The organism is Biformimicrobium ophioploci (assembly GCF_030270605.1).
GTDB lineage: Bacteria > Pseudomonadota > Gammaproteobacteria > Pseudomonadales > Cellvibrionaceae > Biformimicrobium > Biformimicrobium ophioploci.
The window spans coordinates 173,014-230,684 of the sequence record NZ_BSYJ01000006.1 but is presented as its reverse complement, the minus strand read 5'-3'; the positions used below and the strand labels follow the sequence as shown (position 1 = coordinate 230,684).

Here is a 57,671-nt window from a genome sequence, read left to right as displayed (position 1 = left end):
ATGGGGCAGGCGGCCAGGGCACGGGCCACGATCTCCTCGTTGAACGGCCAGAGGTCCTCCAGTGATCCGCCACCACGGCCGACGATCAGCAGGTCGTGCCTGCCGCTGGCCGCGGCCCGCTGTATGGCCGCGGCGATTTGTGGCGCGGCCTCCTGGCCCTGCACGGCAACGGGCCAGATACCGATTTCTGCCGCCGGGCAGCGCCGGCCCAGCACATGGATGATATCCCTTACCGCAGCACCGGTAGGGGAGGTGATCACGCCAATGCGCATTGGCAACTGCGGCAGCGGACGCTTGCGTTCCTGCGCAAACAGGCCCTCTGCACGCAGTTTCGCCATGCGCAGTTCGAGCTCGCGCTGCAATGCACCGTGGCCGGCTTCTTCCATATGCTCCGCAATCAGCTGGTATTCACCACGCCCCTCATAAAGACTGACCCTAGCGCGGATCAGGACCTCGCGGCCATTTTGCGGCGCGAACCGCACAGCCATATTGCGACCGCGGAACATGGCGCAGCGCACCTGCGCGCGGCTGTCTTTCAGGGTGAAGTACCAGTGGCCAGACGAAGGACGGGCAAAGTTGGAAATCTCGCCACTCACCCAGAGCAGGGGAATGCTGCCTTCGAGCAGCTGTTTGACCTCGCGATTGAGTTCACTGACTGAGAAGACCTGTCGTTGCGGGGCTTGCCTGTCCATTTTGTGACCAGAGGTGTCCGTATCGATGAATGATGTGTCGGGGGACACATCATTGCAGTGGCAGGGCAACGGGTAAAGGTAGATCGCCCCCCTTTTTAGGAAGTTAGTACCGAAATTCGGTCGAAAGCGAAATAGGGCTTTTCTCTAAACTGGTATCTGGGATAAAATAGAGCGGATACCGTTCTTACCCTTATTCTGAGGTTTAGGTGTCAATGTCCGATCTGTTACGCATCGCCCGCGAAGCCCTCACTTTTGATGACGTCCTGCTGGTGCCCGGCTATTCCGAGGTCACCGCCAAGGATGTGAGCCTGCAAACCAAGCTCAGTCGCAATATCACCCTGAATATCCCCATGCTGTCCGCGGCCATGGATACCGTGACAGAGGCGCGCCTGGCCATCGCCCTGGCGCAGGAGGGCGGCATCGGCATTATTCACAAGAGCATGAGCATCGAGGATCAGGCGCGGGAAGTGCGCGCGGTCAAGAAGTTCGAGGCCGGTGTGGTCAAGGATCCGATCACCATTGATGCCCGCGCCACTGTGAGCGAGCTGGCGGAACTGACGCGCCAGCACCAGATCTCCGGTGTGCCTGTGCTGGAAAACGGAGACCTGGTGGGTATTGTCACGGGCCGTGATGTGCGTTTCCTGACCGATATGAGCCTGCCTGTCGCCAGCGTAATGACCCCGAAAGAGCGCCTGGTAACCGTACGCGAAGGCGTTGGCGCAGAGGAGGTCCAGCACCTGCTGCACAAGCATCGCATCGAGCGTGTGCTGGTGGTCAACGACAAGTTTGAGTTGCGTGGCCTGATCACTACCAAAGACTTCAACAAGGCAGAACAGTACCCGAGCTCCTGTAAGGATGCGGACGGTCGCCTGCGTGTTGGCGCATCTGTCGGTACCAGCCCGGATACGGATGACCGCGTTGCGGCGCTGGTTGAGGCTGGCGTGGATGCGCTGGTTGTGGATACCGCGCACGGGCATTCCCTCAATGTGATTGACCGCGTGAAGCGCATCAAGAGCATGCACCCGGGTGTGGATGTGATTGGCGGCAATATCGCCACCGGCGCTGCAGCGCTGGCGCTGGTCGAGGCGGGCGCGGATGCGGTGAAAGTCGGTATTGGTCCTGGCTCGATCTGTACTACCCGAATTGTTACCGGTGTTGGCGTGCCGCAGATTACCGCGATTGCGGAAGTCGCTGGCGCGCTGAAAGGTACCGGAGTTCCGCTGATCGCTGACGGCGGTATTCGTTTCTCCGGTGATATCTCCAAGGCCATCGTGGCCGGCGCCAGCTCGGTAATGATGGGTTCCATGTTTGCCGGTACCGAGGAAGCGCCGGGCGAGGTAGAGCTGTACCAGGGCCGTACCTACAAATCTTATCGCGGCATGGGCTCCCTGGGCGCCATGAGCCGCACCCAGGGTTCATCCGACCGTTACTTCCAGGATGCCAGCAAGGGCGCGGAAAAACTGGTGCCAGAAGGAATCGAGGGTCGTGTGCCTTACAAGGGACCGATCGCCGCCATCGTGCATCAGATGATGGGCGGCCTGCGCTCTGCGATGGGTTACACCGGCAGCAACGATATCGAGACCATGCGCACCCGTCCGGAGTTTGTGCGGGTTACCGCTGCGGGCATGGGTGAATCCCATGTACACGATGTGACCATCACTAAAGAGGCGCCAAACTACCCAGTCGGCGGTCGCTAACAGGCAGTTGCTATTTGAATTATTTCTGGCGGGCCTGAGGGCCCGCCTTGCATTTGACCTTTAATTTTTTGAGAAAAAATATGTCTCAGGATATTCACGCTAACCGGATTCTCATTCTGGATTTCGGTTCCCAGTACACTCAGCTGATTGCGCGTCGCGTGCGTGAAATCGGCGTATTCTCCGAAATCCGCGCCTTCGATATGAGCGCGGAAGAAATCCGCGAGTATGCGCCGAAGGGCGTTATCCTGGCTGGCGGCCCGGAGTCGGTTACCGAGGCGGGTTCGCCGCGCGCTGCGCAGGAAATCTTCGAAATGGGTATTCCGGTACTTGGCATCTGCTACGGCATGCAGACCATGGCGGAGCAGCTCGGCGGCAAGGTGCAGGGCAGTACTGTTCGCGAGTTCGGATACGCGCAGGTCAAGGCTGAGGGTGAGTCCTCCCTGCTGGCGGATATCAAGGACCATGTAGGTCACGCCGGTGAATCCCTGCTGGACGTATGGATGAGCCACGGTGACAAGGTTACCGAGATGCCTGCGGGCTTCAGCCTGATGGCCTCGACCGAGTCCTGCCCTATCGCAGGCATGTACGATGAAGAGCGTCGCTTCTACGGTGTCCAGTTCCACCCGGAAGTCACCCACACCCTGCAGGGCAAGCGTATCTACGAGCACTTCGTAATGCAGATCTGCGGTTGCGAAGCACTGTGGACGCCGGCCAATATCATTGAGGATTCCATCGAGCGCGTACGTGAGCAGGTAGGTTCCAGCAAAGTGCTGTTGGGCTTGTCGGGAGGTGTCGACTCTTCCGTGGTCGCGGCGCTTCTGCATCGCGCCATCGGCGACCAGCTGACCTGTGTGTTTGTGGACAATGGCCTGTTGCGCAAGGATGAGGGCGAGCAGGTTATGGAAATGTTCGCGGCCAATATGGGCGTGCGTGTGATCCGCGCCAATGCGGAGGACCTGTTCCTGTCGCGTCTCGATGGCATCGACGAGCCGGAACAGAAGCGCAAGATCATCGGCAATACCTTTATCGAGGTGTTCGACCAGGAAGCGACCAGGCTGACCGACGTCAAGTTCCTGGCGCAGGGCACTATCTACCCGGACGTGATCGAGTCTGCCGCGGCCAAGACCGGTAAGGCGCATGTGATCAAGTCGCACCACAATGTGGGTGGCCTGCCGGAAGACATGGCTTTTGAACTGGTGGAGCCGCTGCGCGAGCTGTTCAAGGATGAGGTGCGTACCATCGGCCTGGAGCTGGGGTTACCGTACGACATGGTCTACCGCCATCCGTTCCCGGGTCCTGGCCTGGGGGTACGTATCCTTGGCGAGGTGAAGAAAGAGTACGCGGACATCCTGCGTGAGGCCGATGCCATCTTTATGGAGGAGCTGCACGCTGCCGACTGGTACCACAAGACCAGTCAGGCTTTCGCCGTGTTTATCCCGGTCAAGTCTGTCGGTGTGGTGGGCGACGGCCGCCGCTATGCGTGGGTGATTGGCCTGCGCGCCGTGGAAACTGTGGACTTTATGACCGCACGCTGGGCGCACCTGCCTTATGAGCTGATCGAGAAGGTATCCAACCGCATCATCAACGAGATCGAGGACGTGTCCCGTGTCGTGTACGATGTTTCCAGCAAGCCGCCCGCAACCATCGAGTGGGAATAATCTGCGTGGGGGTGGTGCCAGGCATCACCCCTTGCCAGCTTAGAAACTAATGCCGATATAGGCCCTTAGCTGGCGCGGTTCAAACACCTTGTAATGGTTGTCCGCAATGCCTTCTGCGGGCTCCCCCGGCAGCCGCGATGCGTAAAAGTAGTCGATGTCGTGATCATCTGAATTGAACAGGTTCAGGGCATCGACCTGCAGCCGCCAGGTATCGCTTTTCCAGCCGAATGACAGACTCGCGAAGGTAGAGCCATCGGATTCTTCACTGCGATCTTCGATGAGCGGGAAACCTGAGAAGTGACGCACCCGGAATGAACCGAACCAGCCATCAGCGAGATCAGCGGTAATGGCGCCGGTGGCGACGAACGGGATGGCGCCGGGAATGTCATCTCCTTCCGGGGCGCGATCTGCAAACTTTGTATCCGTCCAGGCGAAGTCTGCCTCGAGCGCCCAGGTTTCATTGATGGCAAAATAGTTGTTGAGCTCGAGGCCCCAGCGCTTGCTCGGCCGGCTGGCCTCGGTATTGCCCGCATCACCGACAAACAGCAGTTCCGAGTCGAGCTCCAGATACCACAGCGCGAAGGCGCTATTCCAGTCGTCAAGCCACAGTGCCTTGTATCCCAGTTCCGCGCCAGTTGACGCCACCAGTGGGTCCACCCGCGCTGCGCGCTCGCCTGTCGCCGGGTCGATACGGATGGTAGTGCCGCGCGCATCGTTGGAATGAAAACCCCGGCCGGCGCTCAGGTAGGCTTCACTGGTTTCCGATAGCGCGCGGATCAGGCTGAACTTGGGGCTGAGGATGTTACTCGATTGTTTGCCCGAGTTGGCTGCATTGTCTGCGCGCACATCAAAGCGGTAGTGATCCCCGCGTATGCCGAGCAGGCTGCGCCATTGCGATGACACTTGCCACTCCAGCTCGTAGAAGATCCCGATACTGCTCTCATCGACGCTGTCTTCACGCACGGAGTCTAGGCGCCTGCGCTGGTGGCTGTGGTAAAGACCTACTGCCTTGATGTCATCCTGGCGCAGTTCCGCCCCAAGGCGATGCAGAAACTGCTCACTGGAACCTCCTCCCCACTGGTGTTGGGCGCTGCCGCCGAGGATCAGGCGGTCATCGTATTGTTCAAACTGATCGCCCTGGAGAGGGGCATCCAGCAGGTAGGTAAAGTTGGACCAGAGCTGCATGCGGTAATCGATCAGGTAGGCGTTGAAGGTGCTGCTGCTATTCGCCGCATCGCGCTGGTAGTGGCCGGAGAGGCTGGCCCGGTGCGACTCTCCACCCAGTGAATCATCCAGAGAACCAAGCTCATCAATGAGGCCCAGGGCTACCGCCCGCGCCGGAATCTGGTCGGCCGAGTTCCATGTGTTGTCATAGTACATGGCGCTGATGCCCCAATGCTGGGATCCATCGCGGCCGCTGAGTTTCAGCAGGCTGTTTATCTTATTTACGTCTTCATCAATATCCGTCCATGGCCCATCGTAAGACTGGCCCTCCAATGCTCCTGAGACGGTGATCGTGTCCGCATCCAAGTGGCCCGTGGCCAGCATACGCCGGTAGCCGTCCTCCCCAAGTCCCAGCTTCAGGCCGATGTCCGGCATCCGGTCGAAGGTGCTGATATGTGCGCCGCCTGCGGATGAGAAATCCCCCAGCTCGGCGTGGTAGGGGCCCTTGACGAAACGTAGGGTCTCGATGGTTTCCGGTATCAGGAAGTTGATGTCGGTGTAGCCCTGGCCGTGCCCGTGGGTACGCATATTCACTGGCATGCCGTCGATCCAGGTGGCGAAATCGGTGCCGTGGTCCAGGTTGAAGCCGCGCAGGAACATCTGGTTGGATTTCCCGGAGCCACTGTGCTGGGTGACGATCATCCCGGGAATGGACTCGAGGATGTCACCCGGCCTCAGCAGCGGTCTTAGCTCGATATCGACCTGGCCAATGACACCTTCTGAAGCAGAGCGCGCCTCCCCAACCAGGGTAGTGCTTCGCCCTTCTACAACCACTTCCTCCATTTCCTCCATTTCCTCCGGTTCATGTGCGGCCACGGGGGCGGTGACTGTGGCGAGCAGGACAACAAACAGGCAGAGGTTGAAAATCAGGCGGCTTCCGGGCGTCATTCTTATGTGCTCAATCAACGTTACCCGAAGATTTTAGGACGACAGCGAGCGGGGCAAGCCTCTGTTAGCGGCTGTTTCCTCGGGTTTGGTTGGGAGTTGCAAAGCACGCCGTTTCGGACCGGCCAACGGCTCCGGCTGCAATTTACGGATCTACAGCCAGTTTTAGGGGGTGGGCGAGCGATAAAACCCAATAAATTCAAATGGCTGTCGTGTTTTGCCACCTGAATTCAGGTGTTCCAATGACGATGGCTCCAGCTAAATAGTACGAGCGTAGAAAATCTTTCCACAAGCTTCGCCGGTGTCGCGAGCGAAATGAAGTTAGCTTCGGTTTTTGTCAAGAAAAAATGTAAAAATTCCGTAAGTCATTGAAAATAATGGGTTTTTCATTGGTGGCTAAAAAAACTACAAAACGCTGGTGGCACCGAATTTCGGGGCCTGAGGGCCAATTCCCAATTGTTAGCCACAGACTTATCCACAGTTCCTGTGGAAAATGGCGGAACGCCGGCGTAATTTGCCTACTTTATGGGCGGGGGATTTCTTGATTTAGCGCAATTCGTCGACTAGCGAAATTTGCAAGAGGTAATTGGGGGTAATAAATGGGGGGAAATGCGCCAGCGCCGCGCCTGCTGCACTGGCTCGGGGCACCCTTCACGAGTGCCCTTGAATGGTCCTGCTCAGCTGGCCCGGGGGACGGCGCCGACTACCGCGATAAAGTACTCCCAGAATTTGCCCACACTCTCGATATGCACCTTTTCGTCCGGGGAGTGGGCGCGGCGAATCGTGGGCCCAAACGACACCATATCCCAGTTCGGGTACACATGTCCCAGAAGACCGCACTCCAGCCCGGCGTGGATCACTTTTACCGCCGGTTCGTTGCCGTACAGCTTCTGGAAGGTGTCCTTCATCATTGCCAGTAGCGGCGAATCCATATTCGGAGTCCAGCCGGGATAGCTGTTGTCGATACTGGCCTCTCCGCCGGCGAGGCGGAACAGTTCGGCAATGCTCTGCGCATGCTCATCGCGGGCGGAGTTGGACAGGCTGCGCACCAGGCACTGCACCTGCACCGCATCATCGCTGGTCTTGACGATGGCCATGTTGTTGGAAGTCTCGACGATACCCTCGAGGGCGAGGCTCATGCGAGCCACCCCGTTGGGGCATACGCGCAGGGCGCGGATCAGCGCGGCCTGTGCCCCTGCATCCAGCATGGTTGCCGGGCGATCGGCAGCTTCGAGGGTGACGGAAAGGTTGGGCTCGTTGCCGAGTTCTGCCGCGACTTCCTGCACACAGTCGTTGAATGCTGTCTCAAAAGCGGGCTTATCCGCTTCCGCCAGCACCAGGGTGGTGAAGGACTCGCGTGGAATCGCGTTGCGCAGGCTACCGCCATTCAGTGCCGCAATGCGCAGGGAGGGCGCCTTCTCCAGTGCGCATGCGATGATGCGGTTTGCGATCTTGTTGGCGTTACCGCGCTCAAGGTGAATATCCACGCCTGAATGGCCACCAAGCAGGCCGCGCACGGCGAGCTGCAGGGCGATGTGGCCGGCCGGCACAGGCTCAGGCTGGTAGGGCAGGCTGACATTGACGTCGACGCCGCCGGCACAGCCCACGTAAAGCTCGCCCTCGTCCTCGGTGTCCAGATTCAACAACAGGTCTGCGTCAAAATACCCCGGCTCCAGGTTACTGGCACCGGTCATGCCGGCCTCCTCGTCGATGGTCAGGAGGGCCTCCAGCGGCCCGTGCGGAATATCACGGGAGTCGAGCAGGGCCAGAATCGCAGCTACGCCAATACCGTTGTCCGCACCGAGTGTAGTGCCCTCGGCCGTTACCCAGTCGCCATCGATATAGGGGCGGATCGGGTCATTGATAAAGTCATGCTCGGTGTCGGCGTTCTTTTGCGGCACCATATCCACATGGGACTGCATTGCCAGCGGTGCGCGGTCTTCCATCCCCGGTGTGGCCGGTTTTTTCAGGATGACATTACCGATCTTGTCCTGCTGCACATGCAGGCCGCGGTTAGTCGCAAATTCGATAATGGCTTTTACGACCTTGTCCTCGTGCTTGGACGGGCGCGGTATCTCGCACAGGCGCGCGAATTGTTGCCACAGAGCCTGTGGCGCGAGCTGGGCGATATCACTCATTGTCGTTGCTTCCTTCAGTTGGTTTTGTGGCCTGTTCTGTCTCCGGCGCTTCTGTTTCAGAAGCTTCGGCCGGTTGCACCAGTGCCAGCTGGATATTGCGCCGGCCCAGGTCCACGGAATCGATCTTGACGGTCACCTGCTGGTCCAGCTGGTAGCGCTGCTCCCCCTTGGTCAGGGTCAGGTACTTGCCGTCGAAAGTTGCATCGGTTTTCTTGCCGGTACGAATGCGGATAAAACCCTCGATGCCGTTGTCATTCAGGCGCACGCCGATGCCGGAGCCGGTTACGCGTACCACGGTGCCGGCATATTCCGCACCGATCTTGTCAGTGAGGAATATGCAGTGCAGCCACTGCTCCAGCAGGCGATCGGCGCGGCGGCCCAGGACGACCTGCGCCTGCAGGTCTTCGACCTGCTGTGGTTCAATGGCGGGCATTTCGTTGCCGCCCAGCGCAGCCTTCAGGATGCGATGGTTGTGCAGGTCATTGTATTTGCGAATCGGCGAGGTTGCCGTTGCGTACTGTGCGAGGCCGAGTCCGAGGTGCGGTCCCGCAGCCGGGGCGAAGGCACCGGGGCGCAGCATGCGTTTGAGTACGGCGAGAACTGCGTGTTTTTCCGGGTTGCCGTCGAGGTGACGAATCAGTTCGACATAGTTGTCCAGTTGATGCAGGTCCCTGTCGGCGAATTCCGGCGCCTGCTCGCGCAGTATGGCCCGGACTTCCTCCATCCGTTCGTCGCGGAAGCCCAGGTGCTCGGAAAAAATACCGGCCTGGCATTCCGCCAGTTTTTCACCGATACAGATGTTGGCCGCCAGCATGGCTTCTTCAACCAGACGGTGTGCGGCATTGCGCTGGCGCAGGGCGATGCGTTCGATATGGAGCTTGTCGTCCAGAATGAGCCGGTATTCCGGGCGCTCTTCCATCAGGGCAGTGTGTTCACTGCGGTATTCAAGGCGCGCATTGGCGCAGGCCTGCAGTTCGCGCAGACGTTCATGCAGGCTTGCGTCAACCTGCTCGCTGCCACCATTTTCGAGCAATTCTGCCACGGCTTTGTAGCTGAGCTTGGCGCCGGAGGTGATGGCCGCTTCCTCGAACTTGCAATTGTGGATGGACCCATCGGAGGTTATTTCGATACTGGCGATGACTACCGGGCGCGCTTCGCCGGGGATCAGTGAGAAGGCATTTTCGCCGAGCACCGCAGGCATCATGTTGAGGGTCTGGCCAGGGAGGTAGACGCTGGTGGCGCGCTTGCGGGCTTCATTGTCCAGTGTAGATTCCGGCTCGATCAGGGAGGCGGGGTCTGCGATGGCTACGTGCAGGAGCCAGCCGTTGTCGGTTTTCTCGATTGCCAGGGCATCATCCATGTCGCGGGTGGTTTCCGCATCGATGGTGACGAAGCCAAGGTCGCTCGCATCGCGACGTGTGGCCACCACCTCAGGCAGTTTTTCAGCGAGTTGCGCGGCCTCCTTTTCCAGTGCCTCGGGGAAGGCTGCCGGCAATTCAAACTGGGCGATGGTGTAGTGGTGCTCAATGCCTGCCTGGTCCGGGTTGCCGATGACCTCGGTCACTTTTGCCTGACCGCGGCCATCCTTGAACGGGTGCCTGCTGATGGTGCAGGCAATATAGTCGCCTGGGCTCGCCTTGCCGCGCGATTTGGGCGGCAAGAAAATCCACCGGTTGAACCCCGGGATATGCGGTTGTACGAAGTGGCCCTGGCCGCGCTGGATGTACTGGCCAACCAGCCGGGTGACGCCTTGCTCGAGCAGGGCGTCCAGCTCCGCCTCGGATTTGCCCTCGCCCTTGTCCTCGATGCTGACCCGGACCCGGTCTCCCGGGAATACCCGCTCCATTTCGGCCGGAGGCAGGAAGGATTCACTGCCGTCATCTAACACCACAAAGCCGAATTTGCCGTTGGTGCCGCGAACGACGCCCTCGGAATATGCCTTGGATTGGCGGATTTCATTTTTCAGTTGGGAAAGCTGACCAAGGGCGTCGCGATTGAGCATGCTGGGTCCTGAGAATCTGGGGTTTACTGCAAAAGGTGGCCGCGGATTCTACCAGAGGCGCTGCTCCAGAATAAGCGAGGGCGGGGGGCCATGGGGTATTGCGCCGCCAATTTGGTGGATCTAGATGATTATCCTAAAAAGAGGCACGATTTTGTTATAAATCACCTGCACATGACCGCTAATTTGATTAATATGCAATGTGTAAATTTCAACTGGCGATATAATCAATTGCCTGCTGAGATTGGGTGTACCAAAACCGCAGTCTAGATTGCAGTCGACCTGTCAGTCCGTGGCCAAAAGCCGGCGGGCGGGGCGGCATTTATGCATACAAAGCCCGTACAGAAGCTTTGAGGAACAACGAAATGAGCATTTTTTCTCACCCTGCTTACGATATGCACGAGCAGGTCGCATTCTATCAGGATGCCAATTCCGGTCTTAAGGCCATCATCGCCGTTCACAATACCAATCTCGGCCCGGCGCTGGGCGGCTGCCGCATGTGGACTTACGCGAGTGACGAAGAAGCTCTGTACGATGTGCTGCGCCTGAGCCGCGGCATGACCTATAAATCCGCCATGGCCGGCCTGGAGCTGGGCGGTGGCAAGGCTGTGATTATCGGTGACCCACGCAAGGACAAGAGCCCGGAGCTGCTGCGCTCCATGGGTGAGTTCATCAATTCCCTCGGTGGCCGCTACATCACCGCAGAAGATTCCGGTACCAGCGTGGCTGATATGGAAGTGATCGGCGAGCGCACCAAGTTTGTATCCGGTGTTGTTGAGGGTGCCGAGCACGGTGGTGATCCGTCTCCGTCTACTGCCTACGGTGTTTTCGTTGGCATCAAGGCTGCGGCCAAGCACCGCTGGGGCAGCGAGGACCTGACCGGCCGCAAGGTTGCCATCCAGGGTGTGGGCAACGTTGGCTTCCGCCTGGCGAAGCTGCTAAAAGACGCCGGTGCCGAGCTGTTTGTAACCGATATCTTTGCCGACAATGTTTCCCGCGCCGTGCAGGAGCTGGACGCGACTGCTGTCACTGCAGAAGAAATCTTTGACCTCGGCGTGGACATCTTTGCCCCGTGTGCACTGGGTGCGATTATCAACGACAAGACAATTGATCGCCTGAAGGTCGCCATCATCGCTGGTGCGGCCAACAACCAGCTGGCGGAAGAGCGTCACGCCGAGATCCTGCGGGACAAGGGCATCCTCTATACCCCGGATTACGTGATCAATGCCGGCGGTATTATCGACGTGTTCTACCAGCACAAGGGTATCCAGGACGATGCGAAGGTTCAGGCGCACATTGAGTCTATCGGTGCGACCCTGGCGGAAGTATTCGAGCGCGCTGACGCAACCGGCAAGACCACGTCTTCCGTTGCGGATGTGATTGCCGAAGAGCGTTTCGGCAAGCGCCCGACCAATGGGGATGTGGACCAGGCTGCGTAAGCACCTGCCGTTTTCCGAACCTTAAAAGCGCGCCTTGCTATGCAGGCGCGCTTTTTTTTTGCGGGGAATAAATGGGGGCAGATTGACGGGGTCGGAGCGAAGATTGATGGGGTCAGAGCGAATGCTCTGACCCCGTTAGTTATACTCCTGAACAAATGGGGTCAGAGCCTTGGCTCTGACCCCATTCATCACCCGAGAATAAACAGGAATACCAATCGTGCCCGAACGCAGCACTGTAAAAGCACTGAAATTTTCTCCCTTACTGTTTCTGGTCGTTAGTTTTCTCGTCGCTTGTACTGACAGGGCTGTAGAGACGGAGCCAGCTGCCGAGCCTGTACGTAGCGAAAAACCCCCGGTTGAAGCCCGCGACAACCCGGCGTTCGTGCCGCCACCGGATATCGAAATCCCCTTTTACAAGTCGCAGCTGGACAATGGCCTCACCGTAATCGTGCATGAGGACCACAAGGCGCCTGTTGTGGCAATCAATATCTGGTACCGGGTCGGGTCCAAGGATGAAACGCCCGGCAAAACCGGCTTCGCCCACCTTTTTGAGCACCTGATGTTCAACGGTTCAGAAAACTATCCCGGAGAATATTTCGAGCCCTTCCAGCGCGCTGGCGCCACCGGTATGAATGGCACGACCAACAACGACCGCACCAATTATTTCGAGACGGTGCCGGTGGGGGCGCTGGACATGGCGCTGTGGATGGAGTCTGACCGGATGGGGCACTTTGCCGGCGCCATCAGCCAGGAAAAGCTGGATGAGCAGCGTGGCGTGGTCAAGAACGAAAAGCGCCAGGGTGAGAATCGACCCTACGGCAAGGCATGGGAAAGCATCGCCCGCGCCACTTTTCCGCCGCAACATCCGTATTCATGGCCGGTGATCGGTTCCATGGAGGATCTCGACAACGCCAGCCTCGAGGACGTCAAGCAGTGGTTCAAGGAGTACTACGCACCGGCCAATGCGATTCTTGTCTTCGCCGGGGATATCACTGCCGAGAAGGCGATGGAAAAGGCACAGTACTATTTCGGCGATATCCCGAGCCCGTCTGTACCGCCAGTGCTGAAGCGCTGGGAATTACCGCAGACAGTGGCAAAGCACGAGCAGATTTTCGACGAAGTTCCGCAAACCCGGATCTACAAGGTCTGGAATACACCCGCGATCGGAAGTGCGGATGAGCATGTGCTGGATATCCTGGCGCCGCTGCTCGGTAATCGCAAAAACTCGCTGCTCTATCGCGAGCTGGTTTTTGAGAAGCGCCTGGCGACGGGTGTCAGTGCTTTTTATTTCGGTCGCCAGCTGGCCGGCCAATTCATTGTGATGATCGATGTAAAACCCGGGGTGGAGCCCGCTCTGGTTGAGGCGCAAGTAGATAGGCTGATGGCGCAGTTCCGCGCGGAAGGAGCGTCTGCAGCGGAGCTGCGGCGGATCAAGCAGGGTGAATTCTCCGAATTGGTCAAGGGCCTGGAAAAAGTGGGCGGCTTCGGCGGCAAGTCCGACCTGCTGGCGCGTTCGGAGTTTTTTTATGGTGATCCCGGCATATTGCTGGACAGTATCGAACAGTACGCGGCCATTACGCCGGAAGATGTCAATCGGGTAGTGCGCAAGTGGCTGCCGGCGGACAGCTACACCTTGCACGTGAGCCCCAGGGGCGAGTTCAAGGCGGCGGACAAGGGCGCGGATCGCAGTAGTGTGCCTGAGGTGGATAAAGAGGTGCATCTGGAGCTGCCGCAGCAGAATCCGTTTGCCCTCGATAACGGGCTGCAGGTGGTGCTGGTCGAGCGCCATGATACTCCGGCGGTATTTATGCAGATGCAGTTTCCCGGAGGTGGCGCGACCGATGGAGACAAGCCGGGGCTGGCCTCCATGGTTGCGGCGATGCAATCGGAAGGTGCAGGCGACTATGACAGCCTGGCATTCAGTAACCGGGAAGAGGAACTCGGCGCGGCAATCGGGGCGGGTAGTGCGCTGGATTACAACACCCTGTCCATGACGGCATTGACCAACTTACTGGATGATTCCGTGGCGCTGTTTGCCGATGTGATCCTGCGTCCGCGTTTCGATGAGAAAGACCTCGAGCGCCTGCGCTCAAACTGGCTGGACAAGATTGCCCAGGAACAGGCGCAGCCACGCGGCCTGGCCCTGCGCGCGCTGCCGCCATTGTTGTTCGGTGAGGGCCACCCCTACAGTGCGCCGCTTACCGGTTCCGGTACAGTAGCGGGTGTCAGCGCCATCACCACTGAAGATATCGCGCGCTTTCATAAGGCGCATGTGCGACCGGACAATGCGCGCCTGGTAGTGGTGGGGGATATCACCCGTGAGGATCTGCAGCCGTTACTGGAAAAACACCTCGGCGGTTGGAAAGCGCCGGCGGGGGCTGGCGATACGGCGGCGGTAGCAGAGGTCAGGCGCCCCGACAAAACCACGATCTACCTGATGGACAAGCCCGGCGCACAGCAGAGTTTCATTCTGGCCGGGTTGGTGATGCCGCCTCGCGCCCTCGAAGATGCCGAGGCCTACGAAGCAATGGAAACTGCGCTCGGCGGCAAGTTTACCTCGCGCCTGAACCTCAATCTGCGAGAGGACAAGCACTGGTCTTATGGTGTGAGCGCGGTAACACTCGATACTGCGAATCAGCGGCCGTACCTGCTGTTCGCACCGGTGCAGACAGACAAGACTGCGGCGGCAATGCGGGAAATACACAAGGAAATCAGCGAGTTTGTTGGCGAGCGCCCGCTGGAGGAGGAAGAGCTACAGGATTTTGTCAGTGATGAGACCCTCAAGCAGAGCGCGCGCTTCCAGACCAAGGGCCAGTTGTTGTCCAGTATTGCGTGGCAGCTGCGGCACGGGTTGCCGGCGGACTATATCGCCAAGTATCCGGAGCGTCTTGCGGAACTGACACTCGAGGCAGGGCGTTCCGCCGCGGGCAAGTATCTTGCTCCGGATCGTTTCGTCTGGGTGGTGGTCGGCGACTTGGAAAAAGTGCATGAGGATATCGAGGCGCTCGAACTGGGAGAGGTTCGCCTGCTCGAGCGCCTGCCTTAGTGTGGGGATCGAAGCGGTAGTCAGGCCGAGAAAGCCGGGCGCTGCTTTAATGTGTCGTACCAGCGCATAAGGTGCGGGTGTGCGGCCTTGTCCGGACGGATCTTGACGACCTTGGCAAAGTCCATTGGGCAGAACATGGATATGTCTGCAACCGAGAAATAGTCACCGGCCAGGAACTCGTTGTGTTCCAGGTGCGCATCCAGCCTGGTGAAGAATTTCTGTACCTGCTCACCGCAATTCGCGCCGAACTCTGGGAACGGGGTCATACGATCCTTGAAGACACCTGTGGTGTGCTGAAAGCACATGCCAACCGGCAGCATCATGTTGTAATCGGCAATCCGGTCCCACATTTCCACCAGGGCGATCTCGCGGGGATTGCGGCCAAATAGTGGCGGCTCCGGGTGCAGCGCCTCGAAGTAACGTTTGATGGCCACAGACTCCGAGATGCAGGTGCCGTCGTCGAGTTGTAGCAGCGGGACCTTGCCGGTAAAGCTCTTCTCCCTGTATTCACCTTCCAGGTTAGCGCCACCCATGATATCGATCTGCTCAAACTCGATATCGTCGATTCCTTTCTCTGCGAGGTAAATGCGCACCCTGCGGCAATTCGGGGCGGGGGCGGTCTCAATTATTTTCATGGTGGCTGTCCTTGTTTCGAGTACAGCACAACAGTATCACCGCATTGCTGCGCGGTGCCAGTCCTGTTCAATTACGGTACTTGTGTGGGCGAAATTGCGGGGCCAGAGGGGCCGTGATAGGGTTGCCAGCACCTTGATAATTACACACAAGAAACGCAGGCAAGCGGGAGTCAAATGCAATGGGGTGGATAGCGAGGTTAACCGTGGCGGCGCTGGGAGTGGTCGCGAGCGCAGCGGTCTTTGGCGAGAGCTACGCGATACATGCCGGAAAACTCTTTGACAGTGAGAAGGCAACCCTGCTCGCCGAACAGACGATTCATGTGGTGGATGGCCACATCGACTCGGTAGAGCCGGGTTACCAGCAGCGCGAGGGTGCGTCGGTCATAGACTTGCGGGGCTATACCGTTTTACCGGGCCTGATGGATATGCACACGCACTTGCTCAGCGAGCACAGCGCACGTTCATACATGGATCGCTTTATCCTCAACGCACCGGACTACACCCTGCGTGGTGTGGTCAATGCGGAGAAAACCCTGATGGCGGGATTCACGACGGTTCGGGACCTCGGGGATATGTACAACGCGACTGTGAGCCTGCGCAAGGCCATCAATGCCGGCGCTATTGACGGGCCGCGCGTTTTTACTGCCGCAAAATCCATCGCGACGACAGGCGGCCATGCTGATCCCACCAACGGCTTCCGCGCAGACCTCATGGGCAACCCGGTGCCGGGCGAGGGTGTGGTGAACGGGGTTGCTGCGGCACGTGAGGCTGTCCGGCAGCGCTACAAGGATGGTGCCGACCTGATCAAGATCACCGCAACCGGCGGTGTGCTGAGTATGGCCAAAAGCGGCCAGAATCCCCAGTTCATGCAGGACGAGCTCGAGGCGATCGTACAGACCGCGAAAGACTACGGCTTCAGTGTCGCTGTGCACGCGCACGGCAAGGAAGGCATGAAGCGTGCGGTCAATGCCGGCGTGGACTCGATAGAGCACGGCACCTACATGGATGCAGAGGTCATGAGCCTGATGCGTCGCAACGGTACCTGGATGGTGCCGACACTGATGGCCGGTGAGTGGGTGACGGAAAAGGCCCGGGTCGATGGCTTTTTCCCGGACATGGTGCGGGTCAAGGCAGCTGAAATCGGCCCGCTGATGCAGGAAACGTTCAGCGAGGCATACCGGCGCGGGGTTCGCATTGCATTTGGGACCGACTCGGGTGTGTCAGCCCATGGGGGCAATGCGCGTGAATTTGTGTTGATGGTGGACGGCGGCATGCCAGCGGCGGAGGCGCTGCAGGCGGCAACGCTGAATGCCGCGCAGCTGCTGCGTGTGGAGGACGAGCTGGGTTCCATTGCCAGTGGCAAACATGCGGACATAGTGGCGGTGAAGGGTAATCCGCTTGAGGACATTACACTGATGCAGTCGGTCCCCTTCGTCATGAAGGCGGGAATTGTCTACAAGCAACCTCAGGGCGAGACTTCGGCGTCAGCGGGGACGCTTGAGGATGAAGGTGAGGAGCAGGGCCAATGAGATATTTACACACCATGGTGCGGGTCGCGGATCTCGATGCGTCACTGAAATTCTACTGTGAGCAGCTGGGGCTGGTTCAGGTTTCGAGAAAAGACTACGAGTCCGGCCGCTTCAGTCTGATATTCCTGGCAGCGCCCGGCGACGCCGGATCGGCAGCGGAGTCCAAGGCGCCGCTGCTGGAACTGACCTACAACTGGGATCCGGAGGAATACACCGGTGGGCGCAATTTTGGCCATCTCGCCTATGCGGTACCAAATATCTACGAAACCTGCCAGCGCCTGATGGATGCGGGAGTGACCATCAATCGCCCGCCACGTGACGGGCATATGGCGTTTGTGCGTTCGCCAGACGGTATTTCCATTGAGTTGCTCCAGGAAGGCGGCAAGCTGCCACCGCAGGAGCCGTGGGCAAGCATGGAAAATACAGGATCCTGGTGAAATCGGGGGTGTCCGGACGGGTGCCCACCTTCCCATGAAAAAATTTCCGCCACGTTTTAGAATAACGCCAGATCTCGGCCCCTAGCGGGGCCGAGCTTTTTCCAGAGGGGGTACGCGTGGCAGTTGAACAATCATCCTTTGTCATTCTCGCGGGGGCGACAGCCGCCCGCAAGATCCGTGAGGAAGGCTTCCGGCAGGAGCATTTTTCCACATTGGTGGGTGCTTCGGGCGGTCCCAAGTGGCTGGTGATCAGCCAGCTGGACCGGTTGCTGATGGATGAGTTCTTCAAGAGTCGGCAGGCTCCCATTGCAGCGCTGGGTTCCTCCATCGGCAGTTTCCGGAATATGTGTTATGCGCTGGAAAATCCGCGCAAGGCCCTGGAACAACTCGAACACGGCTATATCCACCAGCGCTATTCGTCCGACAAGCCGACCCCGGAAGAGATTACCCGGGTGGGGGACGAGCTGGTGGCATCGATCCTGGGGCAGAACGGGGCGGAATTCCTGACCCGGAACCCGGTCTGGCAGAACCACTTTGTGACAGTTCGCAGTCGCGGCCTGCTGGCCAGCGAGCGGCCGGCGCTGCTGGGGCCGTCGCTACTGGTATCGGCGCTCGCGAATGTGGTGTCCCGCAAGACCCTGGGAGCGTTCTGGGATCGCGTGGTCTTCCACACCGGTGAAAATGCGGCTTTCGAGTTCGAGCACCTGGATACCACCAATGTTCGCCTGTCCCCGGGGGCGGTCAAGGATTCTGTCATTGCCAGCGGCTCCATTCCGCTGGTTATGTCCGGTATCCAGACGCCGGAAGGCGCCCCGCGCGGGAACTATCGCGACGGCGGGGTGACCGATTATCATTTTGACCTCCGGTTCAGTCACCCGGAGGGACTGATTCTCTACCCGCACTTTTTCCCGTACATAGTGCCGGGATGGTTCGACAAGAGCCTGCGCGGCCGCTGGGTATCCGGCTCTGCCATGGACCGCACTGTACTGGTGGCTCCGTCGCCGGCGTTTGTAGCGGGCCTGCCAAATGGCAAGGTGCCGGATCGGAACGATTTCCGCAGCATGGGTGAGGCCGAGCGCATCGCCTGCTGGAATCGGGTGGTGGCCGAGTGCGAGCGCATGGCGCAGGAGTTCTACACGGCCTGGCAGAGCGGCGACCTGGAGCGTCGGGTTGTCGAAGTGACGGGTGAGCAGAAGCCACAGGACCTGGCCGTATAGTTGCGGCCGTTTAGCAGGAACGCATTATGACGCAGGCACAGGGCAACTTCCTCGGTACCGGTGAAGGTGAAGCGGGGGAGCCTAGGACCACACAGGAGCGTGTCTATACCGAGCTGCGCAATGCGATCCTGCGCGGACGTTTCCTGCCGGGCAATCAGGTGACGATTCGCGGCCTGGCGGAGCAGCTGGATTGCAGCCCGATGCCGGTGCGTGAGGCTTTACGACGGCTGATCTCGGAGCAGGCGCTTGCCCTGGGCGACACCCGTCGGGTGACGGTACCCAGCATGACCCAGGAAAAACTGGCGGAGATCTGTGATGCGCGGGTTGCGCTCGAGTGCCAGGCCGCGGCGATGGCGCTGCCGAACCTGGGGGCAGGCGAGCTGCAAACCCTGCGCGAACTGGATGACCGGGTTACCCGTGCATTGGACGAGGGTGACACCGAGGCCTATGTCACATCCAACCTGGAATTTCACTTCTATCTCTATCAACAGGGCAGGCCGCAGGTGGTGCTGGCGCTGATCGAGAGCCTGTGGCTACAGACAGCGCCCCTGCAGCACCTGGTATTCAATCGATTCGGTGTGGAACGTATGCCGGATCGCCACCAGGACCTGCTCGAGGCTATCGTCGACAGGGATGAGATCGCAGTGCGCCGCGCGATCGAGCAGGATATCCGCGAGGGGCTGGGCTCGCTCTCCCTCGAAGAGCTTTCCGGCTGATATGTCTTCTGCGGTACACATGGTGCTGCATTTTGCAGTGCCGCTGGCAATTGCCTGGTTTTTCTATCGTCCGCAATGGCTTCGCGCGTTTCTCATATTGATTGCCACCATGCTCGTGGATCTCGACCATTTGCTGGCAACCCCCATCTTCGACCCTGACCGCTGCAGTATCGGTTTTCACCCCCTGCATCGATGGCCCGCCATTGCGGTTTACTGCCTGATGCTGTTGCCTGCGAAAACCCGGATCCTTGGCATTGGGCTGCTGGTGCACATGATTCTCGACTGGGGCGACTGCCAGAAATTCATCTAGCGCCGGGCATTCCGGCCAGACCGAAATAAAAGCGCTTAAACAGCGCGAAAAAAAGCATTTGATTCGTTGTCTTCGCGCACGCCAGCGGCTTAAATACCGCCCACATCAGGCGCAGCGCAAACCCGTGCCGGCGCAACCCAATAATAATGAACAGCTACACTTGCAGAGTATTTCCGCGCCCAGGCGCTGGAGCCTATGAGTGTACCTGCGGTACCGGACCCCCGCTATGAACCGAACCGAGAACGTACGAATCGAATCTGATCTGCTGGGCGAGCGCGAAGTCCCGGCAGAGGCCTACTATGGCATCCAGACCCTGCGTGCACTGGAGAACTTCAATATCACCGGTGTGCCCATCAGCCACTTTCCCAACCTGCCGCCCGCGCTGGCGATGGTCAAGAAGGCCTGCGCACTCGCGAACCGCGATCTCGGTCACCTGGATGCGGACAAGGCCGATGCGATCTGTCAGGCCTGCGATGAAGTAATCGCGGGGGAGCTGCACGAGCATTTTGTGGTGGATATGATCCAGGGCGGTGCGGGTACCTCCACCAACATGAATGCCAATGAGGTGATTGCAAACCGGGCGCTGGAAATCCTGGGGTATCGGCGCGGTGATTACGAACACCTGCACCCGAATATTCACGTCAATATGGCGCAGTCCACCAACGATGTTTACCCGACTGCGGTGCGCTTGGCGATGGTTTTAAAGCACGAGCGCCTGATCGAGGCAGCTTCCGCCCTGCAGGCTGCGTTTGCCGCCAAGGGCCTCGCCTTCAAGGGCGTGCTGAAAATGGGGCGTACCCAGCTGCAGGATGCCGTGCCCATGTCTCTCGGGCAGGAGTTCAACGGCTTTGCCACGACTATCGGTGAAGATATCGCACGCCTCAAGGAAATGGCTTCGCTGCTGCGCGAAATCAACCTCGGCGGCACGGCGATCGGTACCGGTATCACGGCCGAAGAGGGCTATGCGGAAATCGCGGTGAGCCACCTGCGTGCCGTGTCCGGCGAGGAAGTGGTGCTGGCGACCGACCTGGTCGAAGCGACCTCGGACATGGGGGCCTTCGTGATCTTCTCCGGCATGTTGCGCCGGATCGCAGTAAAGATTTCCAAAATCTGCAACGACCTGCGCCTGATGTCATCCGGCCCGAAATGTGGGCTGAATGAAATCAACCTGCCGGAAAAACAGCCGGGTTCGTCCATCATGCCCGGCAAGGTTAACCCGGTGATCCCGGAAGCGGTCAACCAGGTGGCATTTACGGTAATCGGCAATGACGTGACCGTTACCATGGCGGCGGAAGCGGGCCAGCTACAGCTGAATGTGATGGAGCCGGTGATTGTCTACAAGATTCTCGAGTCGGTGCAGTATCTTGCCGCGGCACTGCAGTCGCTGCGCAAGGACTGTGTCGAGGGCATTACGGCCAACGAGGAAATCTGTCGCGCCTATGTGGATAACAGCATCGGAATCGTGACCGCGCTCAACCCCTACATCGGCTACAAGAACACCACCCGCATAGCGCGCCAGGCATTGAAGACCGGGCGGCGAGTGGCAGACTTGGTACTGGAGGAGAAGATACTCACCCAGGAGGAGCTGGACGAGGTGATGAAGCCGGAAAATATGCTGATGCCGCGCCGCTCCAAGCCCAGCGGTTGACGCGGGCCGGCATCCTGTGGCCGGGCAGTCGCCTTGACTTTTGGCGGTCGGAATTTATCCTACGCCGCTTTTTCCCCAAGCAAAGACTGTTTCGGCTCGTTGCTCCGCCAGCGTGGGTCTGTGGTAGTTGTACTGGAGCTATGGATGTTTGAACTGCAAATAAACCGCTTTGCCTCGCTCAAGGATGACGTTCTGTCGGGCCTTACTGTCGCGCTGGCACTGGTGCCGGAAGCCGTGGCCTTCGCGTTCGTTGCCGGTGTCGAACCCCTCGTAGGCCTGTATGCCGCCTTTATGGTGGGCCTGATTACGGCCTGTATCGGTGGTCGCCCGGGCATGATTTCCGGCGCAACCGGTGCGCTGGCGGTGGTAATGGTAGCGCTGGTCAAGGACCACGGTGTGCAGTACCTGTTTGCCACGGTGGTGCTGATGGGCATCCTGCAGATTACCGCCGGTGCCTTGCGCCTCGGCAAGTTCATCCGCATGGTGCCACACCCGGTAATGCTGGGCTTTGTTAACGGCCTCGCCATTGTCATCTTCCTGGCGCAACTGGGCCAGTTCGGTAACCCGGGTGAAACCGGCTGGGCGACCGGTACCTGGCTGGAAGGCAGTGTGGTGGACGTGGCCTGGGTCAGTGGTGACCAACTCACCACCATGCTGGTCCTGGTTGCCATCACCATGGCCATTATCTACTTCCTGCCCAAGCTGACCCGCGCGGTACCGGCGTCGCTGGTCGCCATTCTGGGGGTCTCCCTTGCGGTCTACTTCCTCGGCATCGACACCAAGGTCGTGGGTGACCAGGCCTCTATTGCCGGCGGCCTGCCATCTTTTGCCATTCCGGAAGTGCCGTTCACGCTGGAAACCCTGCGCATCATTTTCCCGTACGCTGTGGTGCTCGCAGCTATTGGCCTGATCGAGTCCCTGCTGACCCTGAGCCTGATCGATGAGCTGACGCAGACCCGTGGTCGCGGCAACAAGGAATGTGTGGGCCAGGGCGTGGCCAATGTCGCCACCGGCTTCTTTGGCGGTATGGGCGGTTGTGCGATGATCGGCCAGTCCATGATCAACGTGAATTCCGGCGGCCGTGGCCGTATGTCCGGCATCACCGCCGCGCTGGCGCTGCTGTGCTTCATCCTGTTCGCGTCTTCCCTGATTGAGCAGATCCCGATCGCCGCGCTGATAGGCGTGATGTTTATCGTGGTCATCGGTACCTTTGAGTGGTCCAGCTTCCGCATCATGCGCAAGATTCCGAAAGTGGATGCGTTTGTGCTGGTGCTGGTTTCCGCAGTGACCGTGGCCACCGACCTTGCGGTAGCCGTTGTTGTCGGTGTGATCGTGTCTGCACTGGCATTTGCCTGGAAGCACGCGACCCATATTGTTGTGCGCCGCAGTGAAGCGGAAGAGGGCAGCACGGTCTATCACGTAGAGGGGCCGTTGTTCTTCGCCGCCATTACCTCTTTCCTCGAGCAATTTGACCCGAAAGCAGACAAGGACGATGTGATCATCGACTTTGCGGACTCCCGCGTAGCGGACCACTCCGCGATTGAAGCGATCGACACCATGGCCGAGCGCTACCTGGCGCTGGGCAAGACCCTGCACCTGCGCCACCTGAGCCCGGAGTGCCGCCAGTTGCTGCGTCGTGCCGGTGACCTTGTGGAAGTAAACGTTATTGAAGACCCGACGTATCGCGTCGCGACTGACAAGCTGGCCTGATAACGAAAAATGCCCGGCGCGAGCCGGGCCAAAAGTTACAGGGTGGGGTCCTGAACTGGTTGAAGGGTTGTGGCGGGTAGAAGCTAGCCCGCTGCGGCCAGGGGCGTGACCTTGTCTTCTGCGTCGGTGGTCGCGCTGCCCTGCGGCTCCGAAGATGATTCCTCATCCTGCTGCAGCAGGATTTCCGGCTTGCCCTTGAGCGCCTTGGCGAGCAGATCCCGGCGCTCCGCCAGCAGCATGCCAATGGCCTCGCTGGCTTCCTCCGGTACCCCCGCAACGTGCAGCTCGATCAGCGCGGTAATATTGGCCGCGAGCTCCAGCATCTTGTCGTGTTCTTCGGCATCCTTTTTGTTGTCAAACATTGCACCGTCCCGATCGCATTTCCACATAGCGACTACAGCCATCTGGTTCTCCTTTCTAAATTTGCCGTCTGCTGAAATTGCCGTCTGGCAACTGTTTGAATGTACAGTATCTGTATAAAAAAACAGTGTCAAGCGGTCGGCAGCAATTGTGTGGGAATGCAGGGGGCATGGCGCGCCATAACCGGATGAGATGATGTCTGCGAGCGATGGGAGGCCGGTACGCGGGCTGCTACAGCTGTCAGAATGGAGGCGTGATGAGACCCGCGGGACGGTGTTTCCGTTTCCCACTTGTCCAAAGACATCAACCCCCCCCCGATGTATTGGCCCGCAGTGCGGGCCATTTTTTTGCCTCAGATACTCCACACCAGGCGCGCGGCCAGCGCCAGCAACAGCAACCCGAAGGCTTTTTCTATGCGGCTGCCTGCCAGCTGGCGGGCGCGCTGGAAACGTTCGCTGCGGCTGGCCAGGGTCATGAGTGCGGTAACCAGCAGGTACCAGACTGCGTCGATACCAGCGGCGAGGCCGGCCATCCCGAGTTTAGTGGCGAGCGCCTGGTGCGGGCCGACGAACTGGCTGAACAGTGCGGTGAAGAATACCGCGATCTTGGGGTTCAGGAAGGCGACCGCAAAGCCGTTGGCCGCGGCTCGGCGGGGGCTCATCTCGACAGCCGGTTCCGGGTTTTCCTCTGTAGCCTCAGCCGGCGCTGGTTTTGCGGTCAGGGCTTTCCAGCCCAGGTAGGCCAGGAATATGGCGCCCGCCCACTGCAGGCCGGAAAACAGCCAGGGGGTGCCGGTGAGCACGACAGCGAGGCCCAGGGCTGTCAGTGTGGCGTATACTGCCACCCCGGCGCCGTGTGCGATGGACGCCGCGGCCCCCGCGCGGAAACCGCCCTGGCTGCCGGCCTTGATGATCACGGCGAGGCTGGGACCCGGGGACATGGCCCCGAGCGCGCAGATGCTGGCCAGCGCCAGCCAGTTCCATATATCCATGTAAACAGCTTCCGGTGTCGTCTCTGGCGCCATAGCCTACCGGAAAAATTGAAACTTTAGTGAATCCCGTGCATCCAAACCGGCGGCATGTGTCGTCACATAAACAACAAAGAGAACTGATGGAGAAGTGGAGATGAAAAGGATGACTGCTCGAATACTGCTCGCCGCGTTCGGTTTCGCCGCGGTCATCGCCTGTGCAGACGAGCCGGTAACCCCGGAGGAGCCTCGCATCAACAGGCATGGCGAGGAGGCAGAGTTGCCGCGCAAGCGGTGCCACAAGCGTCCGGACCGCCAGCAAAGCCCTGCTGCCCCACCACGCCACCCGCGCTGGATCGCCTGAGCGGTCGCACTGCGGGATTTGGCGAATTATTCGTCAATAGAAATAGAAAGAGGAGATTGACGACATGCGCATCGCAAAACAATTACTTGCCCTGGCTCTGGCCACCGGCGTGGGCGGAGCTGCGCTAGCCCAGGCGCCCGAAGTGCCGGAGGTGCCCAAAGTGCCGGCACCGGCCCCGATCGTCGAGCAAGTGGAGAAGGCTGGTGCCGACAGCGTGGAAGTGGACCGGGTCGAGTTTTCCGAAAGTTTGCGCGAGCACATCCTCGAAGCGCAGAAGATAGCGCGGGAAGCGGAGCAGGCGGCCAGGGAAGCAGAGGCTGAAGCACATTCCGCCCACGCAGAGGCGCGTAAGGAAGTTGAGAAGCAGGTTCGTATCCTGCGCGAAAACGGCAACGTGCGGATTATCGCCATCGATGAGAATGGCGAGAAGTCCGATGTCGCTATCGAGATGGGTGAGGAATTCGGCGGCACCATCGCCAGCCGCATCTTCGAACGCCTCGAGGAAAAAGGCGTCCTGGACAAGAAAGGCTGGGTCGTCGAGGGTGCTATGGACAAGGCGCCCCACAACGTTCGCATCGGCATCGATACCGAGGAGTTAAAACGCGGGGGCGATGATAATGGCGGAGAAGCGATTTTCGGCCTGCTGATCGGCCTGGTGGTGGTACTGGGGATTTTCGGCACACCGGTATTGATTGTGTGGCTGGCAACCCGCAACAGCTATCGCAAGAAGCAGCTGGTGATCGAAAATATCAATCGCATGGTGGCGGAGGGCCGGGATATCCCGCCGGAACTGCTGGACGCAATGGAGTCCGAGGCACCGCAGAAGTCCGGTGACCGTGGCTTCAACCTGATGGCGGTTGGCCTGGCAATCTTCATCTGGTTCAGCTGGATGGCAGGCCCGGAGTTAGGTAGCGTCGGCCTGATCCCGCTGTTTATCGGTGTGGCGCGTTTCATCAGCTGGAAAATGGACCAGCAACCCAACCAGAACGGTGGCCAGGTAGGCTGAGGCGCAAAGCATGGATCTCTCTGATGAGATATTGATCCAGCGAGCCGCCCAGGAGGGGGACCAGCGGGCATACAGCCAGCTGGTTCGTCGTTACCAGTCGCAGTTGCGCTACTCACTGAGGCAGCTGTGTAACGGGGATCAGGCGCTTGCGGACGACATGGCCCAGGAGGCTTTTATCAAAGCCTACAAGGCCCTGCCGGCGTTTCGTGGCGATGCGAAGTTCAGCACCTGGCTGTACCGGATTGCGTATAACCTGGTGATGAGCGAGAAGCGCAAGAAGGCGCCGGACGTGGACCAGGAAGCCGTCGATCGCGCCCAGTCCGACGAAGGCCACGAAGAGGTGCAACAGTTGAGCATGGCGCGGGACCTGAACGCGGCCATGCAGGAGCTAAGCGAGCACCAGCGTGAAGCCATTCACCTGTGCATGCACCGGGGCTTCTCCCATGAAGAGGCGGCGAGCATTATGAAAATGCCGCTGGGAACCGTTAAATCCCACGTAAACCGCGCCAGGGCCAAGCTGCAAAGCCTGCTGGACCCTTGGCGAGAGGAGGTAGTTAGTGGATAATCATCTGATGAACCGAAACGACCAAACAGATTCATTGCCGGATTTCGACACCTGGTTGCGCCAGGAGTTGCAGCACAGTGAGCCGTACATCGATGATGACGGCTTCTGTGAACAGGTGATGGCATCGCTACCGGCACCGCGCAATCGTCGCGTGACCGAGCGTCGTTATAACTTCCTGCAATATGGCGCGGTGCTGTTGTCTTCCGGGATTGTCGCCTGGAACTTCCCGCTTGGGGCCATGATTGACCAGTTGATGAGCCAGTCGATCAGTCTTTATTCCCTGATTGCCGTCGGCCTGCTGGGGTCTACCATTGCAACCGGTGCCGGGCTGGTGGCGCTGAAACGCTGATTCTGAGACGGTTCCCCGGGAGGCCCTGGCCGCGTGCCACGACACGGGATTATCAATGTGAAAAGGAGCCATCGGCTCCTTTTTTATTTTGGCTACGCGCCCTAGTATGCTGTTCTGATATTTTTTTGCCCCTTAATATGGAAATTACCTTTACCGCGCCGGCGCTCCTGTTCCCGGCAATTTCCCTGCTTTTCCTTGCTTATACCAATCGGTTCATGGTGCTGGCCCAGCTGATCCGCCAGTTGCATGGCAAGAATCGCGTTGAAGTGCGCGCCATTGTCACGCGCCAGATTGAGAATCTGCGGCGCCGGATGCACCTCATCAAGGCGATGCAGGCCACCGGCGTTCTCAGCTTCATTTGCTGTACCCTGTCTATTTTCGCGCTGTTCCTGAACATGCAGCAGCTTGGCTCGATATTCCTCGGTGCCTGCCTGCTGTTGCTGGTGTGTTCACTGCTGCTCTCACTGTGGGAAATCCAGATTTCATCCGGTGCCATTGAGCTGGAGCTTACGGATATGGAGCAGGAATCGGATCATTGATGCGACAGCAGCTGCTATGCTTAGCAAGGGCCTGTTGTTCGGGTCCTGTGAAACAGGTAGTTATCGGGGCTCGCGATGTTGTACCGGCTTGCACCTCTGTCCTTCGTCTTTCTTCTGCTGTTCCTGCCTGATCAGCCCAGTGCCGATCATGTCTATGACCAGAGTCCGTATGTGCATTTCTGCCGCGCCGAGTACTTCAAATATGACGAGGGCCAGGTGAAGTGCAACTGGGCCGGCAGCTTCGATTTTGCCTGCGAGATCAAACGGCCCAACCGAATTCCCATCGAAGAGGGATCGCTCTTGAGGGAGCCAGAGGATGTCGGTGAGTGTTCAGACGGCGAGCGCGTGCTGAAAATTGTTCACTACTGAGCGTTTGAAATGCGCCTGAAGCCGTCAGTCCGGCTTTTCCCATTGAATTGAATCGCTATTTCTTTCATTCTCTCCTGTGATTTGGGCGAGGGTCGCCCATTTGTATAAAAATAATCCGGTTGCTGACTGCAGCCGTTGCCGCAAGGCAATACAGGAGGATCTGAATGTTTCGCCCTTCGAGAATCGCTGGCGCGCTGGCTCTGACGCTGGGGCTTGCCGGTTGTGGTGGTGAGGACAAACCCACCAATGAGCCGCAGGACTTTTCCCGCTTTGATGCCTTCCCATCCACTTATAGCCTGCAACAGGAACAGGATGTACTGATCCGCAGTGCAACCGTGTTGACGGCAACTGGTGAGCAATTGCAGGAAACCGACCTGCTGTTGAAAGACGGCAAGATCGCGAAAATCGGTAAAGGCCTCAAGGCCGGAGACAAAGCGCTTGTGATTGATGCGCAGGGCAAGTGGGTCACGCCCGGCGTGATTGATGTGCACTCGCACCTCGGTAATTACCCTGCGCCTTCCATTGAATCCAGCCAGGACGGTAATGAAATCACTTCGCCCAACACCGGGCAGGTGTGGGCAGAGCACTCCGTGTGGACGCAGGACCCACAGTTTGCACTGGCCCTGTCTGGTGGTGTTACCACTCTGCAGATCCTGCCGGGCTCGGCCAACCTGTTTGGCGGTCGCGGTGTCACCCTCAAGAATGTACCGGGTCGCCGCGTACAGGATATGAAATTCCCCGATGCGCCTTACGGCCTGAAGATGGCCTGTGGTGAAAACCCCAAGCGGGTTTACGGCAGCAAGGGCACTGCGCCGGGTACCCGTATGGGTAACGTCGCCGGCTATCGCCAGGCGTGGATCCAGGCAGAGGCCTACAAGAAAAAGTGGGACGCTTATAACAAGGGCGAATCTTCGGACAAGCCGGATCGTGACCTCAAGCTGGAAACCCTGGCGGGTGTGCTGGCGGGTGAGATCCTGGTGCACAACCACTGCTATCGCGGCGAAGAAATGGCGATCATGATGGATGTCGCCAAGGAATTCGATTTCAAGGTTTCCACTTTCCACCATGCCGTGGAGGCCTACAAGGTTGCGGACCTGCTGGCAGAAAACCAGGTTTGTTCCGCGATGTGGGCAGACTGGTGGGGCTTCAAGCACGAAGCGTTCGACATGACAGAAGCGAATATCGCAATTGTCGATCAGGCCGGCGCCTGTGCGCTGATCCACTCGGATTCTTCTGTCGGCATCCAGCACCTGAACCAGGAAGTGGCCAAGGCGATGCTCGCCGGGCAACGCGCCGGCTTTGATATCCCGCCCAGGGAAGCGGTCAAGTGGTTCACCCTGAACGCGGCCAAATCCCTCGGTATTGAGGACAAGACCGGCAGTATCGAAGAGGGCAAGATGGCCGATGTGGTGATCTGGTCGGGCAGCCCGTTCAGTGTGTACACACTGGCAGAGCAGGTATTTATCGATGGTGTACTGATGTATGACCGCAAGGATGAAAAGCGCCAGCCGCACAGCGACTTTGATCTGGGCATCCTGGATGCGGAGGGAGAGCGAGTATGAAAACCCTGAACAGAATCACTTCAATCCTGCTGGCCAGTGCCATTGCTCTGCTGGCCCTGGTGCATGCGGAAACCATGCTGATCAAGGGCGCCATGGTGCACACGCTGTCACCCGGGCAGGACAAGGCACAGCGCCTGGATATCCTGGTCGAGGATGGCAAGATCGCGCGCGTTGCGCAGGACCTCGGTAATGCGAGCGCCGACTGGACCATCGAAGCCAAGGGCAAGGTGGTCACGCCGGGCATCATTGCGCCGCTCACTTCGCTGGGACTGGTGGAGATCGGCGCGGCCTCCGGCACCAACGACGCAGCCGTGGCGGATATCACCGTAGGGCCGTCCTTTGATCCGGTTGCAGCCTTCAACCCCAAATCCACCCTGATTCCCTTCAACCGTGCCGGTGGCGTGACTACTGCACTGGTTACGCCGGGCAGCAGTGACAAGATCTTTACCGGCAAGAGCTTTGTTGTGAACCTGACCGGCAGCTTCGACAGCGTCGAAAGCCGCAATGTCGCGCAGCTGGTCTATTTCGGTGAGCGCGGCTCTGCGGTTGCCGGTGGCAGCCGCGCGCAGACCCTGGCCAAGGTGCGTGATGCGATCAGCGAGGCACGTGAGTATGCTGCCAATCGCGCCGCCATCCGTCGTGGTGAATGGCGCGATATGGCATTCAGTATCAATGACCTGGAGGCACTGCAGCCGGTTGCTCGCGGGGAAGTGCCAATCATCGCAGAGGTGCATCGTGCGAGTGATATCCTGGCCGTCATGCAGCTGGCGCGGGAGCTCAACCTGCGCCTGGTGATTTCCGGTGGTGCCGAGGCATGGATGGTCGCGCCACAAATCGCGGCGGCTGGTGTGCCGGTTATCATTGATGCCATAGACAATACCCCGGAATCCTTCTCGCAGCTGGGTGCGCGCTCCGATAATGCAGCCTTGCTGCACAAGGCCGGTGTGAAGGTGGTCATCGCGGGGCCTGGTTTCCTCGCTACCCACAACGCCTATCTTGCGCGCCAGTCCGCCGGTATCGCAGTGGCACATGGCCTCCCACACGTAGAGGCACTGCGCAGCCTGTCGACGAATGTCGCGGATGTGTTCGGGATTGATGGCGGCACCGTTGCCCCGGGCAAATCTGCAGACCTGGTGATCTGGAGTGGAGACCCGCTGGAGCTGACGGTGTTTGCGGAGACCGTACTGATCGATGGCAAACAGCAGTCGCTGGTGAACCGCTCGACGCGCCTGCGCGATCGTTTCCTCAAGCCCAAGCAGGGCCACGAGTTCGGCTACAAGTTCTGAGTAAGACTTTAGCCAGGCTTGCTTCGGCCCGAACTTGCGGGGCGGAGCATGCCAACCTGTGCGGTATCGCCCGGTACCGCCAAATCCCTAAAAGCTGAAATGCAGGTTTGCTCCCGCAAAATCCAGGCCCGGGTTGGGCTCGTTGGTGAAGGCGTTGGAAAAATGACTGTATCGCAGCGAAAACATCAGGCCGTTACCCCAGCGATAGCCCCCGGAGAACTGAACCGCGAAATTCAGGTTGGTATCCAGCGGGATGCCGTTGTATTCGGTATTGCTGAGGTGGGCTCCGCCGAGGCCGAATTCTGCGAAGTAGCCATTAAAGCTGTTGTCGGGGTACCAGCGCATCACTGCCTTGATTTCGGCGATGTCCTGCGCCTCTGTCCCGTCGTGGTGTTCCCCCCGCAATTCGCTGTAACTCACCTGGGTCCACAGTTGCCACCAGCAGTTGCGCAGGTTTACGTCCTTGATGTGATAGGCGAGGGAGGCCCCCCAGCCGCTCGAGTCCGCGATGGATTTCGACTGGATCGCGGTCTGGCCCAGCCCCTTCAATCCGGCCGTGCTGACCTCAAAGCGGCCGCCGGAGTCCGCAAATGCGTGACCGGCTGTGAGCATGATCAATAACGCAAGAGGCAGGCTCCGTGACACAGTGACTCCGCGGGGTTGGAAGCTGGGGTTTCACTATTCTAGCTGTATTGCGGTACGGAGGTCTGAACAGGCGAGCATCAGAGCGCCAGCGGTGTGAAACCGCCGGCGCTTTTTCAACGGTTTGACGGCGTTACGGCTGCCGCCATTGTCGGCGCAGTTGCCGCAGTGCGTCGGTATGAAGCTGGCGTGCGCGCTCCTGGCTGAGACCCAGTTGCTCGCCGATGACACGGAAAGAGCAATCCCGATCAGATTCCAGCCCGTAGCGCAGGTTGAGTACCGTGCGCTGGCGCGCCGGCAGTTTGGCCACGGCCTCCCGCAGCTTCTCCTTGATTTCGCGCCGTGAAACTTCCTCGTCCGTGTTGTAAGCCTCATCGGCCGGCGCGTAATCGAGGCGCGTGCTGGTCTGCTCGTCTGAAAGCGGCTCATCCAGGGAACTGGTGGGGCCGGGCAGTTTCAGCAGGTTCTGGATTCGTTCCAGGTCCAGGCCCGTTTCCTGCGACAGGCTCTCATCCGACGACGGCTGGCCACTGGCGCGAATCTTGCCGATTGCCCGGTAGATACTGCGCAGGTCATCCTGCACATTGGCCGGCTGCCTTACCAGGTCGTCGTTGCGTCGGATGGCCAGCTGGATTTCCTGCTGGATCCACCAGTAGGCGTAGGTGGAAAACCTGTAGCCGAGTTTGGGCTTGAAGCGCTCGATGGCTTTCAGCAGGCCCACGTTACCTTCCTGGATCAGGTCGATAAATGGCACCGATGGATTGCGGAAGCGCTTGGCGATGGCGATTACAAGGCGCAGGTTACACTGCACCAGCTTGCGCCTTTGCTGCCTGAACTTCCTCAGGTTGGTTGTCAGTTTGCTGGTGTCACGCTTGTTGAGTTTGCCTTCGGCCAGCATTTCTTCAGCTTTTGCCAGGATCAGACCGTGGTCATAGGCGCCGGTACTGCCACGCTGTTCCACACCCTCACTGCGCAGCGCCACGTAGGGTACGCCGTGATCGTGCAGGAACTCCGTGAGCCGGTCTTCCAGCTCCCGCAGGAGACTGGTGGTGGCATGCTCATCCTCCGGAGAGAGCAGGTTGAGGCGATAGAGTGCCTTCAGATAGCTCTGCATGGATGAGCTGCCGCCCTCGCTCTGCGACGGCGTGTTGTCGTCGCTGGCAAAAAACTGGGAGCCGTTGTCCTTCAGCCATTGTTCATCCTCTGAATACCGCGAATTTTCAGACAATGTTGTTTTCCCTCAGTTGTTGGGAATGAAAGGTTTTTTGGCTAGTTGCGGGATCGTGCTGGTCTCCGGTCTGGTATGAATTGTTTGAAACAGGAAAATATTCCGGCACCGATATCCGGGGGCCGGTGGCGTCTATTTCAAAATCCTATGGAAACTATAGATGAGTCGGGCGCCAGCAAGGGACATTAGCTGACTGAAGCGGTCATTCTGGTCAGGAGGCGGGGCCTCCTGCCAGGGAACCGGAAGGCTGGCGGGCCGGGTGCGGTCGCCGCCTTATCCGGACAGGGTTTTGTTGTGCGGGATTATTTCCGAGCGTCTTCGCTGGCGTCGCGGATCGCGCGGAACTCGTTGCCCGGGTACCAGTTTGGCCAGGCATCGTTGTTGGCCAGCTCGAGCGCTATCTGCGCACCGATGAACAGGTCACTGGCGGCACCGCTCAGGTCCCAGTTCGGATCGTATTCATCGGCGGGCTTGTGATAGCGGCGGCTGCCGTAGTCAGCGGCCTGGGCCTCGGCCCACTCGTGGTCGTGCTCTGTGGTTTCAGTACCGGACTTGAAGTACAGCATCGGTACGCCTTTCTTGGCCAGGCTGAAATGGTCAGAGCGGTAGAAGTAACCTTTCTCCGCACCGGCTGCCGGTTTGGTATAGCGGTTGTACTTCTGTGCCTGTGCGTCCAGCAGCTTTTCCAGCTCGCTGTTGCCGTGCCCCACAACCATGATGTCACGGGTCTTGCCGTAGGTACTCATGGCATCGAAGTTTACCCCGCCGACGGTGGTTTCCAGCGGAATAACCGGGTTCTCCGCGTAGTACTTGGAGCCCAGCAGGCCGGACTCTTCCGCAGTTACCGCTACAAACAGGATGCTGCGTGCGGGCTCGGCTTCTTTCAGTTGGCGTGCGATTGCCAGCAGGCCTGCAGTGCCGGTGGCGTTGTCGACGGCACCGTTGAAGATATGGTCTTCACCCTCGGCGCCGGGCTTGATACCGATGTGGTCCCAGTGCGCGGTGAAGATCACGGCTTCTTCCGGCCGCTCGCTGCCTTCGATTTTGGCGATGACATTATTGGACTCGGACGTGCGGAGGGTGTTCTTCAGGCTGACGGATGCCTTGAGGCCCATCGGCTGGGGCTCAAAGCTGTTGCTCTTGGCGGATTCCAGCAGCGCGGCGTAGTCGAGGCCTGCGCCGGCAAACAGGGCTTTTGCCGCGTCCTGGGTAATCCAGGATTCGACTGCGGCGCGGTCCGGGTTGCCGTCCTCGGACTTGAGGCTGATCTGGGCGCCCGACCAGGATCCGCTGACCACGGCCCAGGGGTAACCGGCTGCCGCGTCTTCATGAATCAGGATGGCGCCGGCTGCGCCCTGACGGGCGGCCTCTTCGAACTTGTAGGTCCAGCGACCGTAGTAGGTCATGGCGTTACCGTTGAACAGCTCCGCGTCCTGGGTGGCGTAGCCCGGGTCGTTGACCAGGATCACTGCGGTCTTGCCGGCCATATCGATACCAGCGTAATCGTTCCAGTCATATTCCGGCGCTACCACACCGTAACCGACAAATACCAGTTCGCTTTCTTCCAGCGCAGCCGTGTCGCTCTGGCGCTGGGTGAAGGTCATCATGTCTTCGCCGTACTGGAGCGTCTGGCTGAAACCCTCACCGCTGATCTGCATCGGCGTGGGTTCGTGCACCATTTCAACAACCGGTACCTTCTGGAACCAGCTGGTGCCGTTACCCGGCTTCAGGCCGAGCTTGCTGAACTGCTCGGCAAGGTAGCCAATGGTCAGCTCTTCGCCACGGGTCGCCGGTGCGCGGCCCTCGAAGTCGTCAGAGGCGAGTTTTGCGATGTGGGTGTGCAGGTCGGCACTGATCTGGGTGATCGGGTCTTGTGCGGACTGGGGCTCGCCGCATCCGGACAATGCGCCACCGGCAATAACTGCCGCGGCCAGCCATGGCAGGGATCTGAACATATGCTGCTCCGTTGTTTTTGTAGTGTTCTGGAGCTGTGCGCTGCGCACTCAAGGGCGCGGGTGGGGATAGGCGCCAGCTCCGGCTGACGCCTAAGTTAACAAATTTCCGCTTATTTGGCTCCCTGTCCCAGCAGCGGCAGGGTTGCGCGGATCGGATTGAGCACATCCATGCCGAGCTGGCGGCTGCGGGCGGGCGACCAGCCCTCCACCGGGTCTGGCAGGTCGGCGTTGTCCTTGAACGGCATTTCGATGGTAAAGGACAGGGTGCGGAACTGCTGCCCGAGCCAGTTGGCGGCGATGGTGAGGTTGGCCTCGCCGGGCTGGTCGAGCGGGTAGCCATATTCGGTCTGGAAGTCCGGGCTGGCCGCCACAAATGCCGCCTTGAAGGTGTCCTGCAGTTGCTGGTGGCGCTGGTCAAAGCCCGGGATACCCTCACAACCTGCGACAAAGTTGTAGGGCAGGGCCTCGTCGCCATGAATATCGAGGAACAAGTCGCCACCCGCTTCAAGCATACGCTCGCGCACCAGGTAAACCTCGGGGCTGCGCTCCATGCTGGGCGATTCCCACTCCCGGTTGAGGTTGGCGCCACAGGCATTGGTGCGCAGGTGCCCGCGTACAGAGCCGTCCGGGTTCATATTGGGCACCACGTAGAAAACACAATCCCGAAGCAGCCGGGTGGCTGTGGGGTTTGCTTCGTCCAGCAGTACTTCCAGCATGCCCTCGATAAACCATTCCGCCATGGATTCACCCGGGTGCTGGCGCGCTGTGATCCAGATGCGGTGCTTTGCGGTCTCTGGGTCGCCAATGGTGAGGAGTGTCATTTCGCGGCCGTCGAGGGTCAGACCAAGAGTTTCGCTGTTCACCTGCTCGTGCTGTTGCGTCCAGGCGAGCAGGTCGAGGTGGCGCTCCCAGGAGTAGGGTACGAAATAAGCGAGGTAGATACTTGGCTGGTCCAGCTCTACTTCGAAGTCCAAATGCGCATTGTCATAACTGGCGGGAATGCGGAACCAGTGGTTGCGGTCGTAGGATGCGCAAACGCTGTAATTGTCCCAGCCTTCGGGAAAAGCGGCCTTGGCAGCATTCACAATGCGCAGGGCGTAAGTCTGGCCGGTTTCTCCTTCCAGGCGGAAGTGGAACCACTGGTAAAAGTCGGAGTTGTTGTCCTTGCGGATGGCCAGTTCGATCGGGTTGGCATCCGCGTTAACGACTTCGATGTTTCCGCTGTCAAAAGCACTGGAAATATACATGTTGGGCTCCTTGAAGATATCGCCGAAGTTTACAAAAAACAGTACGGCGCGAGTAGGGCTTTGCAGAACTCATTTGTGCGAAACAAGCGCAATGGTTTTTTCGCTTTCGTGATGGGTGCTGGGTGATGGGTGATAGGTGCTGGGGAGCCGCTTTTTGCGTTATGCAATGCAGTTGGGGATTCGAATTGGGGAATTCTCTTGCTGAGCACAGACCAGTCCTGAGGTTTGGCTGCTAACTGCTTGATATTTTGCTGAATCCCCACGGAAAAATTCTTGGCTTGGCTTTTGCACCGGATTTTGGCGAGCGGGTTATAGCAGTTATACGGATTTGCAAATCGCCCCGGGCGGTTGGTTGGATGTTATGGAAGGCAGGCAAATACAGGGTGAGGCGTCAGCGCTAGCCGCTAGCGGTGACAGTGTGGAGCAAGAGGCGAAAGCCAGTAAATCTTATCGCATCAACGGTCGGCGCCGGGATGACCGCCAGATCATGAGCTGGGCTCTGGTTGAGCGGCAGACTGTTGAACATGCCATCGCGCTGTGTGATGGCAACGTGTGCCGTGCGGCGAAACTCCTGTGTGTCAGCCCGTCCACATTGTACCGGAAGCTCGAGCGCTGGATGCAGGACGAGCAGCGCACGGAAGGCGCGCCTGCGGAAGGAGAGGCGCCCGCCAGACGGGGCTGAGCGCCTGCTACAGGCAGCCGCTCCTGAATGAGCGGCGCTGAGAGTCTGATGGCAGACAGCTGAACTCAGTTCAGCTCATAGTCCTGCCAGTACTTGGTGCCTTTCAGGGATGCCTGCAGAGCCAGGCCACTCTCGGTCAGCTGGAATACACGCATTCCGTCTATTACCACTTCCTCGCCGAATGCAGCGCCCTTGTCCTGGGCCTTCGCGGCCGCATCCACGTGACCACCGAAAGTCCAACCGTATTTGACAAAGCGTTCCATTACCTTGGCGTCATCGAATACGAACACTGCACGGAAGTCCTTGATGCCAAGACCGAGCCCGACGCCCACCTCTGCCATTTTCATGTAAGTGCGACGTCCAGTGCGATTGTCTACGACGGAACCGTAACCTGTGCCACCACTGGCGAGAAACAGCTTGACGTTGACGTTGCTAAATACGGCATATCCCGGAGCAGCCTGCAGCTGTGCACGCAGTGCCGGCTTCAACCCGTAGAGTTCATTCAGGACCTGGCGCTCGGTGGTCTGGATGTGCGCACGCTTGTCCTGGGATGTCTGGCCCGGGGCGGCGCAGCCGGCCAGTACGAGAGCGGTGAAGAGTAAGGTGAATAAACTGCGCATGGATATTCCTGTCATCGTTATGTTTTTTGCGTATCGGATTGATGGCACGCTTTACTTGTGACGCCAATTGTCACCGCAATGGCGCCAAAACGGAACCGTGGCGTGTTGTTGTTTAATATTTGCCCTGACTGAAGGCGCATCTACCCCTGTTCGCGGTGTTGCAAGCGATAGCTACGCGGCGTTTGGCCGGTCCAGCGCCTGAATGCCTTGCCAAAAGCGCTTTCGTCACAGTACCCGAGCATGGCAGCGATTTCCGCAAGCGATTTCTCGTTTTGCGCCAACCAGAGTTTCGCATAGTAACTGCGCACCTCGTCCTGGATCTCGCGGAAATTCACCTTTTCCTCTGTCAGCTTGCGGGCCAGGTGGCGGGGGCTCATATGTAATCTTTCGGCAATCTGTTCGCGCCCCAGCTCCGGGTTCTGCTGCAGTAGGTGGCTAACCCTCAGCTGCAGGCTCTTGTCCTTGAGGCGTTGCAGTAACGCATCGGCTTCTGGCCGCAGCCGCTCGAGCACCATCCTGTCCGCCGCAACACACGGAATCTGCAATGCTTCCTCGTCCAGGCGAATACCGGAATAATCACAGCCGAACTGGACCGGCGCATCCAGCAGTGACTGGTACTGTTGCTGGATGGCGAGTGAGGGCGCGGGGTAGGCAAAGCGCACCTGGCGCGGTCGGAACCTGCCGCCGGTCATGCTGCGGGCCTGAGTGAGGCTGGTGGAGAGCACGGTTTCGACGCGCAGTCGCTCGCATACCAGGTAGTTGGGGATGTAGCGCAGGTCCAGATAGCCGGCGCCGCGGTGGATCTCGAAGTCGCCGCCTTCGCCTACCAGCGGGTGATAGGTCTGCAATTGCTGCAGTGCTTCACCGAGGGTTTTCTGGGTCATCAGCAGGTAGCCCACCAGGCCCAGCTGTGCGGTCTCTATGGCGCTGCCGATACGCAGTCCAAGGAGCGGGTCTGGCTCTGACTGGGACAGTGCTAGCCATACATCCTCCTGCTGAACCAGAGGCACCCTTTGGTCGGATTCCACTTCGTGCAGCAGTGAGTGGGCCACTTCCGGCGGGTTTATTCCAAGGCGCTCCAGCGCGCCTATGAGGGCACGGGTATAGCTGACTGTGACGGATCCCTGCGTGGGTTCGATCAAAACAGATGTCCCAAAATGACCAAAACGGGCCCGATTATGACAATGGCCGGGTGCCTTGTCACGTTATATTGCGGTTCTGCATGGACCGGTGGACCGGTTCATTTTAATTGCGCGAACAATAACGAGAAGGCCACCGAACGGGCCGGATTGAGCTGGAGTTAGCTATGAAGCCATATGCTGTGATTGGTGCGGGCCCGATGGGCCTGGCGACTGTCAGGAATTTGCATCGATACGGTATTCCGGTTGTCGGGCTCGAGATCCACGACAATGTTGGTGGCCTGTGGGATATCGACAGCCCGACCAGCACCATGTACGAAAGCGCCCACCTGATTTCATCCAAAAAGATGACCGAATACGACGAGTTCCCGATGGCGGACTCCGTCGCGACCTATCCGAACCACCGCGAGATTCGCGATTATTTCCGCGCCTACGCCAGGGAATTCGGTCTTTACGACCTGTACGAATTCAAGACCGAAGTACTGCGCTGCGAGCCAAAGGGCGACGAGTGGGAAGTAACCACCCGCTGCAATGGGGAAGAGCAAACCCGTATTTTCTCCGGCGTACTGATCGCAAACGGTACCCTGCATCATCCCAACAAGGTTGAGCTGCCAGGTGAATTCGAAGGCGAGATGATCCACGCCTGTGACTACCGCGATCCGGCTACGTTCGATGGCAAGCGCGTGCTGATCATCGGCTGTGGCAACAGTGGTGCTGACATCGCCGTCGATGCTGTACACCGTGCCAAGTCTGTCGATATGAGTCTGCGTCGTGGCTATTACTTCGTACCCAAGTTCATCGGCGGTAAGCCGGCGGATGCCACCGGCAAGAAACTGAAACTGCCGCGCTTTATCAGCCAGGCGGTGATGAAGTTTATGGTGGGCACCGCTGAGCAGTACGGGTTGCCAAAGCCGGACTACAAGATGTTTGAATCCCACCCGGTGGTGAACTCCCTGATCCTGCATCACCTGGGCCACGGTGATATCACGCCGCGCAAGGACATCAGCGCAGTTGAAGGCAAAAAGGTGACCTTCAAGGATGGCGCCAGCGCCGAATACGATATGATCCTGGCGGCAACCGGTTATAAATTGCACTACCCGTTCATCGACCGCGAGCACCTGAACTGGCCGGGTATGGCGCCGCGTTTGCACCTGAACGTGTTCCACCCGCAATACGACAACCTGTTCGTGATGGGTATGGTGGAGGCTACCGGCCTCGGCTGGCAGGGTCGCTACGACCAGGCAGAAATGGTTGCCCTGTTCATCAAGCAAAAGCATGCGGGTGCGAAGTCTGCTGAAAAGCTCCGCGAGGTTAAGCGCCAGCGCGCCGAGATCCGTGTGGACGGTGGTATGCAGTACCTGGAGCTGGAGCGTATGGCGTACTACGTGCACAAGGACAGCTACATGAAAGAAGTCTACAAACAGATTGCCGCGTTGAAGAAGGATTTCCGCGAGGAGTTGCCGTTAAACGTTACCGTGCAGATGCAGGTACCGGTAGCGGAGCCGGCATAACATGGCCGCACAATTCCAGATGTCGCCGGAGGCCATCATGGTGCTGAATGCACTGTTGGCCACGATGATGTTCGGGGTATCGCTCGGGTTGAAGTTGGAAGACTTCAAGGCAGTTTTGCGTCGCCCGGTGGCCCCGGTTACCGGCCTGGTGGCGCAATTCCTCCTGCTGCCCGCGCTGACCTGCCTGCTCACCTGGATGTTTGAGGTAGAGGCGGGCATGGCCCTCGGCATGATCCTGGTTGCTTCCTGTCCGGGGGGCACCTTTTCCAATGTCATGTGCTGGCTGGGGCGTGCCAATGTGGCGACCTCGGTCAGCATGACGGCAGTTTCCAGCCTGGCGGCAATCGTGTTTACGCCGCTGAACTTTGCTTTCTACGGTTCCCTGAATCCCTACACCGCTGAGCTGTTGACCAGCATCGACCTGCCCGCGGTCAATATGGTGATGTTCGTGGTGGGGGTGCTGGCAATTCCAATGATGGCCGGAATGTTGATTGGCCATCGCCTGCCGGATCTGGCGCAGCGCATCGAGCCGGTATTCCGCGCGGCGTCGCTGGTGGTGTTCCTGTGCTTCGTGGTTGCGGCGTTCGCCAAGCACTGGCAGCTGGCAATGACGGTTATCGGCAGCGTGGTGTTCCTGGTGATTGCCCACAATGCGCTGGCGTTCAGCATCGGTGACCTGAGCAGCCGCGCCATGGGCCTGTCCCGCGGTGACCGCCGTGCGGTGACCATGGAAGTGGGTATCCAGAACTCGGGACTCGCGCTGGCTATCCTGTTTACCTTTTACCCGGATGCGGGGTCGATGTTGTTGATCTGCGGCTTCTGGGGGGTATGGCACCTGATCGGCGGGCTCAGCCTTGCCTGGATCTGGAGCAGGCAGGTTCGCCGCGAAGAGCGCGTGAAAGCCGCGGCATTCGAATCGGCACAATAAAAATAGAGTTAGAAAAACAATGTCTGAAAAACGTGTACTGATTACCGGCGCTGCCGGATATGTGGGTCATCAGCTCGGCAGCCTGCTGGCGCAGGATATGTACGTGATCGGTGTCGATATCGCCGTGCGTGAGGCGCCGTTTGAAATCCTGAAACTGGACGTGTGCGACCCCTCGCTGGCTTCGCTGTTGCAGGCGCACAAGATTTCCCACGTGGTGCACCTGGCCTCCGTGGTTGCCCCCAGCCGTGACCGCGAACGTGACTACCGCATCGATGTAGACGGCACCCGCAATGTCCTGGAGGCGTGCCTTGCCAGTGGGGTCGGGCATGTCACCGTCACCAGCAGTGGCGCCGCCTACGGCTATTACCCGGATAACCCGGCGTGGCTGGAGGAAAGCCATCCGCTGCGCGGGAACCCGGAATTCTTCTATTCGGATCACAAGCGCCTTGTGGAAGAGATGCTGCAGGACTACCGTGGGCGGCACCCGGAGTTGAAGCAGCTGGTATTCAGGCCCTGTTCCGTGCTGGGGAAGAATACGCGCAGCACCATCTCCAACCTGTTTTCCGGCAAGGCGATTCTGGATCCCGCGGGTGCAAACTCCCCGTTTGTGTTTATCTGGGACCAGGACGTGATCAATGCCATCAGGTTCGGCGTTGAGAATGACGGTGAAGGCGAGTACAACCTGGCCGGTGACGGCGCCCTGACGCCCGACCAGATCGGTCGTATCCTGTCCAAGCCGGTGCGCAAACCACCCATCTGGCTGATCAAGTTGGCCATGGGTTTCCGCTACCTGCTCGGCAAAAGCGACGTAAAACCCGACCAGATTATTTTCCTGCAGTATCGCCCTGTGCTGCTGAATACGCAGCTCAAGGAAAAGCTGGGTTATGTACCGGCCAAGTCCTCTGAGGAGGTGCTGCGCTACTTTGCCGAGGAAAACCTGGGCATTGAGCCGGCAGGCATGGAGGCGGCATGAAGGGGTTTATCATAACCGGTGCCGCCAGCGGACTCGGCTGGGCCACGGTGCAGGAACTGGCAAAGCGATTTGACGGCCAAGCGGTACACTTCGGGCTGGTGGACTTTGATCGCGAAGGCCTGGCAAAAAACGCAGCGGTCTTGCGCCAGGACGGCTTTGAGGTCTCCGAGTTTGTCGCGGACCTGTCCTCCGAGGCGGAGGTGGCGGAGCTGGTAGCCGGATTGCAAGAGGCTTTCCCGAGCGTTGACCTGCTGGTAAATAACGCCGGCATTACCCATCGCAGTGTATCGACACAGACTTCCAATGCGGTGATTCGCCGGGTCATGGCGGTTGACTACCATGCACCAGTAGAGCTCGCACAGGGCCTGCACGCGGCGCTTGCCGCTGCGGGTGGTACCGTCATCAATATCAGCTCCATGGCTGGCTGGATGCCGGTACTTGGGCGTGCCGGATACTGCGCTGCCAAGAGTGCACTGCATCAGTACTTCGAGACTTTCCGTGAGGAGGTGCGCGAAGACGGTATCAAGGTACTGATGGTGTACCCGAGCTTTGTACGTACCAATATCGAGGCCAATGCGCTCAGCGGTGACGGCGGTCGGGCAAAACACAAGCAGAGCACCCTGGGTAAGGTCCAGACTCCGCAGTGGATGGCGAACCGGATCATCAGTGCGTGGCTTGCGGGCAAGGAACGTCTGTTCCCAACTGACAAAACATTGCTTGGGGCCTGGCTTTATCGCCTGTGGCCGAAGCTGTTTATGAAGCAGATGGTCAGGAATTTCCAGGTGGAACTGGACGTTGCGCGGGCCAACAGAGAGGCTTTGGGAAGCGAAGCGTCAAAGGGATGAGCGCCGCTCATATTACCTCTGCCAATTAGTGCCTGATCCGAAAGCCCGCTGCAGTCCTGCGGGCTTTTTCGTTTTGTGAGCGTCCTACAGCACCATCGGAATGATGGAGGCCACCAGCAGAATCGCCATGCCGATATTAAACCTGCGAAGGTGCGCCGGGTCGTTCAGGTAGCGCTTGAGTCCCACCCCGAACAGCATCCATGCAGCCACGCAGGGGCCGCCAATCAAGATAAAGGCCGCCGCGATGATCGCAACGCTCATCCACAGGCCCGTACCCGGCTGGGAGAAGGCGGCAAGTGCTCCCACCACCATAATCCATGCTTTCGGGTTAACCCATTGGAAAGCTGCGGCCTGCAGGAAGCTGATGGGTTTGCGCGCCTCGCTATCACCGATCGCCCGGGTGTTGGCGATAATCCAGGCCAGGTAGAGCAGGTATGCAATGCCTACCCAGCGGATCACCTCGTGAACCAGGGGGTATGCCTCGAATACCGAACTGAGGCCCAGTCCCACCAGTACGATCATGGAGGGGAAGCCGATGATGATGCCGAGGAAATGGGGCAGGCTTTTCACCACCCCGTGGTTCAGGCCCGATGCCATGACCATAATGTTATTGGGCCCCGGCGTTATGCTGGTGCTGAATGCAAATAGGGCGACGGCAAGCAGTAACTCGTAAGTCACGTTAGAATCCTGAACCGGAGAAAGAAAGCGAGACGATACAGGGAATCATGACCCACGAAAACACCCGCGGTTGGGCGCAGTTCGACAGTCACTGCCACCTCGACTTCCCCGAATTCGATGCGGATCGGCAACAGGTGCTGGACCGGTGCCGGGCGCAGGGGCTTGCCGGTATGTTGATACCGGGCATTGAGCCCGCCCAGTGGGCGCGGGCCCTGCAGTTGGCGCGCTCGAATGCGGGCTTTTGTGCCGCGGCGGGCCTGCATCCGTGGTGGGTGGCGGCGCAACTGGACGCAGGTTACGACGAGCAGGCGCTCCAGGCGGACATTGCTGCAATTGCGGGTGAAAGGCACCTCAGGGCCATCGGCGAGTGCGGGCTCGATGCCGCCATCGATTGCCCGCTCGAGCGGCAGATTCCGGTTTTCGAGTGGCACCTGCGCATCGCGGACATCTATGCCCTGCCACTGGTGATCCATGTTGTGCGCTGCCACGCAGACGTGCTGGCCCTGCTGAAGCAGCATCGGCCCAAGTGCGGCGGCGTGATACACGCATTCAGTGGTAGCCAGGAAATTGCGCAGCAATACTGCGACCTGGGTTTCAAGCTCGGGGTAGGCGGTACCATCACTTACGAGCGGGCAGCGAAAACCCGGCGGGCGGTTGCTGCGGTATCGCTTGAATCGCTGTTGCTGGAAACCGATGCACCATCCATGCCGCTGTCTGGTCATCAGGGACAGCGCAACAGCCCGCAAATGCTACCGCAGGTGCTGGATGCGCTGGCCCAGTTGCGACAGGAATCCGTTGAGTGCATTGCCCGCACAACGACGCAGAATGCCCGGGACCTGTTCGGGCTGACCGGGCCGGATTGGCTGGAATGGCTAGATAGGAGAGATACCTGAATGTTTGATGCCACTGTATTCAAGGAACAGTTTCCGCTTTTCAAGCAGCCCGAAAATCGTGCGCTCGTTTACCTCGATAATGCTGCCACGACGCAGAAGCCCGCTGTTGTAATTGACGCGGTTGCAGACTTCTATCGAACCAGTAATGCCAATGCGCACAGGTCCAGTCATCGCCTCGCAAGGGCAGCGACCGCTGTCATCGAGGGTGCGCGGGCACGCGCACGGAACTTTCTCGGTACGAGTAGCGCCCGGGAAATCGTATTTTGTCGCGGTGCGACTGAAGCGCTGAACCTGCTGGCCAGCTCCCTGTGCCAATCCTTGCAGGCCGGGGATGAAATCGTGCTGACCGCCGTTGAGCACCACGCCAACCTGGTGCCATGGCAGATGATGGCGGCACGCTATGGCCTGGTCTTGCGCTTCGTACCCGGTGCGCTGGGTATACCGGATTTTTCCTGCATCGATGAGGTGATCAGCGACCGGACCCGGGTAGTGAGCGTGACCGGGGCTTCCAATGCGTTGGGCTTGCGCTCTGACCTCGCCGCTGTGCGCAACGCCATTTCGGGCAAAGAGATTGTTTTCGTGGTTGACGGCGCACAGTTAGCGGCGCATGACGATATTGATGTGCAGGCCCTGGGTTGTGATTTCCTTGCCTGCTCGGCGCACAAGTTTTACGGGCCGAGCGGAATAGGCCTGCTCTATGGCAAGCTCGAACGATTGGAAACCCTGCCACCATGGCAGGGTGGTGGTGAGATGATCCGTTCGGCAGGCCTGTATGATGCGGACTACGCCGGTCCTCCGCACAGGTTTGAGCCAGGTACGTCCTCACTGGCGGCGATTGCCGGTTTGGGTGTTGCCTTTACGTTCCTCGCTCAGGTGGATCGCCAGGCAATGCGAGAACACGAGCAAAAGCTTGTTGAGCAGATGCATAAGGGGCTGGGGCAAATAGAGGGCGTGCGCTTGCTCACCGTTCCGCAAAACAACCTGGGTATTGCGACCTTTACTCCGGCGGGGGATTGGTCTGCAGCGGACCTGTGCCTCTGGTTGGACCAGCGCGATATCGCGGTACGTGCAGGGCATCACTGTGCCCAGCCGCTGCACACGCTCGCCAGCGTACAGACTTCGGTACGCGCCTCGGTGGCTGGTTATAACTCCGCGCAGGATATAGAACGCTTTGTGGCGGCAGTGGCTGAATTCGTCGCGGAGCAGGAAGCGGCAATACCGCCGAACCGGGCAGGTACGACGATTGCGGATTCCGCCATCGCAGTAGGGCCGGAAGATTCGATTGAAGAATTGTCTGTAGAAACACTGGAGCGCGCCCGGGGCTGGCAGGCACGCTATCGGGAATTGATGCAGTGGTCGAAGGCAATATCCCCAAAGCCGTGGTTGCGTACGCCGGAAAATCTGGTGCGCGGCTGCGAGTCTGACGCCTGGCTGCAAGTGTCAGAAGCGCCAGATGGGAAACAGGTTTATGTGGATAGCGACAGCCGCGTGGTCAAGGGGCTGGCAGCGTTATTGCTGGTGCTGATGCGCGATTACCGGCAAGAGCCCGAAATGCGTGAAAAAATCCTGCAGCGTTTCACCGATCTCGGCTTTGAGCGCCACCTGAGTGAATCGCGCAGCAACGGATTTCGCGCGTTGCTGGAGCGGGCGCTAGGTTAGGTTCTTCTGCAGGTAGCGCTCGATAGCGCGGGAAGCGGCAACGAAACCGAAGGTTCCCGTGATCATGGTGGCCGCCCCAAAGCCGCCACTGCAATCCAGTTTTACCCCATCCTGCATGGCCGCTTTTTGCTGGCAAACCTGGCCGTCAGGTTGTGGATATACCATCTGCTCGGTGGAGTACACCGCATCGATACCGAAGGTGCGGCGCGACGATTTCTGGAAGTTGTACTTGCGATAAAGCAGGCTGCGGACCTTTGCCAGCATCGGGTCGTTGGTGGTTCGGCCCAGATCCGCGCTGGTGATCAGGCGCGGATCGCGTTTGCCGCCGGCGGAACCGACGCAGACCAGCGGTAGTTTGCGGCGCTTGCAGTGTGCGATCAGGGCCGCCTTGGCGTTGGCCGTATCCACTGCGTCCACAACGAGGTGAATGTCGTCTTGCAGTATCTCCCCGACATTGTCCGGCGTGACAAAGTCGTCTACCAGGTTCACCTCAATTTCCGGGTTGATGCCACGCAGGCGCTCGGCCATGACTTCAGTTTTGGAGTGGCCAATGGTGCTGGCGAGGGTGTGCGCCTGGCGGTTGCTATTGGTGATGCAGACATCGTCCAGGTCCACCAGGGTCAGGCGGCCGACTCCGCTGCGGGCCAATGCCTCGGCGGTCCAGGTGCCGACGCCGCCGATGCCTGCCACCAGCATATGTGCCGCGTGCAGGGCGGGCAGGGCGGCTTCACCATAGAGCCGGCCAATGCCACCAAATCTTTGCAGGTATTCTTCCGAGAGCATCATTTACCGCCGGAGTCTGGACAGGATCAGATTGCGGAGCCTGCCTGTGTATCTGAACGTGTGTCGCTGGCCAGCTTCCCGCGAGCCAGGCGAATGAGGTGCCGGATAGTGTGGGTCAGCGCATAACCGCACAACAGCGGGTCCATCAGATAATCCCAGAGGTTGCTGGACTCCAGGATGCCGAAATGGAAAGCGGCGACGCTACCGACAATGCACCACATCAACGGCCATGCACCTGCCAGCCAGGCGGCCAGCGCGATCATGCCGAGTACTGCCGGCATGCCGAGTGAGGCGTAACCCAGAGTATAGGGATCGAACAGGCCTGCACCGAGCGCCGCCGGATAGAAGGCGATTGCGGCGATTGAGAAAGCGGCCAGGGTGAGTTTGCAGTTGCTGGCACTGATCAGGCGAATGCCGCTCAGTCGGAACAGCGCCGCGCTGCAAATCAGGATGCTGGTGGAGATGCTGAGATCACCCACATAGCCGCGTACATACTGATATGCGGGGATACCGTTAAAGGGAATCAGGAGGAACAGAAGCAATCCCACGGAAGCCGCGAGGCGCTTGTTGTAATCGTATTTCCGGAAGCGCAGCATCACGGTCAGCGCAGCCCAGTACGTTAGCAGGGAGAGGGGCAGTACGGCGCTCATATTTGTGACTCCAGCCACGCCATATTGAAGCGTGTGTGCTTGATATACGTCTTGTTCCAGGTGTACAGCAAGTGGAAGGTATCGCCGCTGCGAATCAGGTACGGGTAGTCGTACTGGAACCGGCATGACACCCGGCGGCATTGGCTGTGCACCGCTGCTTCCGCATTGGCCGCAATCCGGTCCTCGGGGGCGCCTTCGTCGGCAAGGGCATCGGCCATGATAATGCCGTAGTCGTCCGCATTCAGTCCAGAGTGATGCAAGATGGTGTCATCCTCCAGGTGGCGAACTGTTGTCCAGTTGGTGCCATCTGCGTCCGCCACCATCAGCGCAAGGCGGAAACGGTCCTTGGCTGTATCGTTGGCCACGGCCATGATGCGGCCATCGGGCAGGCGCGTCGCTGCAATGGCGGCATTGGGATTCGGCAGGCCGGTGCCGGTCGCTTCTGTCCAGGTCTTGCCGCCGTCATCGGTGCGGGCAAGCAATACCTCGCGTTCGTCGATGCTGCCGGAATGGCGCAGCAGGGCGATTGCGTTATCGGTCGCACCCGGCAGGACGACTGGCTGCAGCGAATCGGTGCCGCTGGTAATGCGTGTCTTGGAAAGGATCTCGCCGTCGGTTGAAACACGTAACAGCTCGCCGAATTTACCGATCAGCTCGTGGTAGATCGGCAGGGCCATGGAGCCGTCTTCGTAGAAACGGGGGGTGCCCTTTACCAGTGTGCTGATATTCAGGAACGGTGAAGTCACCAGCTTGCGAGGCGTGCTCCAGGTCTCGCCGTGGTCGTCGGAAATGGCCAGGTTGATCGAGCTGGTGGCCCAGCCGCCGGCAGTGACCGTGACAAAGGTCAGCCAGAGGCGGTCGTCGGGGCCCCGGGCAATCACCGGGTTACCCACTTTTTTGATATAGCGCTTCAGGGATTGGGAGGCGAGCGTCGGGGAAGTGATGATGCGGTCTTCGGACCATTCCCCGTTTTCAAAGGTTGCCCCGTAAATATTTACATCGGTTGCGCCCTCGCGGGAGCCGGCAAACCATACGGCGAGTAGCTTGCCTTCCGCGGTCTCGGCGACTGCAGGCGCATGAACCAGCTGGGTGATGCCGTCGGAGGCAAACCCGGATTCAAACAGCGGGCTCGCATGGGCTGCAGGAACCGTGTCGCTATCCAGCGCGAAGCGCGGTTCGGTCGGCGTCTGGTAAGAACGCAAAGCCAGGCCAAACACCAGTGCGATGGCCAGCAGGGAGAGCGAACGGTGAGTCAACAAGCGACGTATCGATGATGGTGTACTTCTGATCACGGCTTTGACAATTCCAGCAGGTCTTTATTTTCAGTTATGGGTACTGCGCGTGACGCGGCGGCAGTTTACAGTCAGAAGAAAAATAAATCTTCGGATTTATGCCGAATTGCGGACTACTTCCGCGAGGTTCCATGGGATCGGGCTGGTGACGTCCGGGCAGTGAGAGGTGACTGCTTTGCTCGCCTCACCGATACCTGCAATTGTCTGAGGCGCACTATAGCGGTGGATTGATGTTCGGTCAAAAAATGACCGAGTTGTCCTTGGCCGGTTGGCGTTATTGCGAGCAATTTTTGCAGTTTTCTATATAATCCCGCGGCTAGATTTTGACGCCGCTGGCCTCTGTCTTTTCGGGCTTTCCGGGCGCAGCGCAGTAATTCGAAGGAACTTCACGGTCATGTTTAACTGGTTCAAGTCCAGACGCCTGCAGTACCTGCTGGCAACCACGGCGATCCTGCTGGGCCTTTTCACCCTGATGCGAGCCATTTTCTACTTTGGCTTCGCCGATCATGCCGCCCTGGCAAAAGTGCCGGCGGCGGACCTCTGGTACACGCTTTCTATCGGCACCCGGTTTGACTGGCGTCTGGCCTGCCTGATCGTGTTGCCGCTCGCAGTTGTGGCAATCCTGCCGCGCTTCAACCTGGCCACGTCAACGTTGCTGCGCCGGCTTGCCAACTTGTACCTGGGGCTGGTTCTGGTAGCGATTGTGCTCCTGTACTTTGTGGACTTTGGCCATTACGTGTACCTCGGTATTCGCATGGATTCCAGCGTGATCCGCTTTGTCGATGACGTTGCCATTTCCGGGCAGATGATGTGGGAGAGTTACCCGGTTGTCTGGATCACCCTTGCCTGGCTGGGCGGTGCCGCATTTTTCACATGGCTACTGGTAAAAGTGCAGCAGCGCCTGTTCGCGCGCGTGCCGGTCGCTATTGCCCGCCGGCAGATGGTGCTGGGCAGCATTGTGTTGTTCGTGGTTGCTTTTTCCCTGGCTTTCGGCCGTTACAGTACGGTGCCGCTGCGCTGGAGCCACGCGTTCTATTCCGGCAATTCCAGCCTCGGCGCCATCGGTCTGAACCCGATTCTGTACTTCAATGACTCTTTCCAGTATCGCGAGTTTCCCTACCAGATCCCGGAAGTCAAAAAACACTACCCGCAGATTGCCGAATACCTCGGCGTTGAAAGCCCGGACGCGGAAGAGCTGAATTACCTGCGCCGTATGCCGGCCGCGGAGCATGCGGTAGTCAAGGCGGGTGAGAGGCAGCCGAATGTCGTAGTGATCATGCTCGAATCCCTCGGTGCCAGCCGCCTCGGCATGTTCGGTAATCCGCTGACGCCTTCACCGAATCTGGACGCCCTTGCAAACGAGGGGGTGCTTTACCCGAATTTCTATGTGCCCATCTCGGGCACCGCCAAGACGGTGTTCGGCAGTATCACCGGGCTGCCGGACGTCACCGTGGTCAAGAGCGCGACGCGTAACCCGCTGATCAGCGAGCAGCGCACAGTCATCAATGCTCTGACCGATCACGATAAGTATTACCTCATCGGCGGCAGCTCCAGCTGGGCCAACATGGGTGCGTTGATCAAGCTCAGTATCGACGATGTCAAGATGTATGAGGAGGGCGATTACGACGCGCCCAACGTGGATGTCTGGGGTATTTCCGATCTGGAGCTGTTCAAGGCGGCGGACCGCGTATTCCGTGAGCGCCAGGCAGGCAAGCCATTCTTTGCCTACATCCAGACCGCTGGTAACCACCGTCCGTTTACCATTCCGGAAGACAATGACGGGTTTGAAACCGTTCAGGTGGATGCGGCTGAGTTGAACCAGTGGGGTTTCCGCAACAACGAACAGTTCAATGCTGTGCGTCTGCTGGACTTCAATATTGGCAAGTTCTTTGACATGGCAAAGGCGGGTGGTTACTACGACAACACCATTTTCGTTTTCTTTGGTGACCACAACAATCGCATCACCAGCACCCCGCATATGGCACCTTTCTATGAGAAGCTGGATTTGGACGGATTGCATGTGCCGTTCTTTATCCACGCACCGGATTACCTGGAGGCAGGGGTGGATGAGCAGGCCGCGAGCCTGCTGGACGTGATGCCCACGATAGCGGGCCTGGTAGGTGTGCCGTACGAGAACAATACCCTTGGTCGCGACCTGAACCTGCCGTCGCCGGAGGGGGAGCGGTTCGTGTTCACCCAGACCGCGGATCGACGCTTCCCGATCATCGGTGCTATCAGCAAGGATTTCATGCTGCGTATGAAGCATGACGCTTCAGAGGTCAAGCTGCATGACCTGAACAGCGATACGCCGGAGCGGGACGTGAGCGGGGATTACCCGGAAAAGGCGGCCCGCCTGCAGAGCCTGGCGAAAGGGATATACGAAACCACCAAATATCTGCATTACCACAATAGCCCCCGTCATGGCGGGGTTGCCGAAACGCAGGACACTGCTGCGGAATAAGTTAAAAGGGGCCTTGAGGCCCCTTTTTTTTGTACCCGTGTCATACCGCAGTGGAACCTTCCCGTCGGTGCTTGAATGCCGGCAAATGGTACATTTTGGACACTCTTTGCCCTTGTTGAATTCTCCCGTGGGTTCAGTGAAACTGTGCCTTCCAATAAAGAGCGCCATGTCCGTGAAGGCGCCGCAATGAGATATCAACCTATGGGTAAACAGCATTACGATGCGCTGGTTATCGGTGCTGGCCATAATGGCCTCACCAACGCAGCGTTCCTGGCCAAATCCGGCCTCAAGGTGCTGGTAGTAGAAAAGAACCCCTATATCGGCGGTGCTTCCGTCTCGAGGGAGCTTTACGAAAACTGGACCTACTCCAACTGTTCTTATGTCTGCAGCCTGTTCAGGCCGGAAATATATCGCGAACTCAACCTGGCCAAGCACGGCCTGCAGGTTACCCCTTTTGGAGGGTCAGTAACCTTTACCCGCGATGGGAATTTTCTGGGCTCCTACCCGGATCCGGAAGTGATGTACCGGGAAGTTGCCCGTTTCTCAAAGCGCGATGCCAATGCGCTGGAACGCTACCATGCAGATACTGCGAAATGGTGCCGCCTGATCCGTCCGTTCCTGATGCGCACGCCGCCAGACCCGACCTCGTTTCGCCCAAAGGACTGGCGTGAACTGGCCTTCCTGCTGAAGAAGTTCCACGGCCTCGGCGAAGAGCAGATCTACGAGTTCATGCGCTTCTTTACCCTGTCGGTGGCAGAGTTCCTCGGCGACTACTTCGAGAGCGACCTGGTCAAGGCGCACTTTTCCGGCTCCGGCATCATCGGCACGGGCCTGGGTCCGTTCTCCCCGGGAACGGCCTATGTGTTGTTGCATCACTATATGGGCGATGTGGACGGCAATATCGGTACCTGGGGCATCGCGCGCGGTGGCATGGGGGCGATTGCCAAGGCGCTGGCGGGATCCCTGCGGGAATTTGGTGGCGAGATCCTGACCGGTGATGGCGTCGAGCGTATTTTAGTTAAAGACGGCAGGGTAACGGGCGTTGCGCTGGAGTCCGGTGCGGAAATCAGCGCGGACAATGTGGTCTCCAATGTGGACGCCAAGCGCACCTTCCTCAAGCTGATGGATGAGAAGGACCTGCCTGCGCAGGTGATCGACAAGGCGCGCAATTTCAAGATCCGCGGCTCTTCCGGCAAGCTCAATATTGCACTCGATGGCCTGCCAACCTTTACCGGTTTGTCCAAGGATAATCCGCTGTACAAGGGTGATTTCCATTTCAGTGATTCACTGGAGCGTATCGAACGTGCCTACGACGACTGGAAGGCGGGCATGTGGTCCCGTGACCCGTATCTCGATATGTTGATCCCGACCCTGACGGATCCCACCATGGCGCCGCCCGGCAAGCACATGATGTCGGTGTTCGTGCAGTACTGTCCGGCGAAGCTGGCGGATGGTGACTGGACCGACGATAAGGTCAGGGCGTTTGGCGATACCGTCATCGACCAGATGGCGGAATACAGCCCCGACCTGAAAGACCTGATCCTGCACGCCGAAGTGCGTACACCGCGCGAAATCGAAGCGGAAGTGGGCCTGACCGAGGGCAATATTTTCCAGGGCGAGCTGACGCTGGACCAGTTGCTGTTCAACCGGCCGTTCCCGGGTTACGCGCAGTACCGCGGGCCGGTGAAGGGCATGTATATGTGCGGCTCTTCCACGCACCCCGGTGGTGGTGTGATGGCCGCGCCGGGCGCAAACGCCGCGCGGGAAATGCTCGCGGACCTGAAAAGAGACAACACTGTGCCGGAGGACTTCGGCGATGACTAAACAATACGATGCCATCGTTATTGGCGGTGGCCACAATGGTCTCGTTTGTGCCGCATACCTCGGCAAGGCCGGCAAGAAAGTCCTGCTGCTGGAAGCGGCCGATGAAGTGGGCGGTATGGCGCGAACACGGGAATTTTGTGAGGGGTATCGGGTATCGGCCGGCGCCCACATCCTGCACAGCCTGAGTGCACAGGTCGTCAAGGAGCTGGCGCTGCTGGATCACGGTCTGGACCGCAGCGGGCACTGCCTGGAAACGGTCATACTGGACGAGCAGGGCGCACACGTCACTGCTGGACGCGACAGTGCTTCGGGAGAGGGGTTGTCCCCGGAAGAGATTGAGGCTTACGCGTCATTCAAGAAGAAACTGCGTAGCTATGCGGAGTTGATGCAGCCGATGATGCGACGTCGGCCACCGCGGGTCGCTGCGCTGGGTTTCAGGGATTCCGTTGCACTGGCAAAGCTGGGCTGGAATATGCGTTTCGGCCTGGGTACAGAAGAAATGCGGGACTTCCTGCGCCTCGCCGGCATCAATATTTACGATGTGCTGGACGAGTTCCTTGGTGAGGGGCCTGCCTCAGACAAGCTCAAGGGCATGATCAGCCTTGATGCGGTTATGGGCTCTTTCACCGGGCCGCGCTCACCGAATACGGTTTTCACCTATCTTTGTCGCCTCATGGGCGAGCTGGAAGGGGATATGCAGTTACCGGTAGGTGGAATGGGGGCTGTCATGCAGGCGCTCGCCAACGCGGCGCAGGCGCACGGAGTGGAAGTTCGCACCGCTGCGCCGGTGAGTTCTATCAGGACCGAAAAAGGGTGCGTAGTAGGGGTTCGCCTGGCGAGCGGTGATGACATTGATGCGGACATCGTTGTCTCCAATGCCGATCCGAAAACCACCTTCCTCAAGCTCCTCGGTGCGCCGAAACTGGAGGCCGGTTTTGCCAACCGCGTGAGCCGGATCCGCAATCGCGGTACGGCTGCGAAACTGCATTTTGCCCTGCGTGGCCTGCCGAAGTTTACCGGGCTCGAAGAGGGCCAGCTGCGCAATCGCCTGCTGGTGGCGAGCAGCAGTGATTTTGTCGAGCTGGCATTCAACCCGGTCAAGTACGAGGAGGTTTCCGACTCGCCCGCGATAGAGCTGGTAATTCCGTCTCTGGCGGATCCGAGCCTCGCCCCGGAGGGGCATCACGTGATGTCCATCGCACTGCCCCACGTGCCTTATGCACTGAAGGGCGGTTGGGATGCGGAAGCGCGCAAGGCATTTATCGACAGCGTTATCGCAAGCGTCGAGCGATTTGCGCCGGGTTTCACCGAGCTGGTTGTCGATAGCGAGTTGCTGACCCCCGCGGATATTGAAGCGCAGTTCGGTGCGACTGGCGGGCACTGGCACCACGGTGAGCTGGCGCTGGACCAGATGTTGATGCTGCGGCCGTTGTATGGCGCTGCCCAGTACACGACGCCGCTGGATGGCCTGTTCCTCTGCGGCGCGGGTTGCCATCCGGGCGGTGGTGTCAGCGGGCTGCCCGGCCACAATGCCGCGGCCGCGGTTTTGAAGAACAAGAAAAAGGGTCGCGCGGAGGCAGTAGCATGAACCATACCGAGCAGGATCTGGTGACGGAAGATTCGCCGCGGGATCATTACAAGGCGCTGGTGAAGCGATCACCGTTTTATGAAAAGCAGGTGGCGCTGTCCAATACCAATAAATGGCACCGCTGGAAGGCATATACGGTTGCCGACGAAATCGAATGCATGGAGCAGGAATATTTCGCGGTGCGCAACAGCTGCGGCGTTTTTGATGTGACGCCCATGAGCAAGTACCGCATCGGCGGGCCAGATGCGGAAGCCTTCATGAACCGCCTGGTGACCCGCGATGTACGCAAAATCAAGCCGGGTAGGGTCGGCTACACCGTCTGGTGTAACGACCAGGGCAAGGTCATTGACGACGGCACCATCTTTCATCTGGAGCAGGGTGTCTACCTGTTGTGTGCACAGGAGCGCCAGTACGACTGGTTGATGCTGTCGGCGCTGGGCTTCGATGTGGAGATCAGTGAGGAAACCAATAATATCGCCTGCCTGGCGGTGCAGGGCCCGACGTCCTGCGCAACCCTGAAGGCGATGGGGTTGGCCGGGATCGAAGGCATGAAGCCCTTCGGGCTCACGCATTTCGATTTCGGGGGCGCAAAACTGATGGTGTCCCGTACCGGTTTTACCGGCGACCTTGGCTATGAGCTCTGGATCGATTTCGATAGCGCCGAAGCGCTCTGGGACGCGTTGTTCGAAGCCGGCAAGGACCGCGGCATCCGCGCCATTGGCGGTGATGCGTTGGAGCTCGCACGGATCGAGGCTGGTTTCATCCTCGGCGGTGTGGATTTTGTGCCGGCCAACCAGTGTGTACGCCTGCATCATGACCGGTCGCCGTTCGAGCTGGATCTTGGCTGGTTGGTGGATTTTTCCAAGGAAAGCTTCACCGGCCGGACCGCGTTGCTGCGGGAGAAGCAGGAAGGTTCTCGCTATCGCCTGGTCAAGTTGAATATCGAGGGTAACAAGCCGGCCCACAACGCCTACGTCATGAACGGCAAGGGCGGCAAAACCATTGGCGCAGTGTCGTCTGCGGCCTGGTCGCCGGTGGCAAAGGCCAATGTCGCACTGGCGAGCCTGGACCTGACCAAGCGCATCAACGACAACAATATCTGGGTGGAGATCTTCTACCAGAAGGAGCTCAAGTGGCACCGCAAATGGGCCAGGGCAGAGATCGTCAAGGATCCATTCTGGAATCCGGAACGCAAGCGCGTCACGCCGCCCGCAGACGTTTAGCCACTGCTTAAAAGGCGCAAAGGGCTCGCTGTTCTGGTAAAATCACGTCTTTTCCCGGGCGCAGGCCCGCTCCTCGTCGGGGCCTGTATTTCAACGGGCGCCGACCCCGTTTTTGCTATTTCAACGTAGGGTAAACTGCAAATGAGCCTCGCGGACAAGGTCCTGGCAGTCAATGACGACCTGCCTATTCGCACTGATAAGCCTGTCCACAGCGGTAAGGTGCGCTCGGTCTACTGGTTGACCGAAACAGACAGCCGCCGCCTGATACAGGAAAAGGGCTACGATGTGGCGCCGGATGCCCCGCTAGCCATTATGGTGATCAGCGACCGTATCTCGGCGTTTGACTGTGTCTGGCGCGGGGAAGGGGGCATGAACGGTGTGCCGGGCAAGGGCGCGGCACTGAATGCAGTGGCCAACCACTGGTTCGGGCTGTTCCGTGAGCTGGGGCTGGCAGACAGCCATATCCTGGATATTCCCCACCCGCTGGTGTGGATTGTGCAGAAAGCGCGGCCGGTGATGATCGAGGCCATCGCGCGCCAGTACATCACTGGTTCCATGTGGCGCGCCTATGAGAAAGGTGAGCGTGAGTTCTGTGGTATCCAGCTCCCGGATGGGCTGAGCCGTGACCAGAAATTGCCTGAGCTGCTGATCACCCCGTCGACCAAAGGTGTGCTCGAAGGGATCCCGGGGGTTCCGGCAGTGGATGACGTCAATATCACCCGGTCGGATATCGTCGATAACTTTGCAGCCTTCAACTTCCGTTCCGCGGCGGATGTGGATCTTTATGAAAAACTGTTGAAGGAGGGCTTCGGCGTCATCAGTGAGGCACTGGCACAGCTCGACCAGGTATTTGTGGATACCAAGTTCGAGTTCGGTTACGTCACCGACAAGAGCGGCCAGGAAAAGCTGATCTACATGGATGAGGTTGGTACGCCCGACTCTTCCAGGATCTGGGACGGGCCGGCCTATCGTTCCGGCAAGATTGTGGAAAATTCCAAGGAAAGCTTCCGCCAGCTGCTACTCAATCACTTCCTCGACCCGGACATCCTGCTCAACAAGGACCGGATGGAAGAGCGCACTGCGCTGGCCCGCGAAAACGTGCTGCCGTCTGAGGTGCTGATGGAGGTTTCAAGAACTTATGTTGGTATTGCCGAGAAGATCATTGGCCACAAGCTTGAAATATCCGATAACCCGCGTACCGAAATTCTTCAGGTCCTGAAGGATCAGTACAGCCTTGTCGACTGATTGAGCAAGTCCTTCCCGAAACCACAGTCGGCGTCCTCCGGCTGTGGAATTTCAAAAAATAGTAACTAGACTTGCCCGAACTACAGGGCTGGTGCGTCACTGCTTGTCACTCAATCCCGTTGATGGGATTGCTTGCCTATTGGCCAATACAGCGCGTGTTTTCGTCAGTTCGTACTTTATGGTTTGAACTGTGAATAATAAAGGGCGGTTCGGTTATGGATGACAGGCTAAAGCAGATAGTCCTACAACTTCGCGTGGCTGCTCCCGTTGTAATAGTGGCGACAGGCGTCTCCTTGGTGATGTTCGTCGCTGCCTTTTTTATTGCTGAAAAGCTTGGCTTTTCCTATGTTCGGTTTGTCAATGACCCCGCCGCGATCTCTGGGCGAAATCCCTTCTCCGGGGTTTACTCGAATTTAGGGGTTTTAGTGTGGTGTGCAGCAGCGGCTGTATGCGTTTTTGCGGGGTGGAACTGCCTGAAACATGGCTTGCGGAAATCGGGACGTTTCCTGCTCGTGTCGGGAGGGATAACCGCGCTTTTGACGCTCGATGACCTGTTTATGTTGCATGAGTACGTGTTTCCCAAAATGCTCGGTGTCCCACAGGAAGTAGTCTTCTTTGTCTACCTGGCGATGTTTGCAGGATATTTGGCCTTTTTCTGTCGGGAAATATTGGATACCGAGTTCACGATACTCGCTGTTTCATTTTGCCTTTTGGGTGTTTCGGCTACGATTGATAATTTGATTCACTCGCAAACAGATCTTATAAACCTGATAGAGGATTGGTTCAAGTTCGCAGGATTGCTCATATGGGCGATTTATTTTGTACGAACTTCGAATGCGCTACTTTACCCGCTTGACCCTGATTCTGCGGCTGCCTTCCGTCTTGCGGATGAAAAAGCTGTTGAGGGCGCCGCGTTCGATGCGCACTGAGTCACCGGCTTTCCAGTAAACCTGGGTGCTGTCGGACTGCTTCCATACCTGGCCGTTGTCCAGGGTGATGTAGGCCTTTTTGTGGGCGGTTTTCTGGAACTTGCTGATCGTCGCAACGATTGCCTCGGGGGCTTCCTCAGTGACGCGCTTGTGCTCTTTACCGAAGCGCGCTTCCTGGTTTGACCTGGCTCTGGTTTCTGCGCCCGCTACGAGGGCGTCGAAGCACTTCAATCGCTCACTGTCATCAGCAATTTTGCTGCAACCCCGAATCTGCTCGGGAAGGCCGGTGTCGGCGTATACATTAAAAGCCAGCATGGTGAGGCAGACAA

General features: G+C 58.9%; 50 protein-coding genes (2 of these 50 only partly in view). 32 read left to right on the top strand and 18 right to left on the bottom strand.

The annotated features are described in order from the left end of the window. Positions 1-692: the 5' portion of an exodeoxyribonuclease VII large subunit gene (xseA, locus tag QSJ80_RS14175; RefSeq protein ID WP_285765126.1), read on the bottom strand. The gene continues 673 nt to the left of window position 1, outside the view; only the first 692 of its 1,365 coding nucleotides appear in the window; it begins with the start codon at positions 690-692; its stop codon lies off the left edge, out of view. A 221-nt stretch (positions 693-913) separates the two neighbouring features. Between xseA and guaB the strand changes: the two genes are divergently transcribed. Beyond that, the gene (gene guaB, locus QSJ80_RS14170) at positions 914-2,389 is read left to right on the top strand and encodes an IMP dehydrogenase (RefSeq protein ID WP_285765169.1); all 1,476 of its coding nucleotides are present in this window, start codon (positions 914-916) and stop codon (positions 2,387-2,389) included. Positions 2,390-2,469: 80 nt separating this feature from the next. Then, complete coding sequence (guaA, locus tag QSJ80_RS14165; RefSeq protein WP_285765125.1) at positions 2,470-4,047, top strand: glutamine-hydrolyzing GMP synthase; 1,578 nt, start codon at positions 2,470-2,472, stop codon at positions 4,045-4,047. 39 nt (positions 4,048-4,086) lie between these two features. On the opposite strand, the gene QSJ80_RS14160 is transcribed toward guaA, so the two are convergent. The 3 genes from QSJ80_RS14160 to QSJ80_RS14150 form a co-directional block, all read right to left on the bottom strand. Beyond that, positions 4,087-6,159, bottom strand: a complete 2,073-nt coding sequence (locus QSJ80_RS14160; protein ID WP_285765124.1) for a TonB-dependent receptor — start codon at positions 6,157-6,159, stop codon at positions 4,087-4,089. A gap of 674 nt (positions 6,160-6,833) precedes the next feature. Continuing rightward, positions 6,834-8,294 carry an aminoacyl-histidine dipeptidase gene (locus QSJ80_RS14155; protein ID WP_285765123.1) on the bottom strand — a complete coding sequence of 487 codons (1,461 nt, stop codon included), beginning with the start codon at positions 8,292-8,294 and terminating at the stop codon, positions 6,834-6,836. After that, positions 8,287-10,296: a VacB/RNase II family 3'-5' exoribonuclease gene (locus QSJ80_RS14150; RefSeq protein WP_285765122.1), complete on the bottom strand. Its 2,010-nt coding sequence runs from the start codon at positions 10,294-10,296 to the stop codon at positions 8,287-8,289. Before QSJ80_RS14150 ends, QSJ80_RS14155 begins: the two co-directional genes overlap by 8 nt. Positions 10,297-10,658: 362 nt before the next feature. Between QSJ80_RS14150 and QSJ80_RS14145 the strand changes: the two genes are divergently transcribed. Next, the gene (locus tag QSJ80_RS14145) at positions 10,659-11,732 is read left to right on the top strand and encodes a Leu/Phe/Val dehydrogenase (RefSeq protein WP_285765121.1); all 1,074 of its coding nucleotides are present in this window, start codon (positions 10,659-10,661) and stop codon (positions 11,730-11,732) included. Between the two features lie 217 nt (positions 11,733-11,949). Further along, complete coding sequence (locus QSJ80_RS14140) at positions 11,950-14,778, top strand: M16 family metallopeptidase (RefSeq protein ID WP_285765120.1); 2,829 nt, start codon at positions 11,950-11,952, stop codon at positions 14,776-14,778. 20 nt (positions 14,779-14,798) lie between these two features. Here QSJ80_RS14140 and QSJ80_RS14135 read toward each other — a convergent pair whose 3' ends face one another. Next, complete coding sequence (locus QSJ80_RS14135) at positions 14,799-15,413, bottom strand: glutathione S-transferase family protein (RefSeq protein ID WP_285765119.1); 615 nt, start codon at positions 15,411-15,413, stop codon at positions 14,799-14,801. 179 nt (positions 15,414-15,592) lie between these two features. On the opposite strand from QSJ80_RS14135, the gene QSJ80_RS14130 reads away from it, so the two are divergent. The 7 genes from QSJ80_RS14130 (at position 15,593) to QSJ80_RS14100 (ending at position 22,980) form a co-directional block, all read left to right on the top strand. Then, a complete protein-coding gene (locus QSJ80_RS14130; protein ID WP_285765118.1) occupies positions 15,593-16,942 on the top strand; it encodes a metal-dependent hydrolase family protein in 1,350 nt (449 codons plus the stop codon). Beyond that, the gene (locus QSJ80_RS14125) at positions 16,939-17,379 is read left to right on the top strand and encodes a VOC family protein (RefSeq protein ID WP_285765117.1); all 441 of its coding nucleotides are present in this window, start codon (positions 16,939-16,941) and stop codon (positions 17,377-17,379) included. The genes QSJ80_RS14130 and QSJ80_RS14125 overlap by 4 nt, the downstream gene beginning before the upstream one ends. Before the next feature lie 116 nt (positions 17,380-17,495). Continuing rightward, entirely contained in the window at positions 17,496-18,596 is a 1,101-nt protein-coding gene (locus QSJ80_RS14120) for a hypothetical protein (protein WP_285765116.1), read from the top strand. 26 nt (positions 18,597-18,622) lie between these two features. Continuing rightward, on the top strand, positions 18,623-19,312 hold the full coding sequence (locus QSJ80_RS14115) for a GntR family transcriptional regulator (protein WP_285765115.1): 690 nt from the start codon (positions 18,623-18,625) through the stop codon (positions 19,310-19,312). 1 nt (position 19,313) lies between these two features. After that, entirely contained in the window at positions 19,314-19,622 is a 309-nt protein-coding gene (locus QSJ80_RS14110) for a DUF6122 family protein (RefSeq protein ID WP_285765114.1), read from the top strand. Positions 19,623-19,848: 226 nt separating this feature from the next. Further along, on the top strand, positions 19,849-21,270 hold the full coding sequence (gene aspA, locus QSJ80_RS14105) for an aspartate ammonia-lyase (RefSeq protein ID WP_285765113.1): 1,422 nt from the start codon (positions 19,849-19,851) through the stop codon (positions 21,268-21,270). A gap of 144 nt (positions 21,271-21,414) precedes the next feature. Next, complete coding sequence (locus QSJ80_RS14100; protein ID WP_285765112.1) at positions 21,415-22,980, top strand: SulP family inorganic anion transporter; 1,566 nt, start codon at positions 21,415-21,417, stop codon at positions 22,978-22,980. Positions 22,981-23,063: 83 nt separating this feature from the next. On the opposite strand, the gene QSJ80_RS14095 is transcribed toward QSJ80_RS14100, so the two are convergent. Continuing rightward, the gene (locus tag QSJ80_RS14095) at positions 23,064-23,384 is read right to left on the bottom strand and encodes a YebG family protein (RefSeq protein ID WP_285765111.1); all 321 of its coding nucleotides are present in this window, start codon (positions 23,382-23,384) and stop codon (positions 23,064-23,066) included. 308 nt (positions 23,385-23,692) lie between these two features. Then, positions 23,693-24,331, bottom strand: a complete 639-nt coding sequence (locus QSJ80_RS14090; RefSeq protein WP_285765110.1) for a LysE family translocator — start codon at positions 24,329-24,331, stop codon at positions 23,693-23,695. Positions 24,332-24,473: 142 nt separating this feature from the next. Here QSJ80_RS14090 and QSJ80_RS14085 point away from each other — a divergent pair, with 142 nt between their 5' ends. From QSJ80_RS14085 to QSJ80_RS14050, 8 genes are all read left to right on the top strand, one after another. Continuing rightward, positions 24,474-24,671 carry a hypothetical protein gene (locus QSJ80_RS14085; RefSeq protein WP_285765109.1) on the top strand — a complete coding sequence of 66 codons (198 nt, stop codon included), beginning with the start codon at positions 24,474-24,476 and terminating at the stop codon, positions 24,669-24,671. A gap of 64 nt (positions 24,672-24,735) precedes the next feature. Continuing rightward, the gene (locus QSJ80_RS14080; RefSeq protein WP_285765108.1) at positions 24,736-25,677 is read left to right on the top strand and encodes a DUF6249 domain-containing protein; all 942 of its coding nucleotides are present in this window, start codon (positions 24,736-24,738) and stop codon (positions 25,675-25,677) included. A 10-nt stretch (positions 25,678-25,687) separates the two neighbouring features. Continuing rightward, complete coding sequence (locus QSJ80_RS14075) at positions 25,688-26,242, top strand: sigma-70 family RNA polymerase sigma factor (protein ID WP_285765107.1); 555 nt, start codon at positions 25,688-25,690, stop codon at positions 26,240-26,242. A 7-nt stretch (positions 26,243-26,249) separates the two neighbouring features. Further along, entirely contained in the window at positions 26,250-26,591 is a 342-nt protein-coding gene (locus tag QSJ80_RS14070) for a hypothetical protein (protein WP_285765106.1), read from the top strand. Between the two features lie 125 nt (positions 26,592-26,716). Next, complete coding sequence (locus QSJ80_RS14065; RefSeq protein ID WP_285765105.1) at positions 26,717-27,130, top strand: DUF2721 domain-containing protein; 414 nt, start codon at positions 26,717-26,719, stop codon at positions 27,128-27,130. A 75-nt stretch (positions 27,131-27,205) separates the two neighbouring features. Further along, on the top strand, positions 27,206-27,499 hold the full coding sequence (locus QSJ80_RS14060; protein ID WP_285765104.1) for a hypothetical protein: 294 nt from the start codon (positions 27,206-27,208) through the stop codon (positions 27,497-27,499). Positions 27,500-27,663: 164 nt separating this feature from the next. After that, positions 27,664-29,061, top strand: a complete 1,398-nt coding sequence (locus QSJ80_RS14055; RefSeq protein WP_285765103.1) for an amidohydrolase — start codon at positions 27,664-27,666, stop codon at positions 29,059-29,061. Next, the gene (locus QSJ80_RS14050) at positions 29,058-30,347 is read left to right on the top strand and encodes an amidohydrolase family protein (protein WP_285765102.1); all 1,290 of its coding nucleotides are present in this window, start codon (positions 29,058-29,060) and stop codon (positions 30,345-30,347) included. Before QSJ80_RS14055 ends, QSJ80_RS14050 begins: the two co-directional genes overlap by 4 nt. A gap of 87 nt (positions 30,348-30,434) precedes the next feature. On the opposite strand, the gene QSJ80_RS14045 is transcribed toward QSJ80_RS14050, so the two are convergent. The 4 genes from QSJ80_RS14045 to QSJ80_RS14030 form a co-directional block, all read right to left on the bottom strand. Beyond that, positions 30,435-30,992 carry an acyloxyacyl hydrolase gene (locus tag QSJ80_RS14045; protein ID WP_285765101.1) on the bottom strand — a complete coding sequence of 186 codons (558 nt, stop codon included), beginning with the start codon at positions 30,990-30,992 and terminating at the stop codon, positions 30,435-30,437. Between the two features lie 130 nt (positions 30,993-31,122). After that, positions 31,123-32,217 carry a sigma-70 family RNA polymerase sigma factor gene (locus tag QSJ80_RS14040; protein ID WP_285765100.1) on the bottom strand — a complete coding sequence of 365 codons (1,095 nt, stop codon included), beginning with the start codon at positions 32,215-32,217 and terminating at the stop codon, positions 31,123-31,125. 302 nt (positions 32,218-32,519) lie between these two features. Then, on the bottom strand, positions 32,520-34,172 hold the full coding sequence (locus QSJ80_RS14035) for a M28 family metallopeptidase (protein ID WP_285765099.1): 1,653 nt from the start codon (positions 34,170-34,172) through the stop codon (positions 32,520-32,522). A 110-nt stretch (positions 34,173-34,282) separates the two neighbouring features. Next, positions 34,283-35,419 carry a M14 family metallopeptidase gene (locus tag QSJ80_RS14030; protein WP_285765098.1) on the bottom strand — a complete coding sequence of 379 codons (1,137 nt, stop codon included), beginning with the start codon at positions 35,417-35,419 and terminating at the stop codon, positions 34,283-34,285. Positions 35,420-35,780: 361 nt separating this feature from the next. On the opposite strand from QSJ80_RS14030, the gene QSJ80_RS14025 reads away from it, so the two are divergent. Next, positions 35,781-36,101, top strand: coding sequence for a helix-turn-helix domain-containing protein (locus tag QSJ80_RS14025; protein WP_285765097.1), 321 nt, complete (start codon positions 35,781-35,783; stop codon positions 36,099-36,101). A 65-nt stretch (positions 36,102-36,166) separates the two neighbouring features. Here the strand turns inward: QSJ80_RS14025 and QSJ80_RS14020 are convergent, their stop codons facing one another. Together QSJ80_RS14020 and QSJ80_RS14015 are read right to left on the bottom strand one after the other, a co-directional pair. Further along, complete coding sequence (locus tag QSJ80_RS14020; protein WP_285765096.1) at positions 36,167-36,721, bottom strand: lipid-binding SYLF domain-containing protein; 555 nt, start codon at positions 36,719-36,721, stop codon at positions 36,167-36,169. Positions 36,722-36,861: 140 nt separating this feature from the next. Further along, entirely contained in the window at positions 36,862-37,863 is a 1,002-nt protein-coding gene (locus tag QSJ80_RS14015; RefSeq protein WP_285765095.1) for an AraC family transcriptional regulator, read from the bottom strand. Between the two features lie 164 nt (positions 37,864-38,027). Here QSJ80_RS14015 and QSJ80_RS14010 point away from each other — a divergent pair, with 164 nt between their 5' ends. Genes QSJ80_RS14010 through QSJ80_RS13995 form a run of 4 tightly spaced genes read left to right on the top strand, consistent with a single transcriptional unit; the run spans position 38,028 to position 42,117 of the window. Beyond that, positions 38,028-39,371 (top strand): flavin-containing monooxygenase, encoded by a 1,344-nt coding sequence (locus QSJ80_RS14010; protein ID WP_285765094.1) that lies wholly within the window; start codon positions 38,028-38,030, stop codon positions 39,369-39,371. A gap of 1 nt (position 39,372) precedes the next feature. Continuing rightward, positions 39,373-40,299 (top strand): bile acid:sodium symporter family protein, encoded by a 927-nt coding sequence (locus QSJ80_RS14005; protein ID WP_285765093.1) that lies wholly within the window; start codon positions 39,373-39,375, stop codon positions 40,297-40,299. A 19-nt stretch (positions 40,300-40,318) separates the two neighbouring features. Then, positions 40,319-41,272, top strand: coding sequence for an SDR family oxidoreductase (locus tag QSJ80_RS14000; protein WP_285765092.1), 954 nt, complete (start codon positions 40,319-40,321; stop codon positions 41,270-41,272). Then, on the top strand, positions 41,269-42,117 hold the full coding sequence (locus QSJ80_RS13995; protein WP_285765091.1) for an SDR family NAD(P)-dependent oxidoreductase: 849 nt from the start codon (positions 41,269-41,271) through the stop codon (positions 42,115-42,117). The genes QSJ80_RS14000 and QSJ80_RS13995 overlap by 4 nt, the downstream gene beginning before the upstream one ends. 84 nt (positions 42,118-42,201) lie before the next feature. Here QSJ80_RS13995 and QSJ80_RS13990 read toward each other — a convergent pair whose 3' ends face one another. After that, the gene (locus QSJ80_RS13990; protein ID WP_285765090.1) at positions 42,202-42,795 is read right to left on the bottom strand and encodes a LysE family translocator; all 594 of its coding nucleotides are present in this window, start codon (positions 42,793-42,795) and stop codon (positions 42,202-42,204) included. A gap of 47 nt (positions 42,796-42,842) precedes the next feature. On the opposite strand from QSJ80_RS13990, the gene QSJ80_RS13985 reads away from it, so the two are divergent. Further along, positions 42,843-43,688 carry a TatD family hydrolase gene (locus tag QSJ80_RS13985; RefSeq protein ID WP_285765089.1) on the top strand — a complete coding sequence of 282 codons (846 nt, stop codon included), beginning with the start codon at positions 42,843-42,845 and terminating at the stop codon, positions 43,686-43,688. After that, entirely contained in the window at positions 43,689-45,347 is a 1,659-nt protein-coding gene (locus QSJ80_RS13980; RefSeq protein ID WP_285765088.1) for an aminotransferase class V-fold PLP-dependent enzyme, read from the top strand. It begins immediately after the preceding gene. On the opposite strand, the gene tcdA is transcribed toward QSJ80_RS13980, so the two are convergent. Genes tcdA through QSJ80_RS13965 form a run of 3 tightly spaced genes read right to left on the bottom strand, consistent with a single transcriptional unit; the run spans position 45,339 to position 48,039 of the window. Next, entirely contained in the window at positions 45,339-46,133 is a 795-nt protein-coding gene (gene tcdA / locus QSJ80_RS13975) for a tRNA cyclic N6-threonylcarbamoyladenosine(37) synthase TcdA (RefSeq protein WP_285765087.1), read from the bottom strand. The genes QSJ80_RS13980 and tcdA overlap by 9 nt on opposite strands. Before the next feature lie 23 nt (positions 46,134-46,156). Further along, positions 46,157-46,780, bottom strand: coding sequence for a hypothetical protein (locus tag QSJ80_RS13970; RefSeq protein ID WP_285765086.1), 624 nt, complete (start codon positions 46,778-46,780; stop codon positions 46,157-46,159). After that, positions 46,777-48,039 (bottom strand): sialidase family protein, encoded by a 1,263-nt coding sequence (locus QSJ80_RS13965; RefSeq protein ID WP_285765085.1) that lies wholly within the window; start codon positions 48,037-48,039, stop codon positions 46,777-46,779. The genes QSJ80_RS13970 and QSJ80_RS13965 overlap by 4 nt, the downstream gene beginning before the upstream one ends. 427 nt (positions 48,040-48,466) lie before the next feature. Here QSJ80_RS13965 and QSJ80_RS13960 point away from each other — a divergent pair, with 427 nt between their 5' ends. From QSJ80_RS13960 to QSJ80_RS13935, 6 genes are all read left to right on the top strand, one after another. Beyond that, positions 48,467-50,533, top strand: coding sequence for an LTA synthase family protein (locus tag QSJ80_RS13960; protein ID WP_285765084.1), 2,067 nt, complete (start codon positions 48,467-48,469; stop codon positions 50,531-50,533). Between the two features lie 201 nt (positions 50,534-50,734). Beyond that, on the top strand, positions 50,735-52,357 hold the full coding sequence (locus QSJ80_RS13955) for a phytoene desaturase family protein (RefSeq protein ID WP_285765083.1): 1,623 nt from the start codon (positions 50,735-50,737) through the stop codon (positions 52,355-52,357). Continuing rightward, the gene (locus tag QSJ80_RS13950) at positions 52,350-53,945 is read left to right on the top strand and encodes a phytoene desaturase family protein (RefSeq protein WP_285765082.1); all 1,596 of its coding nucleotides are present in this window, start codon (positions 52,350-52,352) and stop codon (positions 53,943-53,945) included. The genes QSJ80_RS13955 and QSJ80_RS13950 overlap by 8 nt, the downstream gene beginning before the upstream one ends. Beyond that, positions 53,942-55,168 carry an aminomethyl transferase family protein gene (locus QSJ80_RS13945; RefSeq protein ID WP_285765081.1) on the top strand — a complete coding sequence of 409 codons (1,227 nt, stop codon included), beginning with the start codon at positions 53,942-53,944 and terminating at the stop codon, positions 55,166-55,168. Before QSJ80_RS13950 ends, QSJ80_RS13945 begins: the two co-directional genes overlap by 4 nt. Positions 55,169-55,309: 141 nt before the next feature. Further along, entirely contained in the window at positions 55,310-56,413 is a 1,104-nt protein-coding gene (locus tag QSJ80_RS13940; protein WP_285765080.1) for a phosphoribosylaminoimidazolesuccinocarboxamide synthase, read from the top strand. Positions 56,414-56,628: 215 nt separating this feature from the next. Beyond that, positions 56,629-57,342 (top strand): DUF8692 domain-containing protein, encoded by a 714-nt coding sequence (locus QSJ80_RS13935; RefSeq protein ID WP_285765079.1) that lies wholly within the window; start codon positions 56,629-56,631, stop codon positions 57,340-57,342. Here QSJ80_RS13935 and QSJ80_RS13930 read toward each other — a convergent pair. Then, positions 57,253-57,671, bottom strand: partial view of a hypothetical protein gene (locus QSJ80_RS13930; RefSeq protein WP_285765078.1) — the 3' portion only. Its footprint extends 25 nt past the window's final position; the window shows 419 of its 444 coding nt (coding positions 26-444); the start codon falls outside the window, past its right edge; the stop codon is at positions 57,253-57,255. The genes QSJ80_RS13935 and QSJ80_RS13930 overlap by 90 nt on opposite strands.

Excerpts from the sequence above, each read along its gene's own strand:
- QSJ80_RS14010 (WP_285765094.1), top strand. The coding sequence starts at position 38,028 with ATGAAGCCATATGCTGTGATTGGTGCGGGCCCGATGGGCCTGGCGACT.
- QSJ80_RS14090 (WP_285765110.1), bottom strand. The coding sequence starts at position 24,331 with ATGGATATATGGAACTGGCTGGCGCTGGCCAGCATCTGCGCGCTCGGG.
- QSJ80_RS14095 (WP_285765111.1), bottom strand. The coding sequence starts at position 23,384 with ATGGCTGTAGTCGCTATGTGGAAATGCGATCGGGACGGTGCAATGTTT.
- aspA (WP_285765113.1), top strand. The coding sequence starts at position 19,849 with ATGAACCGAACCGAGAACGTACGAATCGAATCTGATCTGCTGGGCGAG.
- QSJ80_RS13980 (WP_285765088.1), top strand. The coding sequence starts at position 43,689 with ATGTTTGATGCCACTGTATTCAAGGAACAGTTTCCGCTTTTCAAGCAG.
- QSJ80_RS13985 (WP_285765089.1), top strand. The coding sequence starts at position 42,843 with ATGACCCACGAAAACACCCGCGGTTGGGCGCAGTTCGACAGTCACTGC.
- QSJ80_RS14145 (WP_285765121.1), top strand. The coding sequence starts at position 10,659 with ATGAGCATTTTTTCTCACCCTGCTTACGATATGCACGAGCAGGTCGCA.
- QSJ80_RS14115 (WP_285765115.1), top strand. The coding sequence starts at position 18,623 with ATGACGCAGGCACAGGGCAACTTCCTCGGTACCGGTGAAGGTGAAGCG.
- QSJ80_RS14075 (WP_285765107.1), top strand. The coding sequence starts at position 25,688 with ATGGATCTCTCTGATGAGATATTGATCCAGCGAGCCGCCCAGGAGGGG.
- guaA (WP_285765125.1), top strand. The coding sequence starts at position 2,470 with ATGTCTCAGGATATTCACGCTAACCGGATTCTCATTCTGGATTTCGGT.
- QSJ80_RS14050 (WP_285765102.1), top strand. The coding sequence starts at position 29,058 with ATGAAAACCCTGAACAGAATCACTTCAATCCTGCTGGCCAGTGCCATT.
- QSJ80_RS14070 (WP_285765106.1), top strand. The coding sequence starts at position 26,250 with ATGAACCGAAACGACCAAACAGATTCATTGCCGGATTTCGACACCTGG.
- QSJ80_RS14155 (WP_285765123.1), bottom strand. The coding sequence starts at position 8,294 with ATGAGTGATATCGCCCAGCTCGCGCCACAGGCTCTGTGGCAACAATTC.
- QSJ80_RS14035 (WP_285765099.1), bottom strand. The coding sequence starts at position 34,172 with ATGTTCAGATCCCTGCCATGGCTGGCCGCGGCAGTTATTGCCGGTGGC.
- tcdA (WP_285765087.1), bottom strand. The coding sequence starts at position 46,133 with ATGATGCTCTCGGAAGAATACCTGCAAAGATTTGGTGGCATTGGCCGG.
- QSJ80_RS14150 (WP_285765122.1), bottom strand. The coding sequence starts at position 10,296 with ATGCTCAATCGCGACGCCCTTGGTCAGCTTTCCCAACTGAAAAATGAA.
- QSJ80_RS14005 (WP_285765093.1), top strand. The coding sequence starts at position 39,373 with ATGGCCGCACAATTCCAGATGTCGCCGGAGGCCATCATGGTGCTGAAT.
- QSJ80_RS14160 (WP_285765124.1), bottom strand. The coding sequence starts at position 6,159 with ATGACGCCCGGAAGCCGCCTGATTTTCAACCTCTGCCTGTTTGTTGTC.
- QSJ80_RS13995 (WP_285765091.1), top strand. The coding sequence starts at position 41,269 with ATGAAGGGGTTTATCATAACCGGTGCCGCCAGCGGACTCGGCTGGGCC.
- QSJ80_RS13945 (WP_285765081.1), top strand. The coding sequence starts at position 53,942 with ATGAACCATACCGAGCAGGATCTGGTGACGGAAGATTCGCCGCGGGAT.
- QSJ80_RS14130 (WP_285765118.1), top strand. The coding sequence starts at position 15,593 with ATGGGGTGGATAGCGAGGTTAACCGTGGCGGCGCTGGGAGTGGTCGCG.
- QSJ80_RS14100 (WP_285765112.1), top strand. The coding sequence starts at position 21,415 with ATGTTTGAACTGCAAATAAACCGCTTTGCCTCGCTCAAGGATGACGTT.
- QSJ80_RS14030 (WP_285765098.1), bottom strand. The coding sequence starts at position 35,419 with ATGTATATTTCCAGTGCTTTTGACAGCGGAAACATCGAAGTCGTTAAC.
- QSJ80_RS14125 (WP_285765117.1), top strand. The coding sequence starts at position 16,939 with ATGAGATATTTACACACCATGGTGCGGGTCGCGGATCTCGATGCGTCA.
- QSJ80_RS14085 (WP_285765109.1), top strand. The coding sequence starts at position 24,474 with ATGACTGCTCGAATACTGCTCGCCGCGTTCGGTTTCGCCGCGGTCATC.
- QSJ80_RS14025 (WP_285765097.1), top strand. The coding sequence starts at position 35,781 with ATGGAAGGCAGGCAAATACAGGGTGAGGCGTCAGCGCTAGCCGCTAGC.
- QSJ80_RS14055 (WP_285765103.1), top strand. The coding sequence starts at position 27,664 with ATGTTTCGCCCTTCGAGAATCGCTGGCGCGCTGGCTCTGACGCTGGGG.
- QSJ80_RS14020 (WP_285765096.1), bottom strand. The coding sequence starts at position 36,721 with ATGCGCAGTTTATTCACCTTACTCTTCACCGCTCTCGTACTGGCCGGC.
- QSJ80_RS14110 (WP_285765114.1), top strand. The coding sequence starts at position 19,314 with ATGTCTTCTGCGGTACACATGGTGCTGCATTTTGCAGTGCCGCTGGCA.
- QSJ80_RS13970 (WP_285765086.1), bottom strand. The coding sequence starts at position 46,780 with ATGAGCGCCGTACTGCCCCTCTCCCTGCTAACGTACTGGGCTGCGCTG.
- QSJ80_RS13940 (WP_285765080.1), top strand. The coding sequence starts at position 55,310 with ATGAGCCTCGCGGACAAGGTCCTGGCAGTCAATGACGACCTGCCTATT.
- QSJ80_RS14000 (WP_285765092.1), top strand. The coding sequence starts at position 40,319 with ATGTCTGAAAAACGTGTACTGATTACCGGCGCTGCCGGATATGTGGGT.
- QSJ80_RS13955 (WP_285765083.1), top strand. The coding sequence starts at position 50,735 with ATGGGTAAACAGCATTACGATGCGCTGGTTATCGGTGCTGGCCATAAT.
- QSJ80_RS13950 (WP_285765082.1), top strand. The coding sequence starts at position 52,350 with ATGACTAAACAATACGATGCCATCGTTATTGGCGGTGGCCACAATGGT.
- QSJ80_RS14135 (WP_285765119.1), bottom strand. The coding sequence starts at position 15,413 with ATGAAAATAATTGAGACCGCCCCCGCCCCGAATTGCCGCAGGGTGCGC.
- QSJ80_RS13960 (WP_285765084.1), top strand. The coding sequence starts at position 48,467 with ATGTTTAACTGGTTCAAGTCCAGACGCCTGCAGTACCTGCTGGCAACC.
- QSJ80_RS13935 (WP_285765079.1), top strand. The coding sequence starts at position 56,629 with ATGGATGACAGGCTAAAGCAGATAGTCCTACAACTTCGCGTGGCTGCT.
- QSJ80_RS14060 (WP_285765104.1), top strand. The coding sequence starts at position 27,206 with ATGTTGTACCGGCTTGCACCTCTGTCCTTCGTCTTTCTTCTGCTGTTC.
- QSJ80_RS14080 (WP_285765108.1), top strand. The coding sequence starts at position 24,736 with ATGCGCATCGCAAAACAATTACTTGCCCTGGCTCTGGCCACCGGCGTG.